General features: G+C 30.9%; 58 protein-coding genes (2 of these 58 cut by a window edge). 20 read left to right on the top strand and 38 right to left on the bottom strand.

Features of this window, described 5'->3' with window-relative positions; translation table 11 throughout:
• From KO500_RS08120 to uvrA, 4 genes are all read right to left on the bottom strand, one after another.
• Positions 1 to 908: the start of an alpha-ketoacid dehydrogenase subunit alpha/beta gene (locus tag KO500_RS08120; protein ID WP_215956022.1), read on the bottom strand. It extends 1504 nt beyond the left edge of the window; 908 of the gene's 2412 nt are visible here — the first part of the coding sequence; it begins with the start codon at positions 906 to 908; its stop codon lies off the left edge, out of view.
• A 161-nt stretch (positions 909 to 1069) separates the two neighbouring features.
• Positions 1070 to 3910, bottom strand: coding sequence for a metalloprotease (locus KO500_RS08115; protein WP_215956021.1), 2841 nt, complete (start codon positions 3908 to 3910; stop codon positions 1070 to 1072).
• A gap of 7 nt (positions 3911 to 3917) precedes the next feature.
• On the bottom strand, positions 3918 to 4604 hold the full coding sequence (locus KO500_RS08110; RefSeq protein ID WP_215956020.1) for a TIGR00730 family Rossman fold protein: 687 nt from the start codon (positions 4602 to 4604) through the stop codon (positions 3918 to 3920).
• Positions 4605 to 4660: 56 nt separating this feature from the next.
• Positions 4661 to 7495, bottom strand: coding sequence for an excinuclease ABC subunit UvrA (gene uvrA / locus KO500_RS08105; protein ID WP_215956019.1), 2835 nt, complete (start codon positions 7493 to 7495; stop codon positions 4661 to 4663).
• A gap of 127 nt (positions 7496 to 7622) precedes the next feature.
• On the opposite strand from uvrA, the gene KO500_RS08100 reads away from it, so the two are divergent.
• The gene (locus KO500_RS08100) at positions 7623 to 8147 is read left to right on the top strand and encodes a hypothetical protein (RefSeq protein WP_215956018.1); all 525 of its coding nucleotides are present in this window, start codon (positions 7623 to 7625) and stop codon (positions 8145 to 8147) included.
• A 19-nt stretch (positions 8148 to 8166) separates the two neighbouring features.
• On the opposite strand, the gene KO500_RS08095 is transcribed toward KO500_RS08100, so the two are convergent.
• Together KO500_RS08095 and KO500_RS08090 are read right to left on the bottom strand one after the other, a co-directional pair.
• On the bottom strand, positions 8167 to 8940 hold the full coding sequence (locus KO500_RS08095; protein ID WP_215956017.1) for a TIGR03915 family putative DNA repair protein: 774 nt from the start codon (positions 8938 to 8940) through the stop codon (positions 8167 to 8169).
• A gap of 9 nt (positions 8941 to 8949) precedes the next feature.
• On the bottom strand, positions 8950 to 10209 hold the full coding sequence (locus KO500_RS08090; RefSeq protein ID WP_215956016.1) for a putative DNA modification/repair radical SAM protein: 1260 nt from the start codon (positions 10207 to 10209) through the stop codon (positions 8950 to 8952).
• A 116-nt stretch (positions 10210 to 10325) separates the two neighbouring features.
• On the opposite strand from KO500_RS08090, the gene KO500_RS08085 reads away from it, so the two are divergent.
• Positions 10326 to 11084 carry an XRE family transcriptional regulator gene (locus KO500_RS08085; RefSeq protein ID WP_215956015.1) on the top strand — a complete coding sequence of 253 codons (759 nt, stop codon included), beginning with the start codon at positions 10326 to 10328 and terminating at the stop codon, positions 11082 to 11084.
• A gap of 3 nt (positions 11085 to 11087) precedes the next feature.
• On the opposite strand, the gene KO500_RS08080 is transcribed toward KO500_RS08085, so the two are convergent.
• The 6 genes from KO500_RS08080 to KO500_RS08055 are packed head-to-tail and all read right to left on the bottom strand — an operon-like array spanning position 11088 to position 15373.
• Complete coding sequence (locus KO500_RS08080; RefSeq protein ID WP_215956014.1) at positions 11088 to 11369, bottom strand: pyrimidine/purine nucleoside phosphorylase; 282 nt, start codon at positions 11367 to 11369, stop codon at positions 11088 to 11090.
• A 28-nt stretch (positions 11370 to 11397) separates the two neighbouring features.
• Positions 11398 to 12162: a hypothetical protein gene (locus tag KO500_RS08075; RefSeq protein WP_215956013.1), complete on the bottom strand. Its 765-nt coding sequence runs from the start codon at positions 12160 to 12162 to the stop codon at positions 11398 to 11400.
• Between the two features lie 47 nt (positions 12163 to 12209).
• Positions 12210 to 12365 (bottom strand): hypothetical protein, encoded by a 156-nt coding sequence (locus tag KO500_RS08070; RefSeq protein WP_215956012.1) that lies wholly within the window; start codon positions 12363 to 12365, stop codon positions 12210 to 12212.
• Between the two features lie 3 nt (positions 12366 to 12368).
• Positions 12369 to 13073, bottom strand: coding sequence for a hypothetical protein (locus tag KO500_RS08065; protein WP_252732448.1), 705 nt, complete (start codon positions 13071 to 13073; stop codon positions 12369 to 12371).
• 5 nt (positions 13074 to 13078) lie between these two features.
• The gene (gene ggt, locus KO500_RS08060) at positions 13079 to 14764 is read right to left on the bottom strand and encodes a gamma-glutamyltransferase (RefSeq protein WP_215956011.1); all 1686 of its coding nucleotides are present in this window, start codon (positions 14762 to 14764) and stop codon (positions 13079 to 13081) included.
• Positions 14765 to 14788: 24 nt separating this feature from the next.
• Positions 14789 to 15373, bottom strand: coding sequence for an ACP phosphodiesterase (locus tag KO500_RS08055; RefSeq protein ID WP_215956010.1), 585 nt, complete (start codon positions 15371 to 15373; stop codon positions 14789 to 14791).
• Between the two features lie 95 nt (positions 15374 to 15468).
• Between KO500_RS08055 and glmM the strand changes: the two genes are divergently transcribed.
• On the top strand, positions 15469 to 16857 hold the full coding sequence (gene glmM / locus KO500_RS08050; RefSeq protein WP_215956009.1) for a phosphoglucosamine mutase: 1389 nt from the start codon (positions 15469 to 15471) through the stop codon (positions 16855 to 16857).
• A gap of 45 nt (positions 16858 to 16902) precedes the next feature.
• Here the strand turns inward: glmM and KO500_RS08045 are convergent, their stop codons facing one another.
• The gene (locus tag KO500_RS08045) at positions 16903 to 17805 is read right to left on the bottom strand and encodes a lysophospholipid acyltransferase family protein (RefSeq protein WP_215956008.1); all 903 of its coding nucleotides are present in this window, start codon (positions 17803 to 17805) and stop codon (positions 16903 to 16905) included.
• A 58-nt stretch (positions 17806 to 17863) separates the two neighbouring features.
• Between KO500_RS08045 and KO500_RS08040 the strand changes: the two genes are divergently transcribed.
• Positions 17864 to 18514 carry a rhomboid family intramembrane serine protease gene (locus KO500_RS08040; protein WP_215956007.1) on the top strand — a complete coding sequence of 217 codons (651 nt, stop codon included), beginning with the start codon at positions 17864 to 17866 and terminating at the stop codon, positions 18512 to 18514.
• 120 nt (positions 18515 to 18634) lie between these two features.
• Positions 18635 to 20269 (top strand): hypothetical protein, encoded by a 1635-nt coding sequence (locus tag KO500_RS08035; RefSeq protein WP_215956006.1) that lies wholly within the window; start codon positions 18635 to 18637, stop codon positions 20267 to 20269.
• 74 nt (positions 20270 to 20343) lie between these two features.
• On the opposite strand, the gene KO500_RS08030 is transcribed toward KO500_RS08035, so the two are convergent.
• Positions 20344 to 21459 (bottom strand): TlpA disulfide reductase family protein, encoded by a 1116-nt coding sequence (locus KO500_RS08030; RefSeq protein WP_215956005.1) that lies wholly within the window; start codon positions 21457 to 21459, stop codon positions 20344 to 20346.
• Between the two features lie 102 nt (positions 21460 to 21561).
• Positions 21562 to 22077: a hypothetical protein gene (locus tag KO500_RS08025; RefSeq protein WP_215956004.1), complete on the bottom strand. Its 516-nt coding sequence runs from the start codon at positions 22075 to 22077 to the stop codon at positions 21562 to 21564.
• Between the two features lie 97 nt (positions 22078 to 22174).
• Here KO500_RS08025 and KO500_RS08020 point away from each other — a divergent pair, with 97 nt between their 5' ends.
• Positions 22175 to 25084 (top strand): FAD-binding and (Fe-S)-binding domain-containing protein, encoded by a 2910-nt coding sequence (locus KO500_RS08020; RefSeq protein ID WP_215956003.1) that lies wholly within the window; start codon positions 22175 to 22177, stop codon positions 25082 to 25084.
• Here the strand turns inward: KO500_RS08020 and KO500_RS08015 are convergent.
• Positions 25076 to 25933 carry a UDP-2,3-diacylglucosamine diphosphatase gene (locus KO500_RS08015; protein ID WP_215956002.1) on the bottom strand — a complete coding sequence of 286 codons (858 nt, stop codon included), beginning with the start codon at positions 25931 to 25933 and terminating at the stop codon, positions 25076 to 25078. The two genes, KO500_RS08020 and KO500_RS08015, sit on opposite strands and share 9 nt — an antisense overlap.
• 193 nt (positions 25934 to 26126) lie before the next feature.
• Here KO500_RS08015 and aroC point away from each other — a divergent pair, with 193 nt between their 5' ends.
• Genes aroC through KO500_RS08000 form a run of 3 tightly spaced genes read left to right on the top strand, consistent with a single transcriptional unit; the run spans position 26127 to position 29743 of the window.
• Positions 26127 to 27191 carry a chorismate synthase gene (gene aroC / locus KO500_RS08010; protein ID WP_215956001.1) on the top strand — a complete coding sequence of 355 codons (1065 nt, stop codon included), beginning with the start codon at positions 26127 to 26129 and terminating at the stop codon, positions 27189 to 27191.
• Between the two features lie 56 nt (positions 27192 to 27247).
• The gene (locus tag KO500_RS08005; RefSeq protein WP_215956000.1) at positions 27248 to 28555 is read left to right on the top strand and encodes a dicarboxylate/amino acid:cation symporter; all 1308 of its coding nucleotides are present in this window, start codon (positions 27248 to 27250) and stop codon (positions 28553 to 28555) included.
• Between the two features lie 15 nt (positions 28556 to 28570).
• Positions 28571 to 29743 carry a flavohemoglobin expression-modulating QEGLA motif protein gene (locus tag KO500_RS08000; protein ID WP_215955999.1) on the top strand — a complete coding sequence of 391 codons (1173 nt, stop codon included), beginning with the start codon at positions 28571 to 28573 and terminating at the stop codon, positions 29741 to 29743.
• 8 nt (positions 29744 to 29751) lie between these two features.
• On the opposite strand, the gene KO500_RS07995 is transcribed toward KO500_RS08000, so the two are convergent.
• From KO500_RS07995 to KO500_RS07985, 3 genes are all read right to left on the bottom strand, one after another.
• Positions 29752 to 31779, bottom strand: a complete 2028-nt coding sequence (locus KO500_RS07995; RefSeq protein WP_215955998.1) for a mucoidy inhibitor MuiA family protein — start codon at positions 31777 to 31779, stop codon at positions 29752 to 29754.
• 119 nt (positions 31780 to 31898) lie between these two features.
• Positions 31899 to 32300, bottom strand: a complete 402-nt coding sequence (locus KO500_RS07990) for a thiol-disulfide oxidoreductase DCC family protein (RefSeq protein ID WP_215955997.1) — start codon at positions 32298 to 32300, stop codon at positions 31899 to 31901.
• 18 nt (positions 32301 to 32318) lie between these two features.
• Positions 32319 to 34490 (bottom strand): endonuclease MutS2, encoded by a 2172-nt coding sequence (locus tag KO500_RS07985; RefSeq protein WP_215955996.1) that lies wholly within the window; start codon positions 34488 to 34490, stop codon positions 32319 to 32321.
• Between the two features lie 126 nt (positions 34491 to 34616).
• Here KO500_RS07985 and KO500_RS07980 point away from each other — a divergent pair, with 126 nt between their 5' ends.
• Together KO500_RS07980 and KO500_RS07975 are read left to right on the top strand one after the other, a co-directional pair.
• On the top strand, positions 34617 to 35282 hold the full coding sequence (locus KO500_RS07980; protein WP_215955995.1) for a uracil-DNA glycosylase: 666 nt from the start codon (positions 34617 to 34619) through the stop codon (positions 35280 to 35282).
• Positions 35283 to 35460: 178 nt separating this feature from the next.
• Positions 35461 to 35865, top strand: coding sequence for a response regulator (locus KO500_RS07975; protein WP_215955994.1), 405 nt, complete (start codon positions 35461 to 35463; stop codon positions 35863 to 35865).
• Positions 35866 to 35869: 4 nt separating this feature from the next.
• Here KO500_RS07975 and KO500_RS07970 read toward each other — a convergent pair whose 3' ends face one another.
• From KO500_RS07970 to KO500_RS07945, 6 genes are all read right to left on the bottom strand, one after another.
• Entirely contained in the window at positions 35870 to 36721 is an 852-nt protein-coding gene (locus KO500_RS07970) for a substrate-binding domain-containing protein (RefSeq protein ID WP_215955993.1), read from the bottom strand.
• Complete coding sequence (locus KO500_RS07965) at positions 36722 to 37591, bottom strand: nucleoside phosphorylase (RefSeq protein ID WP_215955992.1); 870 nt, start codon at positions 37589 to 37591, stop codon at positions 36722 to 36724. It lies immediately after the preceding gene.
• A 1-nt stretch (position 37592) separates the two neighbouring features.
• The gene (locus KO500_RS07960; RefSeq protein WP_215955991.1) at positions 37593 to 38513 is read right to left on the bottom strand and encodes a DUF1835 domain-containing protein; all 921 of its coding nucleotides are present in this window, start codon (positions 38511 to 38513) and stop codon (positions 37593 to 37595) included.
• Positions 38514 to 38576: 63 nt separating this feature from the next.
• Complete coding sequence (locus KO500_RS07955; protein ID WP_215955990.1) at positions 38577 to 38906, bottom strand: translation initiation factor; 330 nt, start codon at positions 38904 to 38906, stop codon at positions 38577 to 38579.
• A gap of 20 nt (positions 38907 to 38926) precedes the next feature.
• Positions 38927 to 39373 (bottom strand): DUF1572 family protein, encoded by a 447-nt coding sequence (locus KO500_RS07950; protein ID WP_215955989.1) that lies wholly within the window; start codon positions 39371 to 39373, stop codon positions 38927 to 38929.
• Between the two features lie 6 nt (positions 39374 to 39379).
• A complete protein-coding gene (locus tag KO500_RS07945; protein ID WP_215955988.1) occupies positions 39380 to 40330 on the bottom strand; it encodes an isopenicillin N synthase family dioxygenase in 951 nt (316 codons plus the stop codon).
• Between the two features lie 124 nt (positions 40331 to 40454).
• Between KO500_RS07945 and KO500_RS07940 the strand changes: the two genes are divergently transcribed.
• The 3 genes from KO500_RS07940 (at position 40455) to KO500_RS07930 (ending at position 43766) form a co-directional block, all read left to right on the top strand.
• Positions 40455 to 42431 carry an alpha-ketoacid dehydrogenase subunit alpha/beta gene (locus KO500_RS07940; RefSeq protein ID WP_215955987.1) on the top strand — a complete coding sequence of 659 codons (1977 nt, stop codon included), beginning with the start codon at positions 40455 to 40457 and terminating at the stop codon, positions 42429 to 42431.
• A 158-nt stretch (positions 42432 to 42589) separates the two neighbouring features.
• Entirely contained in the window at positions 42590 to 43069 is a 480-nt protein-coding gene (locus tag KO500_RS07935; protein WP_215955986.1) for a lipocalin family protein, read from the top strand.
• 4 nt (positions 43070 to 43073) lie between these two features.
• Positions 43074 to 43766 (top strand): OmpA family protein, encoded by a 693-nt coding sequence (locus KO500_RS07930; protein WP_215955985.1) that lies wholly within the window; start codon positions 43074 to 43076, stop codon positions 43764 to 43766.
• Positions 43767 to 43821: 55 nt separating this feature from the next.
• Here KO500_RS07930 and KO500_RS07925 read toward each other — a convergent pair whose 3' ends face one another.
• Positions 43822 to 44763, bottom strand: coding sequence for a TerC family protein (locus KO500_RS07925; RefSeq protein WP_215955984.1), 942 nt, complete (start codon positions 44761 to 44763; stop codon positions 43822 to 43824).
• Positions 44764 to 44931: 168 nt separating this feature from the next.
• On the opposite strand from KO500_RS07925, the gene KO500_RS07920 reads away from it, so the two are divergent.
• A complete protein-coding gene (locus KO500_RS07920; protein WP_215955983.1) occupies positions 44932 to 45237 on the top strand; it encodes a hypothetical protein in 306 nt (101 codons plus the stop codon).
• 73 nt (positions 45238 to 45310) lie between these two features.
• On the opposite strand, the gene hpf is transcribed toward KO500_RS07920, so the two are convergent.
• A complete protein-coding gene (hpf, locus tag KO500_RS07915; protein WP_215955982.1) occupies positions 45311 to 45622 on the bottom strand; it encodes a ribosome hibernation-promoting factor, HPF/YfiA family in 312 nt (103 codons plus the stop codon).
• Positions 45623 to 45797: 175 nt separating this feature from the next.
• On the opposite strand from hpf, the gene KO500_RS07910 reads away from it, so the two are divergent.
• Entirely contained in the window at positions 45798 to 46139 is a 342-nt protein-coding gene (locus tag KO500_RS07910; protein WP_215955981.1) for a hypothetical protein, read from the top strand.
• A gap of 62 nt (positions 46140 to 46201) precedes the next feature.
• Complete coding sequence (locus tag KO500_RS07905) at positions 46202 to 46678, top strand: nucleoside deaminase (protein WP_215955980.1); 477 nt, start codon at positions 46202 to 46204, stop codon at positions 46676 to 46678.
• A gap of 277 nt (positions 46679 to 46955) precedes the next feature.
• Here the strand turns inward: KO500_RS07905 and KO500_RS07900 are convergent, their stop codons facing one another.
• The 8 genes from KO500_RS07900 to KO500_RS07865 form a co-directional block, all read right to left on the bottom strand.
• A complete protein-coding gene (locus tag KO500_RS07900) occupies positions 46956 to 48332 on the bottom strand; it encodes a glycoside hydrolase family 71/99-like protein (protein WP_215955979.1) in 1377 nt (458 codons plus the stop codon).
• Between the two features lie 729 nt (positions 48333 to 49061).
• Complete coding sequence (locus KO500_RS07895; RefSeq protein ID WP_215955978.1) at positions 49062 to 49697, bottom strand: dual OB domain-containing protein; 636 nt, start codon at positions 49695 to 49697, stop codon at positions 49062 to 49064.
• A 2-nt stretch (positions 49698 to 49699) separates the two neighbouring features.
• Complete coding sequence (locus KO500_RS07890; RefSeq protein ID WP_215955977.1) at positions 49700 to 50179, bottom strand: DUF488 domain-containing protein; 480 nt, start codon at positions 50177 to 50179, stop codon at positions 49700 to 49702.
• A gap of 2 nt (positions 50180 to 50181) precedes the next feature.
• On the bottom strand, positions 50182 to 50727 hold the full coding sequence (locus KO500_RS07885) for a DUF488 domain-containing protein (RefSeq protein ID WP_215955976.1): 546 nt from the start codon (positions 50725 to 50727) through the stop codon (positions 50182 to 50184).
• 491 nt (positions 50728 to 51218) lie between these two features.
• Positions 51219 to 51923 (bottom strand): hypothetical protein, encoded by a 705-nt coding sequence (locus KO500_RS07880; protein WP_215955975.1) that lies wholly within the window; start codon positions 51921 to 51923, stop codon positions 51219 to 51221.
• Between the two features lie 272 nt (positions 51924 to 52195).
• On the bottom strand, positions 52196 to 52702 hold the full coding sequence (locus tag KO500_RS07875) for a peroxiredoxin-like family protein (RefSeq protein WP_215955974.1): 507 nt from the start codon (positions 52700 to 52702) through the stop codon (positions 52196 to 52198).
• A gap of 372 nt (positions 52703 to 53074) precedes the next feature.
• The gene (locus KO500_RS07870) at positions 53075 to 53725 is read right to left on the bottom strand and encodes a hypothetical protein (protein WP_215955973.1); all 651 of its coding nucleotides are present in this window, start codon (positions 53723 to 53725) and stop codon (positions 53075 to 53077) included.
• Positions 53726 to 54012: 287 nt separating this feature from the next.
• Complete coding sequence (locus tag KO500_RS07865; RefSeq protein WP_215955972.1) at positions 54013 to 54375, bottom strand: hypothetical protein; 363 nt, start codon at positions 54373 to 54375, stop codon at positions 54013 to 54015.
• A gap of 91 nt (positions 54376 to 54466) precedes the next feature.
• Here KO500_RS07865 and KO500_RS07860 point away from each other — a divergent pair, with 91 nt between their 5' ends.
• A complete protein-coding gene (locus tag KO500_RS07860) occupies positions 54467 to 54979 on the top strand; it encodes a flavodoxin (protein WP_215955971.1) in 513 nt (170 codons plus the stop codon).
• 304 nt (positions 54980 to 55283) lie between these two features.
• On the opposite strand, the gene KO500_RS07855 is transcribed toward KO500_RS07860, so the two are convergent.
• The 3 genes from KO500_RS07855 to KO500_RS07845 all read right to left on the bottom strand — a co-directional run bounded on the left by KO500_RS07855 (position 55284) and on the right by KO500_RS07845 (position 56446).
• A complete protein-coding gene (locus KO500_RS07855) occupies positions 55284 to 55640 on the bottom strand; it encodes a hypothetical protein (protein ID WP_215955970.1) in 357 nt (118 codons plus the stop codon).
• Positions 55641 to 55850: 210 nt separating this feature from the next.
• Positions 55851 to 56045 carry a hypothetical protein gene (locus tag KO500_RS07850; protein WP_215955969.1) on the bottom strand — a complete coding sequence of 65 codons (195 nt, stop codon included), beginning with the start codon at positions 56043 to 56045 and terminating at the stop codon, positions 55851 to 55853.
• Between the two features lie 206 nt (positions 56046 to 56251).
• Entirely contained in the window at positions 56252 to 56446 is a 195-nt protein-coding gene (locus tag KO500_RS07845) for a redoxin domain-containing protein (RefSeq protein ID WP_303488305.1), read from the bottom strand.
• 517 nt (positions 56447 to 56963) lie between these two features.
• Between KO500_RS07845 and KO500_RS07840 the strand changes: the two genes are divergently transcribed.
• Positions 56964 to 57485 (top strand): RNA polymerase sigma factor, encoded by a 522-nt coding sequence (locus KO500_RS07840; RefSeq protein ID WP_215955968.1) that lies wholly within the window; start codon positions 56964 to 56966, stop codon positions 57483 to 57485.
• 53 nt (positions 57486 to 57538) lie between these two features.
• Positions 57539 to 57671 carry the 5' end (the start) of a FecR family protein gene (locus KO500_RS07835; protein ID WP_215955967.1) on the top strand. 791 nt of this gene lie beyond the right edge of the window, so 133 of the gene's 924 nt are visible here — the first part of the coding sequence; it begins with the start codon at positions 57539 to 57541; its stop codon lies beyond the right edge, outside the window.

The following is a 57671-nucleotide window of genomic DNA, read 5'->3' as shown; positions in this document are numbered from 1 at the left end:
TTATATCGTTCATGAGAACCAGAAGTAGAATGCCCTTGTGGTTGGGTCAATTCTTTAACATGAATCAGAACAGGAACATGCCCTTGTCGTGCTATATCAGAAGCATTTTCGTAGGTATGGATCAAAGCAGTATAATCCCAACCGTTAACTTTTAAAATTTCAAAACCTTTAACGTCTTCAGTTCTTTGAAAACCACTTAATATTTCTGAAATATTTTCTTTTGTAGTATGATGTTTTGCATGTACTGAAATACCGTATTCGTCGTCCCAAACACTAACCACCATAGGTACTTGTAAAACACCTGCTGCATTTATAGTTTCAAAAAAATGTCCTTCGCTTGTACTTGCATTACCAATGGTACCCCAAGCAATCTCATTACCATTTTTTGAAAATTTTGTAGTATCAATACCTTCAACCTCTCTATATATTTTTGAAGCTTGTGCCAAACCTAAAAGTCTAGGCATTTGTCCTGCAGTAGGAGATATATCTGCGCTACTGTTTTTTTGAGCGGTTAAATCTTTCCAACTACCATCTTCATTTAAACTATAGGTCATAAAATGACCTCCCATTTGCCTACCAGCACTCATGGGTTCTTTTTCGATATCTGTAGTTGCATATAAACCGTGAAAGAAATCTTTAGGTGTAAGACCTCCAATTGCCATCATAAATGTTTGATCACGGTAGTAACCACTTCTAAAGTCTCCATTTTTAAAAGCACGAGCCATTGCTAATTGCGGTAACTCTTTACCGTCACCAAAAATTCCAAATTTTGCTTTTCCAGTAAGTACTTCTCGTCTACCAAGTAAACTACATTCTCTACTGGTAACAGCCGTTTCATAATCTTTTAAAATTTGAGTTTTAAAATCATCAAAAGAAATATCGTTACTAGTTTGCAAATTTACTTTCATTACAGAATTTATATATTTGCAAAAATACCAAAAATCATTGAATTTTACAATCCGAATATTGGTATTAATATCATATAATTTTTAAGTTTTATCTTATATTTGATAATTAAATTAACAAATTCATATTTTAATTTAATTATTCTAAGAATTTTCTAAGAAAATTAGAACCATTTTCTAGTAAAAAGCCTTGTAATTGTCTTTGGCTGTAAACTGATAACAAAACGAATTTTTTCGGCATAATTTGGTTGCCCTACTTCCCAACCATTATTAGAGTACAAAGGAAGATAAAACTCTAAATAATCTGTCACTAAATTTAAACGGACACCTGAATCATATACAAATCTTGCATTTTCATTCCTATTTTTAATTAAACCTAAATCACCATAAAGCTCAATCCAACGCCAAACGCTCATACTGTTATTTGTAGTTACTATAAAGTCATTTGCAAAAGGACTATCTAGTTTTGATTTAAAACCTCCATCAGCTAAAACAAATTGTTGACTAAAAATACCTGAAGATTCTGACCTACCTAAATAATTATAATCAAATAAATAATCTGTAGGCCTATCTAAAGCAAAACTGAAAAAATCTGTATTCGTATTGTCATTTAAGAACTTACCAGCAAAAAAACGTGTATTAAACTGCATATTATTCTGAAATAGTTTTCTGTATTCAATCTCAAATGAAATTTTTGTAAAATCACCTGCATATTGAAAATCTGCCAACCATGAGTAATAATTGATAATACCTTTATCATAACTACCGTATCTAGCATTAAAAACTCTGTAATCAGGAGTGGTTTCAATATCAGTTAATTCCTCGGAAATAGATCTAAAAATATTTATGTATCTAAAATTTAGATAATTTCGCTTATTAGACCTGAAGTAATCTGGTCGCCAAGCAAAACTTGCAAAAGGAGTTATAATCGCATAACGCGAATCTACTTGAAAATGATACGTAGAACCACTTAAACCAAAACTTGATAAATAGTATCCTGTTTTATTGTGAAATTTCTTATAACTAAAACTTGCACCACCCACCAATGTTTTCTCTTTCATTGCGTAAGCAGGGTTAATACTAAAGTTAAACGGCCTGTCTAAAAAAGTACTATTGTTTATTTTAATACTTGGTGTAATACCATCATATAAATTATAACGAATAGATGGCATATAAAAAATCTGATTGTAATAAGGGTCTTCGGTATCTTTAAAAAATTGAAATTTCAGTTTTTTATTACCCGATAAAAACCCTCCTAAAGATTTCCAGTTATCTCTTTGGTTAAATTCTGGGATACTCTTATCGTAGTTTAAAACAAGTTTATCTTCACCATTTTTAGGGATTGTAAACGTTTTAGAGCTATCAATATTTGCAATCCAATATTTTGAAACCACCGAGTCTTTAGCAATACCAAACAAAGAAATAGGAACATTTGTTCCACTTTTGTTTTTTAAAGTTACTTTTAAAGAATCTACTGTTTTTTCTACTTTTTTAATTTTAAAATCAATTCGATCATTTGTTGTCACATATTCATCAAAAAACCACGAAATATCTTTATCAACGTTCTTTTCTAAAGCCATTTCAAAATCCATAGCCGTCACAGGTCTTAATTTGTAATAGGCATAAAACTCTTTTATACTTTTATAAACCACATCTTCACCTACATAATTAGCTAAGTAGGAGAGACCAGCACCAGCTTTGTAGCGATTTCCTATTTTTTGATTAAAATTAACTAGAGAATCATTTGAAGTTGTTAAAGATTGATCATTATTTTTTCGGGCAGTATGCATAAATACTAACGGATACTGCTCTACAAATTTCGTTTTAGCTAAATTATATTTTCTAAAACCCCATATTTTAGAAAGGTTTCCTAAAAGCTTTTGATCAGGGTAATACTCTTCAACATAAGCAATCATCATAAAATTAACTAAAGCATCATTCACCCAACGCTCTTTTCTTGGGTCTAAAAACAATGTTTCATTAAAAAAACTATTTAAGGCTGTTTTTAAATACTTAAGCTCAAACTGAAAATCACTTTTATAAGGCCGAACAAATGAAGGTAATTGATTAATACCATACAATGGGTTTCTTCGATACTCTAATGTACTCACCAACATTTCAGTATGCGGGTAGCTACCCAAATGCTCAAAAATATATTCTGATACTTTATTTATAGCAATAGATCTTGATACTTCATCAAACTTTGAAACATTAATATCAGTTACTATAGTATTTTTACCGATTTGATGCTTTGTAAACCTTGGATTTTTTAATAAGATTAGATCACAACTTTTTCTATAATCTGCAACAAGATGAGCTTCTTTAAAAGAGTTTACTTCTTCTTCTTTTAACTTTTCAAAATTTGAATTTAAAAATAGATCTTTTGGGTATTTAAAGGTAATATCTGAATTAGCTATTCCAGTATATAAATCTTCTAGATTTTTGTTGGAGTATAAGTGCCATTCACCATCATATACCGCAGGAGTTAAGTACCAATCTTTTAAATAAAATTCTCCTCTAGAATCATATCCAATATTGGTAAAGCGACTAGAAGGTAATTTACTCGTATACGTAAAATATAAAGTTATTGATTCTTTTGGAGCTATTGGTTTATTAAGATGAAACTCAAGAATATCATCGTTAGAAGTATGAAACCAATCTACATCTTTAAACTGCTCGTCACTTATGCTGTAAATTTTTGTATATCCACGTTCTTCATCTTTTGCTAAATGCAAGCTTTTTTTAAATTGCTCTTCAAAACGTTTTGCTAAAGGAGTATTCTTATTACTATAGGAGTTAATCCAATCATTAAAATATAAAATACTAAGTGTATCATTCGAAGAATTATAGTATTTAAATTCTTGAATGATATCAATAGTACTAGTATTACCGTGCAATTCAGCGGTAATTTTATTATAATGTTGACCTTGTACGCTTATTGTAAATAAAGCTAAAAAAGCAAATAAATAGGTCGCTAATAAGAAATCAGATTTCCTTTTAAGCATATAATTTTTAAAAATTAGGACTATGTAAATGTCCTTTATAGAAAGAATCGATAATATCAACCACTTCTTCTTTCGTATCTACAAGTTTAATTAAATCTAAATCTTTAGCACTAATATTTCCTTGGCTAAGCATTGTTTCTTTTACCCAATCCATAAGTCCTTTCCAGAAATCAGTGCCTACTAATATAATTGGGAATTTTTCAATTTTATTAGTTTGTATTAATGTCATTGCTTCAAAAAGTTCATCAAGAGTACCAAAACCACCAGGCATCACTACAAAACCTTGACTGTATTTTACAAACATTACTTTTCTAACAAAAAAGTAATCAAAATCCAAACTCTTATCACTGTCAATATATGGGTTATCATGTTGCTCAAAAGGAAGTTCAATATTTAAACCTACAGAAGTTCCACCTGCAGCATGAGCACCTCTATTACCAGCTTCCATAATTCCTGGTCCACCACCTGTAATTACTCCGTAACCAGCTTCGGCAATACTTTTAGCAACATCAATAGCTAATTGATAATATTTATCATCTTCTTTAGTTCTTGCAGAACCAAAAATTGAAACACAAGGCCCGATTTGGCTCATTTTTTCAAATCCGTTTACAAATTCACCCATGATTTTGAATAATGCCCAAGAATCATTTGTTTTAATTTCATTCCAACCTTTATGATGTTGTTCTTTTCTCATATGTTATATAGTCTATTTTAGTGCTTTTTAAAGCTTATTTTTTAATTTTACAGCAGTTACAAACCTAGTTCTTTTCTTAGAAACTTAGCCGTATAACTTTTTTTATCTTTGCAAACTACTTCAGGTGTACCTTTAGCAACAACTTTTCCGCCACCTTTTCCACCTTCATAACCAATATCTATTAAATAATCTGCCATTTTAATAACATCCATGTTGTGTTCTATTACTAAGATCGTATTTCCTTTGTCGACCAAAGTATTTAAAACTTCCATTAACACCCTTATATCCTCAAAATGCAAACCAGTTGTAGGTTCATCTAAGATATAGAATGTATTACCCGTATCTCTTTTAGATAATTCTGTGGCCAACTTAATTCGTTGCGCTTCACCACCAGAAAGTGTTGTGGATTGTTGCCCTAATGAAATATACCCCAAACCAACATCTTGTATGGTTTTCAGTTTTCTGTAGATTTTTGGAATCAGTTCAAAAAACTCCACGGCTTCATTAATAGTCATTTCTAAAACATCAGCAATTGATTTTCCTTTATATCTAATTTCTAATGTTTCTCTATTAAAACGTTTACCATTGCAGGTTTCACATTCTACATAAACATCTGGCAAAAAGTTCATTTCAATAACCCTTAAACCGCCACCTTGGCAAGTTTCACAGCGACCTCCTTTTACATTAAAACTGAACCTTCCTGGTTTGTAGCCACGAATAGAAGCTTCAGGAGTTTTTGCAAATAATGATCTTATTTCACTAAATACACCTGTGTACGTTGCAGGATTTGATCTTGGAGTTCTACCAATCGGTGATTGGTTAATATCAATAACTTTATCAATATGCTCAAGGCCAGTAATTTTCTTATAAGGCATTGGTTTTTTAACACCATTAAAATAATGAGCATTCATAATAGGGTAGAGGGTCTCATTTATTAATGTAGACTTACCACTACCTGAAACACCCGTAACACCTATCAACTGGCCTAATGGAAGTGTAATTGTAACATTTTTCAGGTTATTACCAGTACACCCTGAAAGCACAATTTTTTTACCGTTCCCTTTTCTTCTTTTTTCCGGGACTTTAATTTCTTTTGTTCCTGTTATATATTGCGCCGTTAAAGTATCAAAATTTTTAAGGTTTTCTGGTTTACCTTCTGAGATGATTTCACCACCATGTTTACCTGCTTTTGGTCCAATATCAATAACATGATCAGCACGTTCAATCATATCTTTATCATGCTCTACAACAATGACAGAGTTACCAATATCACGAAGCGATTCTAATGATTTAATTAGCCTTTCATTATCGCGCTGATGCAAACCAATACTAGGTTCATCTAAAATATACAGAACACCTACCAACTGCGAACCTATTTGGGTCGCTAATCGAATACGTTGTGCTTCACCACCAGAAAGCGTTTTTGAGCCTCTATTTAATGACAAATAATCCAACCCAACATCTAATAAAAATTGAATTCGGGTACTAATCTCTTTTATTATTTCAGATGCTATTTTAAGTTGATTTCCTTTAATATCATCAGGAAGTTTCTTAAAAAATACTGCTAATTCTGAAATATCTAAATGCGCTAGTTCTGCTATATTTTTTTCATTTACTTTAAAATTTAAAGATTCTTTACGCAAACGAGAACCATCACAAGTAGTACAGATAATTTTATCCATAAACTCCTTAGCCCAACGTTTTATACTTGTTGAAGGAGCTTCTTCAAATTGAGATTTTATAAAATTAGCTATACCCTCATAATCAATTTTATAATTACGCTTTACACCTAATGTTTTTGAATCGAGTTCAAAACTTTCTACAGTACCATTTAAAAGAACATTTAAAGCTTCATCTGATAATTTTTCAATTGGATCAGTTAATTCAAATTTATAACGTTGCCCAATAGTTTCTATCTGCTTAAAAGCCCATGATTTTTTATAATCACCTAAAGGTGCTATTCCACCTGCTTTTATTGACAACTTTTTGTTAGGGAATATCTTTGTTTCATTTACTTCATAAACATGTCCTAAACCACTACAATGCGGACACATACCTTTTGGTGAGTTGAATGAAAATGTATTAGGCTCAGGATTAGGATAAGAAATACCTGTTGTTGGGCACATCAAGTCACGACTAAAATAACGCGCTAATTTTTCACCTTCTTCTAATACCATCAACACATTTTCACCACTATACATAGCCGTGTTAATAGTTTCAGCAAGACGTTTATCAAAATCTTCTGTATCAATAACTTTTAATCGATCAATAACTATTTCAATATCGTGAACCTTATAACGATCCACTTTCATTCCCTTTGTGATATCTTTTACTTCACCATCAACTCGAACTTTAACAAAGCCCTGTTTAGCTATTTGTTCAAATAATTCTCGATAATGACCTTTTCTCGATTTTATAATTGGAGCAAGAATATTTATCTTTTTCTGATCGTAATCCTTTTTAATTAAATCACGAATTTGCTCATCATTATAACTCACCATTTTTTCGCCAGTGTTATAACTGTATGCGTCTCCTGCACGAGCGTATAACAAGCGTAAAAAATCATAAATTTCTGTAATCGTGCCTACGGTAGATCGTGGCGATTTTGAAGTAGTTTTTTGCTCAATTGCAATAACCGGTGAAAGTCCGTCAATTTTATCAACATCGGGGCGCTCTAATCCTCCAAGAAATTGTCGAGCATATGCCGAAAAAGTTTCAATATAACGTCTTTGCCCTTCAGCGTAAATCGTATCAAAAGCTAAGGATGACTTTCCACTACCAGAAAGTCCTGTTATCACAACAAGCTTTTCGCGAGGAATGGTAATATCTATATTTTTAAGGTTATGCGCGCGAGCACCTTTAACCTCAATGTTCTCTTCGTAATTTATCATTTTCTATAGCAAAGGTTGCAAAAATACGATTTTGACTTCTAAATTAGTAATCACTTCAATTTTGATTTTTTGTCAATTAAAAAGCTTAACATAAATTAGCAGTGTAAACGTAAAAGTTAGTTAAGATATGCAATTATTAGGAATTGGCTCAAGAATAAAACATCAAGAATATGGTAATGGTGTAATAACAAATGTAACTTCAAAACATTACTGGGTTACTTTTATTGAAAACGGATTAGAAACTATTGATTTAGACACTGATTTTGAGGTAATTGAAGCCATTGATGATGAAGTTGATACAATTAGTTTTTCTGAAGTTGAACAATCATTAATTTCTATTTTACAAAAATGGAGTGATGCAAGCTCGATTTCTCCAATAGCTGATAAATGGAAAGGTGGTAAGCTTATTTTGTCTCCTAAAAATTCAAATTTAGCAGATAAAGAAATACCAATTGATACATTTTTTCACAAAATAGTAATGGTTCGTGACCGAATTAGAGTAATGGAACAAAAAGTAAACGCTAGCAAAAACCTTGCTGATCAAGAAAAAATTGATTTACAACAATACATTACTAGAATTTATGGTAGCTTAACTACATTTAATGTTTTGTTTAAAAATCAAAGTGACAATTTTATTGGAGATAAAAAATAGGTGTTATTAAGTGAGAAAATTACATCGCTTTTTTCTCACTCAAATATTTCCAATATCTTTTAGGCACATGCTGTGTATGTAACTTTAAATTTATTCTAGATTTTATATTTGTACTTTTAAAATAATCATTCCATAATTGCTGAAAATCATGTTCTTCAGTAGTAAATGCACTGCTTTTATAAATACTATTTGTATGAGCTATATCAAGGTCTAAAGCTATTATTTCAACAGATTCAAGATTATAAAACAAACCATACTTGCGCTTTAAATCATAAATAATCCATTGTTGATCGGCATACCTATCTTTAAAATGCTTTGATATCAAAGGCAATACATTAAAATCAGGTTCAATATTTGCGAAATAAATACTATCTTTTGTTAATTGAAATCGAACAAAAGCTTCCATTCGGTGTTTTTCTCTTCCAACAGATTTTGCTATTTGGTTAATTTTTAAAACAATATCATCAGCGTAATTTAAATGTACTTTTTGTTTATATGAAAATAACTTTTGAATGTAATAATATGCCAAAAGTTCAATTCCATCAGTTTCACTTAAAAAAGCAAAATAAAGACTACTTGAAGCTTGTTTACTCTTTTTCTGAATACCATTCCAGACTCTTTTAGCTTTGTCATCATCGGTGTAAATTTTTTCTGAATCAGAAAATAAACCTTGTTGCGCAATTGATTCATTTTGAATGTTTGAAACCTCAATTTTTTCTTCAAAAGCAACAAAAACCGCTGTTAGAAATCCATTAAAAGAACCGTCGTAAATTAAATTTTTAGCTTCATTCATAATTGTTTTTTAATTAAACAAACTCAACTGCGCACTATAACTCGACCTAAACTTGCCTTTCGAATTTTGAAGTATTAAACCTTTAATTTGTGCTGGTTGCAAATCTTTATGATGCCATTCATTTGCATCACAAATCATGAAATACTGCGCTCTATTTAAAGCAACACCTATCTTTTTTAAATGATACCAATTCAATCTTCTAAACTTTCTAGCTTTTACGATTTTACTTACTGAATACATACCTAAACCAGGAATTCTAGCTAGCATTTTAGGTGATGCAGTATTTACATCAATAGGAAACTCATTCATATTACGTAAAGCCCAACCTAATTTAGGATCAACATCAATATCTAAATTAGGGTTTACATCATTTAAAATCTCATTGACACTAAACCCATAAAAACGCAACAACCAATCTGTTTGATACAGTCTGTTTTCTCGTAACATTGGTACTTGAGATCCTAATGCAGGCAAACGAGAATCTTCTATTACTGGCACATAACCTGAATAATAGACTCTTTTCATGTTATAATTTTTATAAAAATGATTTGCGGTGTACATGATATCTTTATCTGACTCACCAGTAGCACCAACAATCATTTGGGTGCTTTGCCCAGCAGGTGCATATATTGGTGTGCTTTTTATAATTTTTTTTTCTGCTTTATATTGAATAATTTCATTCTTTACCTTAAGCATTGGTTTTACAAAATCTTCATGCTTTTTATCCGGAGCTAAAAGTTTAAGTCCTGATATTGTAGGTATTTCAATGTTTACAGACAAACGGTCTGCATATAATCCTGCTTCACGCATTAACTCATCGCTAGCTCCTGGAATAGACTTTAAATGTATATAACCATTAAAATTCTCTTCTAAGCGAAGCTTTTTAGCTACTGCAATCAAACGTTCCATGGTATAATCAGCACTTTTGAAAATACCAGAACTTAAGAACAAACCTTCAATATAATTCCGCCTGTAAAAGTTAATAGTTAAATCTACCACTTCTTGAATTTTAAAGGCTGCACGTTTTATGTCATTACTCTTACGAGTTACGCAGTAAGCACAATCAAAAATGCAGTAGTTGGTCATTAAAATTTTTAATAAAGAAACGCAACGACCGTCTTCAGTATATGTATGACAAATACCTGTACCTGTATCACCTAAACCTTTATTTTTGTTGGTACGTGTACTACCACTACTAGAGCATGACACATCGTATTTAGCTGCATCAGCTAAAATATTTAATTTTTCACGAATTCTTTCAAAAGACATAACAAACAGTAATTAATCCAAAATTATGGATTATTTCCTTTAAACGGAAATAATCCAATATTATTTTTGGAAATAATCCAAATAGCGTATATTTACAGCACTTTAGATAATTTAGTATGGAAAATGAAATTACTTTAAAACGTTTTATTGAAATTCGTAGGGATTTAGGTTTTACTCAAGCAGAATTTGCAAAGCTACTAGGTGTTAAAAATACCACAGCAGATATTGAACGTGGTAGAACCAAATTATCAGGAAAAGTAGTTTCAGAATTACTAAAGCAGTTTAAGATTAATCCGTTGTGGTTATTTGGTGAAACTGAAAACAAGTATTTAGAAACCTCGCAGACTAGCGTTATTCCAAAGGTTGTTACTGTTAATGCTTCTGATAATGAAAACATGGTTTTAGTAAATGCTAAAGCAGCGGCAGGTTATCCTCAAAATATCGCAGACACCAGTTGGTACGAACAGTTACCAGCATTTGATTTACCAATTCCAGAATTTAGAAATTCTACCTACAGAGGTTTTCAAGTTGAAGGTGATAGTATGTTACCTAATTTAAGATCAGGAGAGTGGGTGCTTGCTAAAGCAATTGAGCATGTAGATGCCGTGAGTGCTAACAAAATGTATGTTGTTGTTTTACAAGATTCTGTTTTAGTAAAAAAAGTAGAACGAAAACCAAACTCAAACAACGTAACTTTAATTTCACTGAACGAAACATATCCGCCTTATGAAATTAAGCCATTTCAAATTCAAGAAATTTGGGAAGTAAATAGCAAAATTACTTTCAACGTTGATGCTACTACCGAAAGTGGATTATTACGCCAATTACAAGAATCCATGGATGATTTAAAACGCCAACTTAAAAGAATTAACTAAGCCCTATTTATAAATACACCTATACGAAGTATCTGTAGTTACTTTTACATTAAAAGATTTCTCAGCTTCTACTTTAAATGTCTCAAAAGGTTTATAATTTTTCCAATCATCACTACCAGGTAATTGCACATGCATTTCACCAGAAACTACAGTCATAAATTCAACTGATGTAGTACCAAATGTATACTCACCGGGAGCCATTACACCAACTGTAGCTTTACCTTCTTGGTTTTCAAAAGCTATTGATATTACTTTATCGTCAAAATAAGAATTTGTTTTAAACATTTATAAGTTTTTGTATTTAAATACAAATTTATGATAATTTAAATAAATTAGACTCAGGCAAATTTAAATGATACTGTTTCCTTAATAATTCAGTGACAATATCCATTCTTACCCCTATTATTTTTGATCTGTTTTCTTTTGGCCAATCAGTCATTATTGCAACTAAATGTACTAAGGGAAAATTGGATATATCCCATAAACCACAACCACTCATTCCAAATAAATCTGGACCAAAACTTAAAGTTTTTGATTTTGTATTTAAAGTTTGTTTCCTATTATAATTAACAATTATATTTAAATAACTTTTTCTTTTATATTTGGAATATTCAGAAACATTTACGGGGTTAGTTAAATTGCAAAAAGGACGAATATGGTATGATTTTCTCGTATACGATTTTTTTGACCAAGTTGATGGAAACCCGAAAATCAAATAATCATCTTGTACCAAAAAATTGTGATTAATTATAATTTGTTCTTCTTTTAAAAATTGATACGATGTTTTTAATGCTTTTACACTATTTCTATCTAAAATTAATACTCCAATATCTATAAAATCATTCTCTCTATCTTCTATAACGGAATTGGTAATTAATTTACCACCAGGTTTAAACATTATTTTTCCATTTTCCAATGGAATAAATAATTTTTCTAAATCATCAAGTACATGACCTGCTGTAACAAGTAAATACTTATCTTTTAAAACCATAAGTACACCTGTTCCGTGATGCTTGTAATTATTCTCAATCTTTATTAGTGTGATAGTATGTTTTCTAATTGTTATTAACTGTTCCAAAATCATCTATTTTAAGCAACCTATATCAATTAAAAAATGCTTGTTTATTACTTACTCTCTTTCTCTTGAGCTTTTTTCATAATCTCTTTTAAACGCTCTTTTCTAGTTACTTTTTCATCACGTAATTTATTAATCTTCCGATTCATTAGCTTGGTGTGCTTGGCTTTATTTTTAGTATTTTTCTCTTTTCCTTTCTTAGTCATAACTTATTGATTGTAAGAACGAACATTGCCCATGTCTAAAGTTATAGGTCCGAGTTTGTGTGATGTAGGTAAATAAATACCATTTTCCATTTGTTTCCAATTATCCCATGTAGCTTCTAAACCACCTACAGGAATAATTTTTACCCACATTTGATAACTTATGGGCAAATCTTTTTCATTCAATTTCCATACGTAAGAATCACCAGGAGTAGTGCCGCCAGACTCATAAGTAACCATCAATCCTTCTGTACCGTCTTCAAAATTTACAATAGAACGAGTAGTACCATTATCAAAAATTTTAAAGGGTGCAACTAACCAAAAAGAATCGTTATTAAAATAATCTGTAGCGGTCGTAATTAAATCAAATTTTGAATCTCCTATAACTTCAGCTCCATTTTCAAAAACTTGACTTTTATTTGAATTACCCAAATTAAGTTTTACCAATTTATCACTCCAGGTTACATCTACTTCACCATTTTGTTTATCCCATTTATAGGTATGTGATCCGCCAGCAAATGACCATTCAAAAAACTTTGCATTTTTATATGCATCGTTGTTAATAGCCGTCAACATCTTATGAGCCAAAACATCAGCTTTATTAGTTTTCTCTCCTTCAGGTAAAGGTTTATTATAAATTACATAAAGTATTGTTAATGTAACAATTAAAAAACCTAAAACGAACAATAAAAATTTGAATATTTTTTTCATATATTTTAAAATCCTACAGCGGTATCATCACCTCGTTTATCGGCGCCACCTTCTAATTTTCCGTCTGGCAAGATACGAATTGCATCTACTTTACCAATAATCGGAGTTCGTTCTTCATTAATAATATACCCTTTATCTTTTAAACTTGCTTTAAGTGCTGAAGAAAAACCAGATGGTTCAAAAATTACCATATCTGGCAACCACTGGTGATGGAATCTTGGCGCATTTACAGCATCTTGCATACTCATATTGTACTCATAGGCATTTAAAATAGTTTGTGCTACTGCAGTAATAATTGTAGAACCACCCGGCGTACCAACTACTATCCATAATTTACCCTCTTTTTCAACAATAGTAGGCGTCATACTACTCAACATTCTTTTCTCAGCTTCAATACTATTTGCTTCAGCACCTATGAGTCCGAACATATTAGGAACACCTGCTTTAGAACTAAAATCATCCATTTCATTATTCAAGAAAAACCCAAGTTCTTCGCAAAATAATTTAGAACCATAAGCTCCATTTAAAGTTTCAGTTACCGAAACAGCATTCCCTTCTGCATCAACAATAGAGTAATGGGTAGTTTCCATACTTTCTACTATCTCAATATTTCCTCTTTCTACTTCAGATGACTTGGTTGCTTTATCAAAGGAAAAACCACTCATACGTCCACTTAAATAAGCCTCGCTTACTAATTTTTCTGTAGGAATACTAACAAAATCAGGATCACCCAAAAAGTAATTTCTATCCGCATAAGCTCTACGTGAAGCTTCTGTAAAAACTTGAATTGTTTTAGTTGAATTGTGACCAAATGAAGCTATATCATAAGGCTCTATCATTTTAAAGATTTGATTCATAGTTATGCCACCACTACTAGGCGGACTCATTGAAATCACTTTTAAATTTTTATAATTAAAAACTACTGGTTCTCTCCATTTTGCCTGATACTTTGCTAAATCTTCTTCAGTTACATAACCACCATTAGCTTGAATAAATGTAGACAAAGTTTTTGCAATTCTACCTTTATAAAATCCATCATGCCCTTCCATGGCTATCGTATGAATTGTATTGGCCAATGCGGGTTGTTTTATAGTATCACCAACAACATATTTTTGTGCAAATAAAGTACTATCACCGCTAACTTCAATAATTTTCTCTCTTACATTATCTAATCTTTTAGCTTGATTTTCTGTAACAACAAACCCTCTTTCTGCAAGTTGTATTACTGGAGCTAAAACATCTTTTAATGGCAATTTTCCTAATTTTTTGTGAACTTCTATAAGTCCTGCAACACCACCAGGTACACCAACGGCCGTTGCTCCAACAGTACTTTTACCTGGTATTACATTACCTAAAGAATCTAAATACATATCTTTATGCGCAGTTAACGGCGCTTTCTCTCGGTAATCAATACTACCAATTTCTCCATTAGCTTTTCTATAAACCATAAATCCACCACCACCAATACTACCTGCAAATGGATATGCTATATTTAATGCCATTTCTGTAGCTACCATTGCATCAAAAGCATTACCGCCTTTTGCCATAATATCTGAGCCTATTTTTGAAGCTTCTTCTCGTGCCGAAACAACCATTGCTTTGTCTGAAACCACACCAGTAGGCCTTGCAGGTTGTTTTTTACATTGAATAAATAGGAGAGAGGTTAAAAATAGAAGCGTAATCTTTTTCATTTTTTTAGGTTTGGTTATCGTTAACTATAAAGATAAATACTTTTGTTTTGAATAAGTAGTTAGTTCTTCAAAAAATGAGGTGAATTCTTTTTCAAAATCGTAATAATGTTGCTCTAAATCAAGAATTGCAAAATTCATCTTAGATTTGTTGTTCGTTCGCCTATTTACGCCGTTTAACACTCTACCAATTCCATCCATTTTTGCATAATTTAATATCCAATTATCAGAAATCATATAGGGCATCATGCGCTTTGTATTTTCAGGTAATATCACGTAATTATCTTCTAACAAATTATAAAAATTATCTACAAAAACATATAGAGGAATATCAGAATATGTATTCCAATTCTTTGCTAAAAAATGATCATAAAAAATATCTACAATTACACCACTATAATGACTATAATTTTTATGCAAACGTTTTGTACTCTGCCGTACTGTTGGGTGCGCATCAGTAAAACTATCAATGAATCGGTGTAGTTTTATGCCTTTTTGTATACGTTCTGGTAAATGTTTGTACTTATTACCTCTAATACTATCTGCAATAAAATTGCCAATAGTTATTTCATCATCATCAAAAGATAAATATATATGCGCTAAAAAATTCATAAGCTTACAGTAAAGACAATTAACTTCGAATTTACAAATTAGCACAATAGCATTCCGTCCGATACCGTTATATTTGTTAAAAATTAATAAACACAATGACATTAATAAAATCGATTTCAGGAATTAGAGGAACTATTGGCGGTAAGCCAGGAGATAACTTAACACCAATTGATGCAGTAAAGTTTGCAGCAGCTTATGGAATATGGTTAAAAAGCTATTCTAAAAAAGAGAACTTAAAAGTTGTAATCGGTAGAGATGCTCGTTTATCAGGTGAAATGATTCAGAATATTGTAGTTTCTACTTTAATAGGTTTAGGTATAGATGTAATTGACCTTGATCTCTCTACTACACCAACTGTAGAAATAGCTGTACCATTAGAAAAAGCAGATGGGGGTATTATTTTAACGGCGAGTCATAACCCAAAACAATGGAATGCCCTTAAATTATTAAACGAAAAAGGGGAATTTTTAGATGCAGCCCAAGGTGCTATCATTTTAGAAATTGCCGAGAAAGAAGACTTTGATTTTTCCGAAGTAGATAATTTGGGTGAGATAATCAAAAATGATTCATATATAGATATTCACATTGATGAAGTTTTAGAATTGCCTCTAGTTGACGCTGAAACAATTAAAAAAGCAAAATTTAAAGTAGTGGTTGACGGTGTTAATTCTACTGGAGGTATTGCCATTCCTAAATTATTAAAAGAATTAGGTGTAGAAGTTGTTGAATTATATTGTGACCCAACTGGACACTTTCCTCACAATCCTGAGCCTTTAAAAGAACATTTAGCCGATATCTGTGACTTAGTGGTAAAAGAAAAAGCAGATTTCGGAATTGTTGTTGACCCTGATGTTGACCGTTTGGCTTTTATAAGTGATGATGGTGAAATGTTTGGTGAAGAGTATACGCTAGTGGCTTGCGCAGATTATGTTTTAGGAAAAACAAAAGGAAATACTGTTTCTAATTTATCATCATCAAGAGCATTACGCGATATTACCGAAAAACATGGTGGTACTTATGAAGCTGCCGCTGTTGGTGAAGTTAATGTGGTTACTAAAATGAAAGCTAATAATGCGATTATTGGTGGTGAAGGTAATGGTGGTATTATTTACCCAGAAAGTCACTATGGTCGTGATTCTTTAGTTGGGACAGCATTATTTTTAATGTTAATGGCTGAAAAAGGCGGAACAGTTGCTGATTTAAAAGCCAGCTACCCTTCATATTTTATGAGTAAGAAGAAAATTCAATTAACACCTGAATTAGATGTTGATGGTATTTTAACCGCAATGGCTGAAAAATATAAAGACGAAGAAATTTCAACTATTGATGGTGTGAAGATTGACTTTGCTGAAAATTGGGTTCATTTACGAAAATCAAACACTGAGCCAATTATTAGAATTTATACAGAGGCTAGATCTCAAACAAAAGCTGATGCTTTAGCTGATAAAATTATAAATGAAATTAAAACAGTTGCCGGTTTGTAAATAAAAACTCAACTGATTTATTAGTTATAAAAAAAGGATTCTTAATTAAGAATCCTTTTTTACTTTATAATCTCTATCAGCTTTATCTCTATGTTTCCAGCGCCTATGTGTCCATAAATAATGCTCTGGCTTTTCTCTTATTTGTTGTTCAGTTAGTCTTAAAAACTGATTTGTAATTTCATTCTTTTCTGTATTCTTAGCATCCGTACTTATCGGAATAAACTCTGCTTTATAATACCCTCTTTTCACTTTTGAAACTTTTAAAAAAACTACAGCTAAATCCATCTTACGCGCCATCATTTCTGCTCCGTTAAATACAGGAACGGTAATTCCCATAAAATCAGTCCAATATGGTGCTCTATGTGCTTGAGGTGATTGGTCACTTACCATCCCATAAATTGATCTAACGTTATCTTTTACATTTTTAAAAACAGTTTTTATTGTTTCTTCTTTTGTAATTAATGTAGTATTCCAACGAGCTCTAACTTTTTTAACCCAATCATCAAAATATGAGTTCATAATTTTCTGATAGACAGCATAACCTTTACCATCAACGTAATTATTTATTGAAACATTCCATTCCCAATTGGCATAATGAGAACACACAATAAGTATACTTTTTTCTTTTTCAATCTCGCGGAGAACTTCAATATTTTTTACATCATATCTTTTTTTTACTTCAGCCTTAGAGAGACTCATTGTTTTAACCATTTCCATAAACATATCAATCATATGCTTATAAAAATCACGCTGAACAACTATTAATTCATCGTCTGTTTTTTCTGGAAAAACAAGTCTCAAATTATTGAAAACAACTTTTTTACGATAACCTATAATATAATAAGTGATAAAAAAAATTACATCTGAAAGAAAATAAAATAATGAATATGGTAATATCGAAATGACCCAAAGTATAGGATAAACTAAAATAAAAACTACAAACTGCATATAAAAATATATAGTGCAAATATAGTTATATTTGAAACTAAATTTAACTGTTTAATTTATGTTTGACATGCATTTTGTTACTATTGGAATTATTGCTCTTAACGCAATTGCATCTTTTAAAGGGTTTAATGATCCTGTGTTTTTTGATCGGTATAAATTTTTAATAGGTGCTATAAAATCAGGTCAAAAAGATCGCATTGTAACTTCTGGATTTTTACATGTTGATATTCCTCATCTATTTTTTAACATGTTTACACTGTACTTTTTTGCACCAGTTGTTATTGGATGGTTAGGTCCGGTTCAATTTTTAATCATATACATTATTAGTCTTATCGCGGGAAGTCTTTTATCAATGGTGTTTCATAAAAATGAATCATTTTACAGTGCAGTAGGTGCGAGTGGTGCAGTTACTGGTGTTTTATACGCGGCTATATTATTACAACCAAATATGCAATTAGGTCTAATGTTCATCCCTTTACCAATCCCAGCTTATATTTTTGGAATAGGCTATTTACTTTATTCTATATACGGAATGAAAAGTAGATTAGGAAATATTGGACATACAGCTCATTTTGGTGGTGCAATTGGCGGCTATGTAACTACTCTAATATTATTTCCTAATTTAATTATTAACGATACTTTAATGGTAGGCTTATTAGCTATTCCTATTATAATATTATTTGGACTGCAAAAAGCAGGGAAAATATAAAACTACTTTATTCACAAATAGATAACTCATTTTTAGCAAAATTTAGCTGTACAATTTTTACATAGGTTATACGTTTTTATACATACGATATCCCAATATCATAACAAACAAACTTAACCGATGAAAAAATTCTCCCTATTAGTAGCTATACTTACTGTTATTTCATCTTGTTCAGATGAAACTACAATTTATGAAGATTCTAATGACAATATTACTTTAGAAGATAATTCAATTTCATTAAGTGCAAATGTTAATTATGACAATGCAGGTGTGATTGACATAATGAATGTATCTAGTTCAACTGGTAAATTTACTAAAGAGGCTGAAGAATATGCTGGTGATTACCCCTTGTCTTTAGTAGCACAAATTGAAGCTCCAACGTATTCTGGATCTGAAAACCTAACAGCAACGCATGTTACAATTGAAGATGATTATGCATACGTATCATATAACACAGTTGAAGATGGTTATGTTGGTGCAATTGATGTTATTAAAATTAGTGATCCAAACTCCCCTGAATTGACGTCTAGGCTTTTTTATTCAAATGCCGACATTAATTCTATAGCATATAGCAATGGCTATATTTATATTGCCGGTGGAGTAAATTCTGAAAGTTCAGCAACTGCAACAACTAATTCCTTTGTAGCTAAAATTTCGGTTTCTAATGGAAGAATAGATATCAACCAAGGTGTTTCTTATGGCTTCCAAGAAGGATATAATAGTACCGATGTTACAATTGCAGACAATAAATTACTTGTAACTAGTGGTAAAGAAGGTTCATTAACTATATATGACAAAAATAGCATTGAAATTTTAAATGAAATAATGTATACTGATTTAAGAGCAGTTGCAACCTCTGATGATTTAACTGCTGTATTAGATGCTGATAGTGGTGTGAAAATATTTGATGCAAATTTTAATGTAATTAATGAAATTGCAATAAGTTCAGATTTCGGAGTGAATTCTAAAAGAACCATAGATTTTTCTGAAGAAAATATTATTGTTTCTGAAGGGTCAAATGGTGCTGGAATTTACAATGCTAATACCGGTGCTTTTGTTGAGTACATTCCTATTTTAATAAATCCTGAAGGCTCTAATAGTAGTGATAACGTTACTAATGCCGTTGCTGTTAACGAAGAAGTAATTCTTATGGCAAATGGTGGTGCTGGTTTATCATTATCAACAGAAATGTCTGATAGCACCAATCCTGTAGGAATTATTGATTTAGATGGTTCTATCAATTTTGTAACTTCAAAAGGTGATTACATATTTGCAGCCTCAGGTTCTGAAGGATTACAAATTATTAAAATGAATAAGCCTAATGAAAGTCTTGAAGAAAAATGTTCAGACTTAGAAACATATAGAGGTAGTGCTACAATATCGGTTGGTTATAATGAAGTGGAAGCTTATCAAGGTTCTAAAAGATTAAGTCTAGTTTCTGTTTCTGGTGAATTATTACTTTGCGGAACTTGGACTGTAAGTAACAACACTACAATCAATGAAGATGGTTTATTTGAAATGAACGGAACTTTTATTGTTGGCAACAATAGAAATAAAAAAAACATCACCGTAGGTAAAAACGCTACTTTTAGAATAGAAGGAGATTTAGGAATTTACGGAGATTTAATTTTAGAAGAAGGTGCTCATTTAGAGTTTATCGGTAATGAATCATTAACTTATATCACAGGAAGTGTTATAAAGGCTGAAAGTGCTACAATTATTGGTGAATTTAATGATTATAACAACAAATTTTAAATAAAAATATAGCTATAAAAAAAGTCCCGATTTGTTTTACAAATTGGGACTTTTTATTTGAATTAGTGACCTAATTAAATCTTACCAACCAATTCCTCAATTTTAGACTCTAAAGCTTCACCTCTTAAATCTTTAGCAATGATAACTCCATTTTCATCTAAAATAAAAGTAGCCGGTATAGCTCTTACATTATAAGATTGAGCAATTTCATCAAAATATTGAACGTTAGATACGTGATTCCATTCTAAGCCATCAGCTTCAATAGCTTGCTTCCATTCTTGTTCTGATTTATCTAAAGAAACACCAACAATACTTAATCCGTTTTCTTTATATTTATTATAAATACGAACTAAATTAGGGTTTTCTGCTCTACATGGCTTACACCATCCAGCCCAAAAATCAACTATTGTTACTTTTTTTCCCAAAGCTTGACTTAAAGCCAACTCTTCACCATTAGGTGTAGGTGCAGAAAATTCAGGAGCTTTTTCTCCAATAGCAGTTTTCTTAGTTTTTTCTAATTGTTCTTTAATTCTATTAGCAACTGCAGTAGCTTTTATTTCAGGAGTAAAGGCATCGTAAATTTCAGTTACTTCTTTTTCTGTTAAGCTTTTATTAGCATAAACACGCTCTAGTAATAAAGCTGAAATATAAGCGTTAGGGTTTTCTTTAATATAGTTTAATTCAAAATCTTTAGCTTGATTTTGCATTTCCATACTTTCTTCCTGTAAAGCTTGCTGTGTAGCAGTATCATTTGATTTTCTTGCTTTCTCAAAATCTTCACGCATTGACATTGCGCGCTTAGCAAATGTTCTACTATTATCTAAAAATTTAGAAAAAAGTTCGTTTTGCTCTGTACCAGATATAGAAGCGAATTGTAAGCTATCTTTATGAAAATCAACATCAATAGTACCGTTTTCAATAACTACAGGAATATTTCCATTTATTTTATCAATAAAAATATACTGTAAATCAAGAGAGTCTGCAACACCTTTAAATACAAATTTTCCATTTTCAACAGTTGTAGTATCTACATCTATTGGTTGGTTTACTTTACTAATTCTTTTTAAATAAACTACTGTTCCGTTTTCAATATCTCCATCAACATTAGCTTCTATTGAAAAGCCACCAGAGTTAGAGTTACATGATGCTAATACTACAGCGGTAAGTAAGCCTAATACTATCTTTTTCATTTTATGTGTGTATTTGTTTTGCGTAAATGTACTTATAAGTTAGGATATAAAAAAAGACAAGGAAAATATTACATTTTCATTGTCTCTATTATAATAATGCTATTAAAATTGATATCTAATTCCTAATCCAATATCAAAATCGAAACTATCAGAAAATTCACTGTATCCTAATAATCCTAATTCTGGTCTTAAATCTAATGAAATAACAACTGGGAAATCGAAATTGTATTCCACACCAATATTACCAGCAGCAAAAACAAAAAGACCTCCATCAACTTCTTCAATTCCGTCGGGGTCATCGTCTGAAACTCGTGATTCAAAATCAACACTTCCAAAACCACCACCAACACCGTAATACCAATTAAAGTCTCCTTCAAGTGGCATAACCCATTCGTAAAGTCCTGCTATTTTAAATGCATCGTAGGCTCTACTATCTCTAAAACCTAAGTTGACTTCTAATCTATTAACACTAGTTAATGCTCTTTGGTATGATATTTCAGCGCCTAAACCATCACTATCTCCAAGCCGTAAACCTATCGCATTATCAGAAAGACTCTGAGCTTGCATAAAAAATGGTGTGATTAAAAGTAGTAAGGTTGTTATTTTAAATAATTTCATATTTAGTTAATATATTTATAATATACGTCAAAAATAAAATTTTGGTTGTGGTCTGTAGTTAATAAAAACTTAATTTAGCAATCAAAATTTTTACAGCTTGAAAACTTCATCATTAGAACAATTAAAAAATAGTTTAGAAGGAGAATTAAAAATAGATAAACTTTCAAAAGTTTTATACAGTACTGATGCTTCAGTTTACCGAAAAACACCATTAGCTGTTACTTTTCCTAAAAACGATAATGATCTTAAGAAAATAATACAGTTTGCAAATGATAATGCAATAGGTTTAATACCTAGAACTGCAGGTACATCATTAGCTGGGCAATGTGTCGGTGAAGGCATAGTCGTTGATGTTTCAAAAAATTTCACTAAAATTTTATCTTTAGATGAAGAAAAAATGCAGGTTACTCTACAACCTGGTGTTATTCGTGATGAGCTAAACCAATATTTAGCAACTTACGGGTTGTTTTTTGGCCCTAATACTTCAACAGCAAACAGATGTATGATTGGTGGTATGGTTGGGAACAACTCATCAGGTACCACATCAATACAATACGGTATAACAAGAGAATACACGCATAGATTAAAAGTTATACTTTCTAATGGAGAAGAGGCTGAATTTAAACCTTTAACAACTGAAGAGTTTTTAGAAAAAACCAAATTAAAAACTTTAGAAGGTTCCATATATAAGAATTTATACGCTGAACTTTCTCAAAAAGAAATTCAAGAAGATATATCAACTGAGTTCCCAAAACCACAAATACACCGTAGAAATACAGGGTATGCAATAGATGAACTATTAAAAAGTTCAATTTTTGGCGGTAAAAATGAAAAAATTAACGTTTGTGAATTGTTAAGTGGGAGTGAAGGTACACTTGCATTCACTACAGAAATTACGTTACAACTTACAAAATTACCCCCCAAATTAGCAGCGACAGTAGTTACACATTATAAATCACTTGAAGATTGTTTGAGTGATGTTGCACCAAGTATGAAACATAATTTGCATACTTGTGAAATGATGGATAAGGTTATTTTAGATTGTACTAAAAACAACCGCGAACAACTAAAAAACAGATTTTTTGTTCAAGGCGATCCTGCTGCTCTTTTAATGCTAGAAGTTAAAGCGGATACCCAAGAAGATTTAGAAGCCCAAATTACATCACTTTTAAAAACCATTAAAGAATCTGGCTTAAGCTATGCAAATGCTATTTTAAGTGCTTCAGAAGGTAAACAAGCTGCTGAATTACGAAAAGCAGGTTTAGGGTTGTTAGGGAATATTGTTGGAGATAGAAAAGCTGTTGCCTGTATTGAAGATACTGCGGTTGCTGTTGAAGATTTAAAAGATTTTATAGCTGAGTTTACTTTAATCATGAAAAAGTATGACCAAAATGCAGTCTATTATGCGCATGCTGGTGCCGGAGAATTACACTTACGTCCATTATTAAATCTAAAAAAATCTGAAGACGTAAAATTATTCAGACATATTACTACTGATGTTGCTGTTTTAACCAAAAAGTACCGAGGTTCTTTTAGTGGTGAACATGGTGATGGTATTGTTAGAGCAGAATTTATCCCGATTATGATCGGAGAAAAAAACTTTGAATTATTAAAACGTGTAAAAACTTATTTTGACCCTAAGAATATTTTCAACCCTGGTAAAATTGTAGACGCATATCCTATGGATGAGTCGCTACGTTATGAAGTAGATAGAAATGAGCCAGAAATTAAAACTTTATTAGATTTTTCTGATAGTGAAGGTATTTTAAAAGCTGCTGAAAAATGTAATGGTAGTGGTGACTGTAGAAAAACGCATCATGCGGCAGGTGGTATGTGCCCAAGTTACCATGCTACAAAAAACGAAAAAGATACGACTAGAGGTAGAGCAAATGCACTACGTGAATTCTTAACAACCTCTGAGACTACCAATAAATTCAATCAAAAAGAATTAAAAGAAGTTTTTGATCTTTGTTTAAGTTGTAAAGCCTGTGCAAGTGAATGCCCAAGTAATGTTGATATCGCAACGCTTAAAGCCGAATTTTTATACCAATATCAAGAAGAAAATGGATACCCATTAAGAGGTAAGTTATTTGCTCACAACACCAAATTAAATAAATTAGGAAGTAAAGTTTCTGGTTTAACAAATGCTATTTACGACTCTAGCTTATTCGGTGGTTTATTAAAAAAGACTGCTGGTGTAGCTCCTGAGCGTTCAATGCCTAAGGTTTATAATTTCAATTTTAAAAAGTATCTGCAAGAACACAAAGCAAAAAATACGATTACAAAACAAAAAGTTGCTTTATATATTGATGAGTTCACCCAATATTTAGATACTTACTTAGGTAAAGATGCCATTGAGGTACTTACAAAACTGGGTTATGATGTAGAATTGTACTTTGCAGAAAGTGGTAGAACTTATTTATCGAAAGGGTTCTTAAAGCAAGCTAAAAAATTAGCACTTGAAAACATTGTAAAATTAAAAGAGTTTGAACAGAAAAAAATTCCTGTAATAGGTCTTGAACCTTCAGCAATTTTAAGTTTTAGAGATGAATACAAACGTTTTACTTCCGATAAAGAAACAGCCAATGCTATTGCATTAAACTCTTTAATTATTGAAGAATTTTTAGCCTATGAAATTGAAAGAGGTAATTTAACGACCGATTTATTTACTACAGAAGCTAAAAAGGTAAAAATACACGGGCATTGCCACCAAAAAGCACTATCAAACCAAAAAGTAACGTTTGATGTTTTAAACCTTCCTAAAAACTACGAAGTAACCATTATTAGCTCTGGTTGTTGCGGTATGGCAGGTTCTTTTGGCTATGAGAAAGAGCATTATGAAACAAGTATGAAAGTAGGTGAGTTAAAATTATTCCCTGCTGTACGTAAAGCTTCAGAAGACACTATAATTTCTGCAAACGGAACCAGTTGTCGTCATCAAATACATGACGGAACAAAACGTGAAGCTAAACACCCAATTACAATACTTAAGGAAGCGTTAGTCTGATACTTTATCGCTTCCTTTCTTATAATTCTTATCAAGAGTAATAGATGCTATTAGTTGATTAATATCAATATCTTTAATATCATCATCAACAAAAAAAGGGGATAATTTATCATTACTATAATGATAAATTTTCCATCTTTTGAATGAGTATTCTAAAGCTGTTAAGTTCTCAATCCAATCTCCTGAATTCAAGTATGTAGTTTTACCCAATTTATTTTCAATAATTTCTTTTTTAGGTTGATGTATGTGCCCACAGGCTACGTAATCATAACCATTTTCAATTGCTAGTTCTGCTGCAGTTTTTTCAAAATCGTTTATATATTTTACAGCACCTTTAACGCTATTCTTAATTTTTTTCGATAAGGAATATTTTTCCTTTCCCATTTTAATTAAAAACCAATTGATAAGTCTGTTAATCAAGATTAAAAAATCATAACCGTAGCCCCCCAATTTTGCTAGCCATTTTGCATTTTGAATAGAAGCATCAAAAACATCGCCATGAAAAAACCAGCTTTTTTTTCCGTCTAAATCTAAAACCAACTTATCTACAATACTTACATAACCAATTGAAGTATCACTAAACTTACGGAGCATTTCATCATGATTACCAGTGATATATATAACTTCAGTGCCTTTTGAAGCCATACCTAAAATCTTTTTTAAAACCTTTAAATGTGAAGGAGGGAAATAACGCTTACTGAACTGCCAAATATCAATAATATCACCATTCAATATTAACTTCTTAGGCTGAATACTGTTTAAATAGGCTAGTAATTCATCAGCATGACATCCATATGTTCCCAAGTGAGTGTCTGAAATTACAACGATATCTATTTTTCTCTTTTTCAATATATATGTGTTTATACAAAGATAGATGAGGTGATTTAAAGTTATTATCAATTAAAAATCAACATTATATCAGTAAAAAGTTAAATTTTTATCACTAAAAATGACTTAAAGTAAATTCTACATTAAGAGCTTTCTAAGTTTTGGAATCTGTCATTTTAGAATTACCTTTGAAACTCTTAAAATTAAAGCAGTAATGGCAGGAAATACATTTGGGAATTTATTTAAAGTATCCACTTTTGGAGAGTCACATGGAAAAGCAATTGGTGGTGTTTTAGATGGTTGCCCAGCAGGTATAGAAATAGATTTTGATGAAATTCAAAAAGAACTAGACCGTCGTAAGCCTGGTCAATCTGCAATTGTTACGCAACGTAAAGAACCAGATACAGTAGAATTCTATTCAGGAATTTTTGAAGGTAAAACTACTGGAACTCCAATAGGGTTTGCAATACATAATACCAATCAAAAATCACACGATTATTCTCATATAAAAGATTCATACAGACCATCTCATGCTGATTACGTGTATGATCAAAAATATGGTTTTCGTGACTACAGAGGTGGCGGGCGTAGTTCTGCTCGTGAAACCGCAAGTAGAGTAGTAGCTGGTGCAATTGCAAAGCAATTTTTAAGTGATATAAAAATTAATGCTTTTGTATCTCAAGTTGGCGATTTAAAACTTGACAAAAATTATAAGGATTTAGACTTTTCATTAATTGAAAGTAACCCTGTTCGTTGTCCTGATCAAGAAATGGCTTCGAAAATGGAAGATTACATTAAAAAAATTAAAAAAGAAGGAGATACTATTGGTGGTGTAATTACATGTGTCATTCAAAATGTTCCCGTTGGTTTAGGTGAACCTGTTTTTGATAAATTACATGCAGAATTAGGGAAAGCAATGCTATCTATAAATGCCGTAAAAGGTTTTGAATACGGTAGTGGTTTTGAAGGTGTTACTATAAAAGGTAGTGAACATAATGACCAATACAATAGCGATGGCACCACAAAAACAAATCAAAGCGGTGGTATCCAAGGTGGTATTTCCAACGGAATGGATATCTACTTTAGTGTAGCTTTTAAACCTGTTGCAACAATTATACAGCCTTACGAAACAATTGATAAAGAGGGTAATATGGTGCAAACTAAAGGTAAAGGTCGTCATGACCCTTGCGTAGTACCAAGAGCAGTGCCTATTGTTGAGGCTATGGCTGCGATGGTTATCGCTGATTACACCTTACTAAACCGTACAATAAAATTATAGGTTGGGAATTGTCAATTTAGCTTCAAAATAGTATCTTTCTACACAAAAAATATTTTATGAAGAAGTTAGAATTGCATTGGCAAATTTTAATCGGTATGCTAGCCGGTGTTTTATTTGCTTTATTGATGGTACAGTTTGAATGGGGATCAGGTTTTATTTCAGATTGGATTAAGCCTTTTGGTAATATATTTATCAATTCGTTAAAGCTTATTGCAGTTCCATTAATTCTAGCTTCGCTAATTAAAGGGGTTTCAGATTTAAAGGATATTTCTAAACTCTCACAAATGGGAGGTCGAACTATCGGAATTTATATTTTTACTACGGTAGTTGCCGTACTTATTGGTTTAGCAATTGTAAATATTATTCAACCAGGTAAATCAATTACTGAAGAAACGCGAATTAGTTTAGTAGAAAATTACAAAGGTGATGCCAACAAAAGAATTGAACAAGCCCACAAACAGAAAGAAACTGGCCCTTTACAAGCCCTAGAAGACTTAGTGCCTAGCAATATCTTTAAGGCTGCTAGTGATAATGGTAACATGTTACAGGTCATTTTCTTTGCAATTTTCTTTGGTATTGGACTTATTTTAATACCTGAAGAACAAGCAAAACCTGTAAAAAAGTTTTTTGATGGTTTTAACGAGGTTATACTTAAACTTATAGATCTTATAATGCTTGCTGCCCCTTATGGCGTTTTTGCATTATTAGCTGCTTTAGTAGTGGAATCACCTAGTTTAGATTTATTTAAAGCATTAGCATGGTATGCATTATGTGTAGTAGTTGGCTTAGCTCTGATGATTGGTGTTTATTTAACTTTAGTATGGATTTTTACAAAAAAATCTCCTGCTTTTTTCATTAAAGCAATGTCACCTGCTCAACTTTTAGCTTTCTCCACAAGTTCAAGTGCTGCAACCCTACCTGTTACTATGGAAAGAGTTGAAGAACATTTAGGTGTAGATGAAGAGGTTTCTAGTTTTGTTTTACCTATTGGAGCTACAATTAATATGGACGGTACTAGTTTGTACCAAGCTGTTGCTGCAATATTTATTGCACAAGCATTTGGAATGGATTTAAGTATTGGGGCTCAATTAGGTATTATTGTTACTGCTACTCTTGCCTCTATTGGTAGCGCCGCAGTACCTGGAGCTGGTATGGTAATGCTAGTTATAGTTTTAGCACAAGCAGGAATACCAGAAGCTGGTTTGGCTTTAATTTTTGCTGTTGATAGACCTTTAGATATGTGCCGAACAATTGTAAATGTTACTGGTGATGCTGCAGTTTCTATGCTAGTCGCAAAATCTGTAGATAAACTTAATGAGCCTAAGGTTAAAAATTGGGATGATAATCTTGAAAACGTAAAATAATACGTTTGATACTATATGAACACAAAAAAACATCTTGACACGATTATCAATGATAATAGTGATCTTTTTGATATTGACAGTAACTTAGATAGGCTTGTTAAAAAAATAGAACTACTTAGTTATTTAAACCCTCTAAATTCAGAAAAAGAAAAACAAAAATTCTTTTCCTCTAAATATACCGTTGACCCTATTTTAAAATATCCGAAGATAAAATTTCATCCGTATAAGTTACACAGGATGTTTTTTTCACAACGTTTAGAGCGTATTTCAGACCCAAAGGTTCAAAAACTGTATCAAGATATTATATACTACTATTCTAATATGGTACAGTGTATACAAACCATTGGCGAACCCAAAAAATTTTATTACAACTCACTTCGTGTTTTTGGAACACCAACGGAAAAAGATGTTTTAAACGCTAAGTTTATATTACATATACCAGACGAGGGCGTAAACCCAGATATGGAAAAAATATATAGTGCTGAAGATGCTAAAAACTATTTTGAAGAGTTTTCCAAACAATATAATTTTCCTTTAAATATTAAATATTCCACTGCAATTGCCGCTGATGCAATGGTAAGCAACAGTACACAAACGCTATTTATTAAAAAGAATACCAAGTTTAGCAAAAACCAATTACTAACACTTGCAAACCATGAAATTGGTGTTCATTTAGTCACAACATACAACGGAATTGAACAACCTTTAAAAATTTTCTCTAATGGCTTTCCTCGTAATGTTGAAACACAAGAAGGCTTAGCTGTCTTTAGTGAATACATGAGTGGTGCACTTACCTTAAGTAGACTAAAAACACTAGCATACAGGGTTTTGGCATCTGATAGTTTAATTAAAGGTTACAGCTTTTCTGATACTTTTGATTTGATTCACAATCAATATAAATTAAATAGAAACGATGCTTATAGCATTACCTTAAGAGTACACCGTGGCGGCGGTTTCACTAAAGATAGGTTGTATTTAAGTGGACTTAAAAAGATTTACAAAAAATATAAAAAAGGAGACTCTTTAGATAATTTATTGACAGGAAAAGTAAATATGGATTATGAAGATGATATCGTAAACCTTCAAAATTTAGGACTTTCAAATCCGATTACTCATAACAATATAGCTTACCTACAAAATAAGAATGAGAATAAAACCTTAGATTTTATTCTCAATCATTTAAAATAATTTATTAGTTATAATGATATACTTTTTCCCTTTGGATATTTTACTTCAAAAGAGAATGATTCTTTAATTTCTTGCTGACTTGCAAGCTTCATTTTCCAAGTTAGCAGGCCTTTTTCTTTATCATAGATTGCATTATTCGTGATTATGTCGTCAACCTTAATTTCTTTATTTTGAGAAATAGGAATTCGATCCATTAAAACTAAATCTATATTTAAGATTTTATTATTTTTTACTTCAAGATTATAAGTTCTATTTAAAATACGATTACTACCCGTAAATGATTTGCTCTTAAAGTTTTTGCCTTGTTTTCTTGATACGGTCACATTACTATCTACACCTAATGAAATAGTCATTTCTTTTTTTAAAGTATACGGATCAATTGTTGTTTTGCCTGCATAACTACCGTCAAAATAAATATTTGCTTCACCAGGTATTAAATTTAATTTTTCCCAGTCAGAAAATGAAGCTGTTAAAAACACATTTTCATTAATTAATGGTGCTGCAAAAAATTCGTATTTCGTTTCTAGTTTGTATGTGTTTATTTCTATTGCAGTAATATCTCCGTCAGATACTACTGTATATGGCTTTTTAATTTTAAATTGAGTACTTGTTATTCCGTCTTGAGCTGTGCTTTTTTTAGTTGTTATTACCACCACACCATTAGTAGCTCTACTGCCATAAATAGCAGTTGCATTCACATCTTTTAAAATTTCAATATTTTGGATTTCATTTTTATCTAAATCGTCTTCTAAAAAATTATCTACTGGTACTCCGTCAATAATATATAAAGGCGGTGTATTTTCTACATAAGAATTTCCCCTAATGCGAACTCCAGAAACACTACCTGAAACTTTTCTAGAGATATCACTAGTACCATAACCAACCACAACAACTTCTTCTAACATTTCTGAATTTTCTTCTAATCTTGTATTGATTACTGAAGAATAAATAGGTATTGATTCTGACTTAAAACCAATAGTAGAAAAGCTCAATTCTTTACCTTTATCGACATTAATAGCATACATACCATCAAAATCTGTTTGGGCACCAACATTAGTTCCTGATACTATTACATTACAACCTGGTAATGGACTTCCTGATTCATCTGTGACTATACCTGTTACTAATTTAACTGTTGGATTATAATTGTATTTATGCTTTTTAACCTGTGTATAAACAGGTTTTCTTGGTCCAAAATTTAAATAATGCGAGCTAACATTTGGTTTAATCGTATATTTTTTAGGATTTCCTGTAGATAAAATTAAAGACACATTATCCCACTGCACACCAGTTTGTTGAAAAACATGTGCCTTATATGCCAATGATAAAGGATCATTTAGTTTTTTAGATTTGATGTCATAATTCGGAATCCAACCTGCATCGTTAACAGTATATTTTAATTCCAAATCTAATTGAGCAGCTAACGGCGCATCAAACTTTATCGTAATTTCTCCTTTTGGAATAAGAGGTTCGTTATTTTTTTCAGCACGTTGTTTCTTGATAATTTTAATAGAATCATTTAAAACATTAATTTTTAAATTTGTCTTATATACTTGATTTTTAATCTCAGTAATACGCTTTCTATAATAGGTACTTATTGATTTTATTTTATCTAAGTCTAAATTTTCAGAGTTTGATTGAACCGCTCTATTGGCTTTTATCACTTTCTCTTCTTCATTTAAACCTAAAATACTATTTTTAAGTAATGCTATTTCTAATTCAAGCGTCTCAATATGTTGCTTTAATTCATCTCCATTCTTAAATTCAAGCTCATCATTTAAATAATTAATATCATAAGCAATTGAAAGAATAGAAGTTGATTGCAACCCTGAAACTTGTATACTACTTTCATCAATTTTATGAGAAAGTCCCGTAAAAACATATTCTGATGTTCCCTGTTTTAGTTTAATAGTAGCTTCACGTTCAACTAAAGCACTATTTAAATAAACAGTAACTTCTTTAATTTTTGATGGTGTTTTTTCAGCTCCAAAAATAAGTAGCGGAAGAAACAAAAGTGTAAGTAGAAAATTTTTCATTGTTGTCGGTTTTAGAATTTAAGTAAACTTAATACCTGCTTAAATGTTTTAAAACCAACTTATAGTGAATATGCCATTTGGTTTAGGGAAGTGACCTTCTGAAAAAGGATAATTTTATTTTAATCTAAAAATTTCTCTTTTAATTCAGGTGTAGGTATCATACAAGCTTCTTTTTTACCGTACCACTTGTACCTGTTTTTAGCTACATAATCATAAATAGCATCACGTATGCTTTCTGGTACATATTCAAAAATGCCAAAAAGACTATATATTCCTCCAAAAGATTTTATAACTTTTAATGCAGCAGTAGATTTGGTATAATATGCCACACCAGGATCAATCAAAATGATAGAATCTACCAAATCAGTATCAATACCACGTTCATTAGTCAATTTTTCACCGGCTTCACCTTGTAAACTAGCAAATACATAAGTATTATTTTTATCGCGTTCAATTACTTTGTTAATTGAAGAATTACACAAATTACAAACCCCATCAAAAACAATTATTTTCTTCTGCATACCTACGATTATCAGCCTTTATTTTTTTCGTTCAACAAGTTCTAATTGATCTACATTAACATTGGTCGTAAAAATACCATAGTTTACAACAGCTTTCTTTTTTTCAAGTTTATCAATACTACCAACAGCTTTACCATCAACCATTCGCACTCGATCACCAATCTTTAAAGCTACAGCAGGTTTGTTTTTTTCTTGAACAATTTTCTTTTTCTTCTCTACCTTTTTTTCTTCCCTAATTACTTCAACCTTCTTAATCACCTCTTGGGCAACCTTTGCTTTTTTAATTTTTTCAATTTTTACTTGCTGTGCAGATTTCTTTTTACGTTTACTGTTTTCGGTCTCTACAATTCGTAATAATTCAGAAACTAAAGGGCGCTTCTTCTTATCTTGAAAATATTTTAAAGCTGCATCATTTACTTTATTACCCAAATAAATCATACGCTGGCTAGAGTCATACAATTCTTGATAGTTTTCCAATTTAGATTTTACTTTTCCGTTTAACTCTTCTAAACGTTGCGCCTCATCACGCGCCTTTGACTCAACCTTTTTTAGTTTATCACCAGTTTTTGCCATAGAACTACGTTCTTTTTGAAGCTTGGCAATAGTAGCATCAAATCGAACTTTACCACGTTCAATTTTCTTTTTCGCCCTATTTATTAAACTATATGGTATTCCGTTTTTCTGAGCAACCTCAAAAGTAAACGAACTACCTGCTTGCCCTAATACTAATTGATAGGTTGGCTCTAAAGTTTTAGAATCAAACAACATATTAGCATTTGTTGCGTGTGGCAATTCATTTGCTAAAAGTTTTAAGTTAGAGTAGTGGGTAGTTATCACACCATAAGAACCACGCTCGTAAAAAACTTCTAAGAATATTTCTGCCAAAGCGCCACCAAGTTCCGGATCACTACCCGTACCAAACTCATCAATTAAAAACATAGTATTTTCATCACATTTACGCAGAAAATAATTCATATTCTTTAAACGGTAGCTATACGTACTTAAATGGTTTTCAATAGATTGATTATCACCAATATCTGTTAATATACGATCAAATAAACAAACCTTACTACGCTCATGTACAGGTATTAACAAGCCACTTTGCAACATAACCTGCAAAATGCCTAAGGTTTTAAGGGTAATACTTTTTCCACCCGCATTTGGACCAGAAATAACAATTATTCTGTTTTCAGGATGTAATGAAATAGTCTGTGGATAAGTCTTTTCTTTTTTACGTTTATTTGTTAAATACAACAATGGATGATAAGCATCACGTAAAAACAACTCTTTATTTTCACTTACTTCAGGCATAATTGCATCCATTTCCAAAGCATATTTAGCTTTAGCAGCAGTAATATCAATATGTGCTAAAAAACCTTGATACAAAGCTAATTCCGGAGTAAATGGCTGTATATGAGCTGTAAGTTCTTTTAATATTCTTTGAATTTCTTCGCGCTCTTCAAATTCTAAATTATTTAGTTGACGACTAAATTGTAAGGTTGCTTCAGGTTCAATATAAACAATACTTCCCGTTTTTGAAGTTCCCATTACAGAACCTTTTACCTTTTTGCGATACATTGCTTTTACCGCCAACACACGACGATTATCAACTACTGACTCTCTAATTTCATCTAAAAACTCTGAGCTGTTATACGTAGTTAATGCTCTTGAAAAACTTTGATTTATTTTACCTTTTACAACATTAATTTCTTGTCGTATTCCTCTTAAATTATCAGAAGCATTATCTTTTATTTCACCAAACCTATCAACCACCGAGTTTATATGATTCGGAATTTCTAAATTTAATTCAACTTCTTCTGAAGCATCAAATAACAATGGGTAATATTCTTTAAATTTTTTGAAGAATTTTTTAAGTACATTTATAGTCGTACAAATATTTCCAATTTTCCTAAATCCACTAATTTCAATAGTTGCATTTTCAATAGTTAATAATTTTAACTCTTGATTAATAGCATCAAAACCGTGATTAGGAATTCGGTTTTCATTCGTAAAAGAAGCTACAAATTCTGATGTTTGCTTTAAATGTATTAAAACAAGCTCTTTAGTATCTAAAGGAACAATTTTTAAAGCATTTTCTTTCCCTAATTCTGTTATACAGCGAGCTGCTATTTGGTCTAAAACAGTAAAAAATTCTAAATCTTTAAGCGTCTTTTCGTTAATCTTATTCATTCTAATTTTTAAAGCATTACAAAGATATGGATTAAGATGGAAATAGCCATTTTACTACATAAACACTCGCTTTTATAGTTTAATAAGTATATTTTTGGAAAGTAATAGCTATTTAACTCCATTGCAATGCAAGTTATTTTAAACACTGATTGGAAAAATTTATTAAAAGATGAATTTGAAAAGCCTTATTTTAAAGCTTTATCTGAATTTATCACTGAACAATATAAACAACATACATGCTACCCAAAAACAGAAGAGATTTTTAATGCATTCAACTATTGCAGCTTAGATAGTATAAAAGTAGTGATTATTGGTCAAGATCCATACCATGGACCTAACCAAGCAAACGGACTTTGTTTTTCAGTTCATGACGGAATTCCGCATCCGCCATCATTAAAAAACATTTTTAAAGAAATAACCGCAAGTACAAATACTCCATATCCTGAAAGTGGAAATCTTGAACATTGGGCAAAACAGGGTGTTTTGTTATTAAATGCTACATTAACGGTAAAAACTCAAGAGGCAGGAAGTCACCAAAAAAAAGGCTGGGAAACATTTACAGATACAGTGATTAAAAAGATATCCGATAAAAAAACAGGAGTTATATTTTTACTCTGGGGAGGTTATGCAAAAAAGAAAACAAAATTAATTGATACTACAAAACATTACATTTTAAAATCGGGACACCCTTCGCCGTTAAGTGCAAATAGAGGATATTGGTTTGGAAACAATCATTTTAATGAAACTAATTTAATATTAAAAAATAATCAATTAAACACGATCGAATGGTAGTGTTTAATCATGATTATAAATAAAAAATAATGCTAATTCAATAATATATAGATCATTAAGTGAAAATGTTTTTAAAATTTTATGATAAATAACCTTTTTCAAAAAAAAACCATAAATTCGTAATACTCAATTTAACCAGTAAACCATTAAACCTTAAAACTAATTATAATATTATAATATGAATATAAATTCTATTTTACTAATTGATGATGATGAGTCTACCAACTTCATTAATAGTGTTTTTATACAAAAATTAGATATAGAAGTCGATGTATATAAAGCGTTAAATGGCGAAGAAGCATTAGAGTTACTTGAAGACTCTAAAACTGACCCTGATTTTTTTCCTTGTTTAATATCATTAGATATTAATATGCCAGTTATGAACGGTTGGACTTTTTTAGATAAATACAAAAGCTATCCTCAAGAAATAAAAGACAAATGTGTTATTGTTATGACCACAGTTAGTGAAGACGATAAAGATTTGATTAGAGCTAATAAAAATGAAGATGTAAAAGAATTTTACCAGAAGCCTATGTCTGATGAAAAATTCGGATCACTTATAAACACATATTTCGCTGAATAAACTTTTACTTTTTATATAAAATACCTTCAGGAGACACCTTTGTTTTTATTAGATTTAGATTTAATAGTGTTTCCTGAATTTTATTTAAAGTCTTTTCATCTAGTTCAGACTGACTCCATCTTGTAATAGAAAGCCATTCTTTAATATCTTCTATTTTTTGCTCGTAAGTATTAGCTAAGGTATTATCAATACTTGGAATACTTTTAAATTCTGAAGTATACATATTTATTACTTCAATAATATGTTGCAACAAATTACCATTTTCTGTTATAAACTTATCTGTCGCAGCAATAACAAAGCAAGGCCAAGGAGTAGGGCAGTCATCAATTCTTCTAAAAGTACCGTTATCTACTAAAGGCTTTGTTGTAAACCTTTCCCACATAAAGTAATCTGCTTGTTTTTCTGTCAAAGCATTTACCGCACCATCTAAATTATTGATTACCTCAAATTGTAAATTATTTGTATCCCAGCCTTCGTTTTGCGCTTGTACAAATGCCATCAAATGACTTCCGCTACCAAAACGACTTATTGCTGCTTCTGTTCCTTTTAAATCTGAAATTTTACTATAATTGCTATCTGCCGCAACATGAATTCCCCAGAGTAAAGGTGAAGAAATATATTGTTGAACAATTTTTGTGGTATTACCTTCAGTTATACTTTTAACAATACCTTCAGTTAAAATAATAGCTAAATCCGTTTCTTCATCAGCTAACATTTGACACATTTTACCAGTACCTTCAGGTATATCTGTCCATTCTAAATCAATACCACGCTCTTTAAAAGCACTTTCTTCAATAGCCATATGCCATGGCAAATTAAAATGTTCAGGAACACCTATTATTCTTACTTTCTTCATCTATTTAGTCAACTTTTCTAAAGTATATTGAATCAATTTTTCAACCGTTTCCGTTGAGTTTTCTGAGAATTCACCTGTCGCACGGTTAGCAACAATAGCATTCATTGAAATTGCATTATGACCTAACAATTTTGATAAGCCATAAATACCAGATGTTTCCATTTCAAGGTTTGTGATTTTCAAACCTTCATAATCAAAAGAAGCTAATTTAGAATTTAAATTTTTGTCTTCTGTTTTTAAACGTAAAACTCTTCCTTGTGGGCCATAAAAACCAACATTTGTTGCTGTAAAACCTTTTACCACCAATTCTGAATCTACTTTTGATGCTAAGCTTTCATCACAAGTAACTACATAAGGTGTTGACTTATATTTTGACCAGTTTGTGTGTGCTACAAACTTACCTTGAATTACTTCATCCATTACATGCGTAGCATCATAAAAACGCAATAGACTATCAAAACCAATTGCATATTTACTCAACAAAAAAGAATCTACTGGTATCGTATCATGTATTGCACCAGAAGTTCCAATTCTCACAATATCAAGTTTTTTAAACTCCTTATTTATAGTTCTACTTTCAAAATCAATATTAACTAAAGCATCTAATTCATTAAACACAATATCAATATTATCCGTACCAATTCCTGTTGATATTACAGATATTCGCTTACCATTTAATACGCCAGTGTGGGTAACAAATTCACGTTTACCTTTTTTTAGTTCTATTGTATCAAAATGTTTTGAAACTTCAGACACTCGATCAGGGTCACCAACCGTAATAACGGTATCGGCAAGATCTTCTGGTAAAATATTTAAATGATATATGCTATTATCTGGGTTGAGTATAAGCTCTGATGGCTTTAATTGCATGTTATAATTTTAGTATTCTATTCGTATTTGTATTATACAAGAAATTGTATTTTAACGCACCGCCAAGATACACATCATTTTCTTGAATACAAGAATAATAACTTGTTTCACCTTTTAATATTTCTAATCCTTTTTCTGTAAGTTTTACAGGATTAAATGATTTATATAAAGGTTTTAATCTATTAATTGCTTTGTTATATTGTGTATCAGAAAAACCTAATACACCTTGGTTTTGAAGTAATGTTTTAAGGTAAACGTTTTTTGATGAAGATTTTTTATCTACAGCTAGTTGTAACATTTTGGTCTCCATTTCATTCAATCCATTTTTAATTGATGGAAATCTACGTAAATGCGCTTGAATGCTGTTTTCTAAATGCTTAAAATTATAATTTTTAAAATCAGACAGATTTTCTAATCGAATTGGGTTATCACTACAGTATAATTGCCAAACATAGTCCGCATATTCAATATCGTCTTGAGTTAGAACTATCTTCTTTTTATATAAGGCCAATAATTTATCTTCTGAAAGAGTACTTAAATCTGTAGTCTTAGTTTTATTATAAGTTACTAAAGATATTTCAGCATACTTTCTATGTGTTTTTAACCAGCTTACAACTGCTAGTAAATTTATTTGACAAAATAAATCATTATCAAACCACAAAACTATTTGATCTTCACTTTTATGATTGCAAAGTGAACGGTATTCTTTTAAAGTCTTTTCAATAAATACAGCTTTTGATACTTTATAATTTTTATTTAAATACTCAAATCTAGTTTTCCAAAAAGATTCAGTACCAACGTTAGATTCTGTTTTACCTTCACACAGCATTTCACGCCATGTAATAATTTCTCCTGGAATATTGAGAGTTTGTAACTTATTGGTGAAAACGTCGCCATTGGTGATGTGGAGGAGAGAGTTCATATTAATAGAATTTAGGTTAAAATTAAGATTTAATGTTGGGAGCAGTATGTTAATTAACAGACTTTAACCTCCAACTCGTTTGACTTTAAAGCCTTTATCTTTCAAAATGGTCATTATCTTATCTCTATAATCACCTTGAATAATAATGGCATCATCTTTAAAACTACCGCCAACACTTAATTTTGTTTTTAATTCTTTTGCTAACTTTTTAAAATCAGCATCTGCACCAGTATACCCTTCTAAAATTGTAATCGGTTTTCCTTTTCGCTTTTCATATTTACAGATGATTGGAGCTTCTTGCATCCAAATTTGATTTTCGGCTGGTTTAACAGCTTCTGTTTTTTCTTCTTTATGATCTGGAAAAAGGTTTTTTAACTGATCCTGTAAGTCCATACTATTACTTTAGTTTTTTATTAAACATCAAACAAACGTCTATGATAGTTTATTTGACCTAAATGATATGCTAAATGCGACGCAATATGAATTAAAAAATAAGTGTTTGATTTGGTTTCGTCATTAAATTGGCGAATTGTGCAATCTTTCTCTAAATCAGACACTTCTATTCCATTTAACGTGTTCTCAATAACAATTATTACATCATCAACCTGCTTTAACATTTCAGCACGATCTACATTCTTTAATGTAAATTCTGCCTCTCTATTTCTTATATATCCAGTATTACCGTAACCAACCCCAATAAAAGTGTTTAAATTACCTACTAGATGTAAACAGAGATTGCCAGCGCTATTTGTAATGTCATTATCAACTTTCCAAATAGCATTTTCATTTCTGTAGCTAGAAATCTCGTGTTTAAGCCTTAATAAATCTCGCTTAAAAATAAATTTTAATGAATCAAGCATGAAAGCTTATTTCTTGATCAAACCTAATTCAATCAAACGCTCATGCAAAAATTCCCCTGCAGTAGTATCTTCATATAACTTAGGGTTTTCGTCATCAATACAATTTTCTAAACAATTTAGTGACATATCGCCCACAGGATGCATAAAGAAAGGTACAGAATAACGTGATGTTCCCCATAATTCTTTCGGAGGATTAACCACTTGATGGATAGTAGATTTTAATTTGTTGTTTGTTAAACGTGATAACATATCACCAACATTAATCATTAATTCGTCTGGCTGTGCAATAGCATCAACCCACTCGTCAGCATGGTTTTTTACTTGTAAACCTTTACCGTGAGCACCCATTAAAAGTGTAATCAAATTAATATCACCATGCGCTGCTGCTCTTACAGCATTCTTAGGTTCTGTCTCAATTGGTGGGTAATGTATCGGTCTTAAAATAGAATTACCATTTTTAATGTAATCATCAAAATAAGTTTCTTCTAAATTTAAATGCAATGCTAAGGCTCTAAGTACATATTTTGCTGTTTTTTCAAGCATTTTGTACGTTTCTTTACCAACTTCATTAAAAGTTGAAAGCTCATTAACGGTAACATTTTCAGGATATTCTTCTTCTAATGCAGGGTTATCTTCTACATATTGACCAAAATGCCAAAATTCTTTTAAATCTCCTTCTTTCTTACCTTTTGCATGTTCTTTTCCAAAAGATGTGTACCCACGTTGACCGCCAATACCTTCAATCTCGTAACCGTCTTTTACCTCTTGTGGTAAATTAAAAAAGCCTTTAATTTCTTTGTATAAATCTTCAACTAATTCGTCCGACAAAAAATGACCACTTAGTGCGACAAAACCTATGTCTTCAAAAGCACTACCTATTTCTTTAATAAACTTCTCTTTTCGTTTTGCATCACCTGATACAAAATCTTGCAAATTCACACTTGGAACGCTACTCATATATATATTGTTTTATCCAAATTTAATAAAAAAAGGATAACAAAGCTTGTGCTTAGGTTTCATTTTATTAACAGCCTTTTTGTTACTTTTATACCCAGTTATATAACATACTATGGGCTACAAAATGAACTACCATAAATTTTCGGTTACTGACAATCAAAAACTACAACTTTACAAGCAACTTATTACTCCAAGGTTGATTGAAGAAAAGATGCTTATTTTGCTTCGTCAAGGTCGTATATCAAAGTGGTTCAGTGGTATAGGACAAGAAGCTATTTCGGTTGGTGTTACTGCCGCTATGCATTCACACGAATATATATTGCCTATGCATCGAAATTTAGGAGTGTTTACTTCTCGCAATATTCCTTTAGATAGACTTTTTGGGCAGTGGCAAGGTAAGGCAAGTGGATTTACTAAAGGTCGCGATCGTAGTTTCCATTTTGGCACCCAAGAATATAAAATTATCGGCATGATATCGCATTTGGGCCCACAATTAGGTGTTGCTGACGGTATTGCTTTAGCTAACAAATTACAAAACAAAAAACATGTAACTGCTGTTTTTACAGGGGAAGGTGCGACTAGTGAAGGTGATTTTCATGAAGCGCTTAATATTGCATCTGTTTGGAAACTCCCGGTACTTTTCTGTGTTGAGAATAATGGCTACGGATTATCAACACCCACAAACGAGCAATTTAACTGTGAATCCATTGCCGACAAAGGCATTGGTTATGGTATGGAATCATACAAAATTGACGGAAATAATATTCTTGAAGTTTTTACTAGAGTGAATACCATTTGTAGTGATTTACGTGAGAACCCAAGACCCGTTTTAATAGAGTTCAATACTTTTAGGATGCGTGGTCATGAAGAAGCTAGTGGCACAAAATATGTGCCCCAAGAATTGTTAGACGCTTGGGAAAAAAAAGACCCAATTGCTAATTATGAAAAATTTCTTCTTGATGAAGAGCTTCTTACGCTTGAAAGTATCAAAACAATTAAAGACACCATACAAGACGATATAAACGAAAATTTACAAGTCACAAATAACGAAGCTGAAGTTGTTAGCACTGTAGCAACCGAATACAATGATATATATAAAAACTTCACATACGTAGTAGTAAACCCCAGTAATTCAATAGAAAACATTCGTTTTGTTGATGCTATTTCGCAAGGATTAAAACAGTCCATGCAAAAGTATGACAACCTTGTTTTAATGGGACAAGATATTGCCGATTATGGTGGTGTTTTTAAAATTACCGAAGGTTTTGTTTCTGAATTTGGTAAAGAGAGAGTTCGTAATACGCCCATTTGTGAATCTGCTGTGGTGTCTACCGCTATGGGATTATCTATTAATGGAATGAAAGCTGTTGTTGAAATGCAATTTGCTGATTTTGTGAGTACGGGTTTTAATCCAATTGTAAATTACTTAGCAAAATCACATTACCGTTGGGCAGAAAAAGCAGATGTGGTTATACGTATGCCTTGTGGTGCAGGTGTTGGTGCGGGTCCATTTCACTCACAAACAAATGAAGCTTGGTTTACCAAAACTCCAGGTTTAAAAGTAATCTATCCCGCCTTCCCATATGATGCTAAAGGACTATTAAATACAGCAATTAACGATCCAAACCCTATTTTATTTTTTGAACACAAAGCTCTTTACCGTAGTTTGCACCAAGATGTACCTACAGATTATTACACTTTACCATTTGGTAAAGCTTCACTATTAAAAACTGGTGATGCTGTTACTATAGTGAGTTATGGCGCTGGTGTTCACTGGGCATTAGAAACTTTAGAAAAACATACAACCGTTAATGCTGATGTTATTGATTTAAGAACACTACAACCTTTAGATACTGAAACCATTTATACATCTGTAAAAAAGACAGGCAAACTTATTATTTTGCAAGAAGATAGCATGTTTGGAGGTATTGCTAGTGATATTGCTGCATTAGTTATGGAAAATTGTTTTGAATACTTAGATGCTCCTGTAAAAAGAGTTGCTAGTCTTGAAACCCCTATTCCTTTTTCCAAAAACCTAGAAAACAATTACTTACCTAAAGACAGATTCACAAAAAGCTTGTTAGATTTAGTTGCGTATTAGTTTTTGTGCTAAAAAAATATTCCTTCAGAGTAATTCAAATTTTCATTTATACTGAAATTGCACTTGATTAACGATAGTTTAACGTTGTTTGAAAATTAAAACTACATCTTCTATCGTATATAAATGTATCTATTAACTCAAATATTAAAAAAATTATAATGAAGAAAATCATAGCATTAGGCTTTTTTGCAGCGGTACTTTTTTCGTCATGTTCAACAACTAAGGCAGTTCGTGAACAACGAAAAACCATAAATGGTGATTGGGTTTTAAACCACGTATCATTTGCTAACCAAGAAGGAAGTTTTAAATCGGTATTATTTAATGATGCTCAAGACATTTGTTTTGAAGGCAGTACTTGGAATTTTATAAACAACAACAGTACAGGAACATATACCATAAACCCTTCAAGTTTATGTTCAAGTGGAACACGATATATTAGATGGTCTGTTATTGAAAATGAAATGGGTAAAGACCAACTTCAATTTAAGTTTATCGATGAGAAAAAGAAAGATGTTTCTAATGGTTATGGGTATCGTTTAGATATTAATAATATAACCCCAACTACAATGGAATTAGCATCACAGGTAATTACAGACGGAGCGCCCGTTTCTGTTATTTATGAATTTGTAAAACAATAATATAATGAAAAATATAAGTCTAAAATTTGCTGCAATAATGTTTTCGGTTGCACTGATAACAAGTTGTACGGCAATAAAAAACGCAAATAATTCACAAAAAGGTGCCGTAATTGGTTCATCAAGTGGTGCCGTAATTGGTGGTGTAATTGGTAATAATGTGGGTAGTGGTAATAATACTGCGCTGGGTGCTATTTTAGGTGCTGTAGTTGGTGGTGCTGCCGGTGGATATATTGGTAACCGAATGGATAAGCAAGCTGAGCGTATTGAAGAAGAAATACCAGGTGCTGAAGTAACTAGAGTTGGTGAAGGTATTAATGTAGTTTTTAATGAAGATGCTGGTGTGTATTTTGACACTAACAAATCTGATATTAAAGGAACGTCTGCGAATACTTTAAACAGTTTAACGGGTATTTTAAATGAGTATCCTGATTCTGATATTCTTATTGAAGGACATACAGATAGCGCAGGACCAGATGACTATAATATGGAGCTATCTAAAAAGAGGGCTCAGTCTGTTTCAAATTATTTAAATAACAACGGAATAAACTCATCACGTTTGACTACCAAATGGTACGGTGAAACACAACCTAAAGGTGATAATACTACGACTGAAGGTAAAGCTCAAAACCGTAGAGTAGAGGTAGTTATTGTTGCTAATGAAAATTTAAAAGAAGAAGCGATTCAAAAAACGCAGTAAATAATATAGCGTTACAATATATAAGTCTCAATGTAAATTCACATTGAGACTTTTTTTATGCTTCTTTTTCTGGTATGAATACAGATGCTAAAACCCCGCCTAGTAATGAAACTGATATAACAGTTAATGATACCCATTCTGGTAAATGTAAATAATGTGAGAAAAGCATTTTTAAACCTACAAAAGCTAAGATAACTACAAGACTATAATTGATATAACGGAATTTCTGTAACATTCTCGATATTAAAAAGTACATAGAACGCAGGCCTAAAATCGCTAAAATATTAGAACTAAAAACAATAAATGGGTCTGCTGTGATGGCTAAAATTGCAGGAATACTATCTAAAGCAAATAAAATATCTGTCAATTCAATAACAATAAGGGCTACAAAAAGGGGAGTGGCTACTTTTTTTCCGTTTTCAGTAATAAAAAAATCATGTCCTTTTATTTGAGAAGATATCGGATATACTTTTTGCAACTGCCTAAACACAAATGATTTTTGAGGATCAAAATTATCATCTTCACCTTTTAACATGTTAAATGCTGTATATAATAAGAAAACTCCAAAAATATAAATGATCCACTCAAAACGAGTAATTAGAGCAACACCAAATAAGATCATTAATGCTCTAAAAATGATAGCTCCTAAAATTCCCCAAAATAAAACTCTATGCTGGTAAATTGCAGGTATTTTAAAACTTGAGAATATAACAGCAATTACAAATACGTTATCTATACTTAATGACAATTCAATTAAATATCCAGTAATATATTTTAAAACAGCATCTTCGGGATTTAACCCCGTAGGATTTTCTATTATTCCAGAAGAAAACAGCCAGTAGATAACACCACTAAATACAAAAGCTACGGTAATCCAAACAGCAGTCCAAATTCCGGCTTCTTTAGTTTTAATAACATGATCTTCTTTATTAAAAACACCTAAATCAAGAGCTAAAAAAATAATAATTAGAACAAGAAATAATATCCAAACTAGCATATAAAAATTACAATTTAAGATTTGTTAGTATTGCACTTCATCGACAAAAGTAGTTGAAATTACTAGATTAAAGTACTTAATTTATCGATAAAAAGTAAAAAAAAGAAAGGCTACAGAGCAGTCAATTTATATATATTATCTTTAAAATGAACGCTATATATTTTTAAAATGAATAAATTAATCTTTCGGGCATCATGTCTGATTTTTGTTTTGGCCACTACTCAAATTAGTGCCCAAAATAAAAGTAAAAATCCATTGGAAGAGGAAGGACCTATTATCTATAGGTTTGAGCCCAATTATGAATCGTCAGAAGACGTTAAAAAAAATGAATTAGCCAAAAACAAAATGATTTTAGATACTGTTCAAGTATCGAAAAGGGAACGTAAAAAATTATTAAAAGCGCTATATTCAAATGATTTCTCAAAATTACTTTCAGAAATTGTTACTGTTGAAACAAAATTTGAAGACGATTAAAAAATCATAAACTCAACCAAAAAAAAATCCCAAACAACTAATTTTGTTTGGGATTTTTTGATACTAAAAAATTCTAGTTATATTTTACTCTACTCAATTTATCCTTTCGCTTTTCGAGCTGGCGTTCTAATTCGTTAATTGAACTTACAATTGATGCTTCAAAACTTCCTGTACTTGAGTCTGCAAATAAACGAGGCCCAGGAATACTAAGTCTAATATTGCAAATAATACCGGTATCTGGTGATGATGTATTTTCAGTCTTAAAAAACACATCTGCACGAATTATATTATCATGTTTGTCAAATAATTTTGTAAGTTTTTTTCCTGCAAATATCTCAAGTCGCTCACTAGCTTTTACATCGTCGTATTCAAAATTGATATTCATATATATTATATTTTAGATTAATTGACTCTCTTTTTTAATTATAAAATAAATATAGTACATTTTTTTATCAATTCCATTGTTAAAAGTAGATTAACAAAATATTAAATAGTATTCATATTTGAAAGAATTTTCTTATATTTATAATCAACGAGATAAACCCTTAAATTTTGTTATTATGAACTACACATATGAAAGTAAAATCGTTCAAAATAGCCATCAAAAAAACCACAATCACATTTTACGATTAGAACGCAATTTTAGAGATTTAGATCTATTGCATTGTAAACTAAACAAATACATCTACGAACCTAAAACAAAGGATTTATTTGAACAAAAAAGTAATTTACTTCAACAACTGAAGCGCTTAAAAAATAAAAATCGCCAAATTTTTACAGCTATAAAAGACCGTAAAGAAGTGCTTGAAAGTCAGATAGAAAATATCAAAATTCAGTTTTCAGAATTTTTAACTTTAGAGACTGAAATAAAGGCATATTACACTAGCGCTCACAATCATTAAAGAATCTTATTGAAAATCAATATTTTATTCCGACTTTTGCATGCTGAAAAAATTAGAATAGTATGACAGAAAGAGACGAGTTTTTTATGAAAAGAGCGATTGCTCTTGCCGAAGAAGGTATGAATAGTAATGCTGGTGGCCCTTTTGGGTGTGTAGTTGTTAAAGACGATGAAATTATTGCTGAAGGCTATAATAGAGTAACATCAACCAATGATCCAACGGCACATGCTGAAGTGGTGGCAATTCGTGAAGCTTGTAAAAAACTGAATAATTTTGAAATTACTGATTGTACCGTATATACATCATGCGAACCTTGCCCAATGTGTTTAGGTGCTATTTACTGGGCGAGACCAAAAATGGTTTATTTTGGTTGTAGCCGTGAAGATGCTGCTGCAATTAACTTTGACGATCAATTTATTTATGATGAAATTGAAAAAGATATTGATGGCCGACAAATAAAATTTGTGCAATTAGCCCGTAAAGATGCTTTACAAGTATTTAATCAATGGGATAATAAGCAAGACAAAACTAAATACTAACCAATTATTTGTATTTAAGGGAAAGTGCAAAAGAGCCTCTTTATTTAAAGAGGCTCTTTTTATTTAAAAAAGTACTGTTTTAAGGTATTTATTGCTGTAATTAGTTGTAGTAATGATAAGAACATGGGTTATTTATTAAAAGAGGAGTCAAGTACGCTTGAATTATTATGTGATTACACAGCACCTAGAGGTATACCTAATGCATAAATTTCTCTTGATATGCAAAGTACTAGGCACCAGAAAATTATGAAACTGAACAAACAAGAAGTAGCGGTTTTTAAAAAAACCTATATACAGCATTTAATAATTTATTTGCACGTTTGGTGTTTGACCTTTTTATATAATAGTAACAACGATCTAAATATTTTTGAGCCTTTTTATTGTCCGCATACGTTTTACGCGCACGGTATAAATTTAAAGTAGTTTGTAAATCTTCAGGGGTGTAGGTAACACCTGTATATTCTTGTAAAATTTGCAAGTTATAAAAACCATATTCTTCTGTTGGCTCTAACATAGTACCTTCTCCAAAATCATTCCAAGTTAATAACTGAATAAAATCTGCTTCTTGATTATGGGTATAATTCAAGGTTTCTACAAAAGTAGTTCCATTATCATGCGGAATATTCCAATCATGCCACAAACCCCAACCACCAGCTTCATAAAAACTATCAAAACCAGGGTAACTACTGCCAACTGTAACAAACTCACTATTTAAATAGGTGTCATAATAATAGTCATGTGCTAATAAATGGTCTGATGAAATCCATAAGAACTCACCCGATGCATTTATTCCCACATTTTGGTTTGCTGCCCAAAGCGTTAAAAAATGAGGCTTTTCTTCTTCAGTAAAAACAGAAAATATAGTATCCCAATCGGTGGCATTTGTAATTGTACTTGGGCCAAATACAAATAATAATTTTTTGTCCTCATAATGTAAAAAATTACTTTTACTAAAGTAATTATCTTTTATATAGTTAAAATCTGTAATAGCAGCTTCATTTACAGTTGCATTAAAATTTTGATCTACTGCTTGCTGTGCCACACGATCTTCGTACATTATTGAGAATGATAAATCTAAATCATCTAAACGATCCATAAATGATTCCGTAGCATTTTTTATTAACTGGTAATCATATATATCTTTACTGCCGTACCAGTCAAATATAACACCATCAATACCTGCAAGTTTCATCATAAGCATGTGGTATTCTTGCAAATCAGGGTCTTCTGAACCATACGGACCTATAATAGGGTAGTAGTATGATGCTATTTCTCTTTGCCCGTTACTTAAAATTACTTCGGGGTTTTTATTAGTCATTGTCCAATGTTGCCCCCAATAACCATCATAATCTTTACTTTGAAACCATGGCATATAATGAACGTAAATTTCTTTAGGATTGTCTTTTTCAACTTCCATACCAGAAATATCAACAATGCGGCCAGTTTTAAGAAGCTCGTTAATACTATCTTCTTCCTGCAAAATTAATTGCAATGCTTCATCGGTAAGGGTAGAATCTTGTTGCGCTGTTGGGTAAACATTAGTTTCGTTTGTTATAGTATAATTACTTTCTTCATCTTTCTCACATGATTGTATTGCTAAAACAATACAAAAAAAAACCGCTAATTTATAGCAGTGGTTTTGTTTAAAATTCATTTTTGGTTGATTTTAGTTTGGCTTATTTGTAATAATTATCCTACAAAATTATAAAATCAATTTCATATTTTTTTATTTTATTTTGAATATTCGTTGAACAGTAATATTATAATAGATTGATTTACAGTTACTAAAGTTAAATATAGCGTATTTGTTTTACTTGTAATAATCGTGTAAACTTAATAGACATCAGGTTTAATAGATAAACGGAAACAACACAAATTTAATTTTGAATAGAGGATGTTTGAAATATTCTATTTTACATAATATAAATTATAGTACAAATATAATATATGAGTAAAACGGCGAATAGAACTTTTTCTGTTCTATTTTACATAGATGCAGATATAGCGCCTTTAGGTCTATATCGTAAGCATTTATGTAAAAGCCTTTTTATATTCTGAGTTTCATTTATATTCGTAAGCTACTATAATTAGCCGTTATGTAAAATAGCCGCTACTAAGCGCTCGATTGCTTTATAAAATCAAATTGCCTTGGAAATTTATTTTACACACAATTATTCAACGCTTGCCAACGAGAAAATAAAAGTTAACCTTTTTGCTATTATTAAAAATCACGTATTCGATAAATGTACGTAATAAAAAATTTTACGAGATTCTCGAACTTTTTTACATATTATTCTAAAACTAAGCTTGTATTTATTCATTATATTGTTTAGAGAATATTTTTCTAGCTCTTTGATAGTAATTTAAGAAAATAGTTTCCCGCTTAATACCAACCAGAAAGCTGTAAATAACATCTTTCTTCTATATCCTCATTTACCTTAAGCCATTTTGCTAATGAAATTCTTATTAAAGTTTCTTTGGGAATAATCTTAGGGGGATTTTCCATACCAACATATTTCAAGCTTTTTTGTTTGGGTATAACACCCAGTAATTTATGGTTATAAAAATATCTATCACCCTCTAAAATTAAATCAGTATCACTTTTCCAGAATCCAACGCTACTATTTGGTAATTCTTGCTCATTCTCTGAAATATATCCTTTATCGTTCTTTTGCCACTTTAACTTTCCTTCAAATAGGTTTTCTATATGACCTTCATATATTTTTACCCCGCATCTATTAATAAAATCAGCTAAATCAGGAACTATTCTTATTTTTTTATTCACCTCAATAAAAACATCCTCTACGTGAGGTTTTTGAATGTATGGAGAAGCCTTAAAATCAATATCCCATACATCACCGATATTTAAATCAGTATCCGAAAATTGGTACCAACCCTTTGGGTTTCTAGCTCCCCCTCGATTTAGTAAACGTATGTAACTATTGTTTTCTAACACTAGTCCGCCAACACATACATGCTTACTTCCATATTTAGTTTTTGATGTGATAAGTACTTCCAATATTAAATATGTTTGATATCAAAAGTAAACTCCAATGATAATTTTGCAGCTACTATTGACCTATGACATGCTTTATGTTGTTCTTCAACACAAAACAAAACAATTTTCTCAGCATTAATATTTTCAAGATCTGTTATAAATTGCTTGAAATTGAAGGGTTTTATAACTTGATTATTATACTCTTCTATAAAAACATGACCTAGAGTTAACCTATCTCTTTTTAATTCTAAATTTTTTAAATCAGCTTTTTTCTGTAATTCTCTAATATCCTTGGTTGGAGCTAAATCTAGATAATGCAGATATTTGATATTCTGATTTTGAAGTTTGGATTGTAATTTTTTACTATTAACAAATGAATATTTAGAACCACGAACACCTCTTCTTTGACGAATATCACAGAAAGTATCAATTTTATTTTCAAGAAGTTTATTAAAAAAATTAGCTTCAGTAGTATTATAAACTCCTATTGTATAAAACTCCATCTCTATAAATAAGTATTTCTAGATGTGAAGCCAGTCTCACCAAAAAGGTCATTTATTCCAAAACCTTTAGTTAGAATTTCAATAATTTCCTCTTGAGATTTTATTCCATTAGAGGTTATATGTTGGACTGAAACATTATGATTTAAAAGTTCCTGCCCAATTAATTTACATCTATGACATTCCTCTGGTTTTGATTCGCTACACATTAAGGCCACACGCATTTTTTCTTTATTTGCCTCTATTAATAAATTAATACCATCTTTAAAGAAATTTTTAGTTTTTAGTTTGTCATAATCAACTTTACCATCAGTATAACACGATTTGTCATTAGGTAGACCTCCAAGGTATTCCCCTAGGAATTCATATGTAATATTATTCTCAGGCAAATCTTTTTCGAGCCATGCTCTATTAAAATGAAAGTTATATTTAGACATTGGACTAGAGCGGACATCTAGAAGGAATTCTATTTGATGCTTTTTTAGTTCATTAACTAATTCATCAAACTTCTTATTCCCGTGACCGATTGAATAAATTGTTGATTTCTCCATAAATCAAATTTAGGATATTAACTTTATAAATAAAAACATTCCTCTGTCTCTTAACATATTATAAGTAATAACTATTTTCTTTTTAGTGTTCAATCGTAAAAGTATAATGAATTAACAATTATTCAATTACGGAAATCTGTTAGGAAATTAAAAAATGTAGTAAAATACCATTCCACACACATTATGCTCCCCTCCTACGTCGTCGCATGAAAAGTGTTTTATTACCTTTTAAGAAGAAACTGTAGTAACAACTTTGCCTGTGCACCATCTCGCTCAATAAATAAAGATTTTTATCTTTATTTTAATGCCGTAACCAAAGCTCAAGTTACATAACGCAGCACATTATAGTGCAAATAAAATATGTGAGTAAAACGGCGAATAGAACTTTTTATGTTCTATTTTGCATAGCTACAGCTTTAGCGTCTTTAGGTTTATATTGTCAGCAATTATGTAAAAGTTTAATGCGCTGCCACAACGGCTAACTTATGCATTTACCACATATAAAAAATACATTGTTGTTTTCTATAAGAGTAACCTACTTTTAACTTCTTTTCAGCCTTCCTGAGTAGTTTGTATTTATCGCGAATTTCGTCATCATCTTCTATGCAATTACTTTCTTTTAATGCTAAAGAATTAAAATAAGCAACATCCCAATCAAGTCCATTTTTTGCATGCTTTCGTGCAAAACATATGCTAGTAGAATTACTGTCAAAAAACATTCTTTGTTCTACAACTTCAATGACCTTTTCTACACTTATAGATGACGTTCCTCTTTCATCTTCTTTATACTCCGTATTAAGGTGAATTGTTTCTTCCGTAGTTAAAGTTTTTATTTTTAGTGTATCATCTATGATAAAATAATCTTCTGAAGTCCAAAGATTTGCAAGTCCTTGTTTATATAAATGATTAATTAATATAAGCTTGTCTGCCTCATAGTAATAGTCAATTCTTCCTGATAATACTTGAGAACACTCATAATGTTTTGTGATATAATGTATTAAGGTGTCTTTCTTTTTTATTCTTTCTTGTAAAACGTCATATTCATTATTAACAACATCAAATTTTTGCTGACTGTAGCCGTAGGTTACAACACATAAAAAAAGCATCATAAAATATGCTGGCTTAGTGCTATAATTTTTTGAGAAAGTAAAATAATTTTTAATATCAGGTTGTAAATAACCCTGTACTTTTACCATAATATAATTAGAAAGAATGTTTTAACTATTTAATAAAACCCCATAAATAAAAGGCTTTTAAATATACTTTATTAATCTTTCGAAGGTACAAAATTTTAACAGGTAACTATTTACAGAATTTGGTAACCTAGTTTTTATCTTTTTAATTGTAAATAATCGTAGGTTCAATTAAAAAACTACTCATTATTTTAAATAGTTAATTATACTAAACTAAAAAGTTGATAAAACCGGAGTTCCATCAACTTTTTAGTTTTGTTATATATTTAAGAAAACTATGCTTCTCCTCTAGCAGGATAATCTGCTTTTAAGATATAGTCAATACCACCTAAAACATCGTTAAAACTAGGTCTACCAAATGGCATAGACTGTATAGATTCCCAATACACCGTTTGTTCTGGAGTTAATAAAAACAATCCAGGCTCAGTAAAATGTTCAGGTTCTTTATTAATACCTTCTGAGATGAATAAGCCCCATTTTCTGGCTTCTTCTATAGGTAAACCATAACCCAATGGAATATCTGATATTTCCCATTCGTCATACGTGGCTTTGGCAACTTCTTCTGTGTCTGTACTAATGGCTATTACAGAAACGCCACGTTCTATAAACTTACTTAACTTTTTCTGTAGTTCTTCTAACTGCGATTTACATACAGGGCAATGTTTACCTCTGTAAAATAATATCATGGTAAAATTTTCAGGAGATTGATCACTCAATTCCCATGTAGTATCATTCACTAATTTAATTGCTAACTCGGGTGCTTTTTGTCTCGGCTTTATCATGTTTTATATTTTTAAATTTTATCTTAAAACAATTTAGTCGTAAAAACGAGCTGTGGTTGACACAAATGTTTATATTATTGCTTCAAACAACTAAAACCATAGTGTTCAATTCATTATTCATGATAGTATTAATGGTAATATACTTGTTTTAATACGCTCAAATTTAAGGTGTTGAAATTTTTGTAATGAAAAATGCTTTTAAAAAATACGTTACCTACTATTAAGTAATTATTTTGAAGAATTTTAGCTTATTTTACTATTGCTAACTCTAATATGGATTTCTATTCCGTATGCATTACTACTTCGCACCTTTTGTAGTTTCAGACAAAGCGTTTTCTTTTACCTTAAAATTAATTTTTTCAGCCTTTTCAACTATTCATAAGCAGTAAATAGCACCACTAAATCATCAGAATGATTGCTTACATTAATTGTAAAACCACCATTAGTAACCGTTGTTAAACTTGCAGTGGTAAGCCCTAAGTTATCTCCGTTTTGATTTGCATACCGAATACCAATACATTGCGTTGGGTTTGCATACCTAGATATATCATTAATAGAATTACCGTTACCACCAACATAAATTACTTGCTGGTTAATACTACCGTTATCATTTCTTGCATAGCCACTCATGGTTCCAAAAGCATTGGCAAGTGTATTCGAATTATTACCCACCGCATTATCTGCATTTATAGTTGTGGTTTCAATATTAGCGTGTGCAGAAAACACAATAGAACTTGGCTCAAAAGGTAAACCCGTTATTGTTTGCAAACCTGTACCGCTAATTATAAAATGACCTGCATAAACAGTTTTATCAGATTTTGTATTTACCCATTCTGTTCCGTTATAATAGTATAATTTGTTTTCTGTAGTATTAAAAATTAAAGATCCAGCTTCAGGGCTGTCAATACTATTCATTTCTGCAGTGGTCACTTCATGCAGTTTAGTTAATTCATTTGCCTTTGGAGTTTGAGCTTGTAGTAAAGAAGTTGTATAAATTAAAATAAACAAAAAGAAGTACTTCATAAATGGCTGTTTTTTATATTAATGGTCTTGTACTTCGAATATCGTGGTTCAATTCGAAAAACAGAAATAAAAACAAATAATTTTACTAAACGTATCTAAAAACAGAAACGACAATGCCTTTTATGATGATAAGCATTTAATCTTGAGAATTGTACGGAGTTAATAAAATTGAAAAGAGTTGAACCTATCTTTTAAATTTAAGATAACACAAATTCATTATTGCATATTTAACGCGCATTTATTAGATAGCTATAGTACTTATACAAACGCTTTTTCAGTTTACGTATTCAAGTGGGAATGTTGTTGGAGTCTAATATAGCACTAAATTCTAATTCAAAAATTGTTCCTCGTAAAAGATCTTCTAAAGCAAAAATATTAGTTTCTGACGATTTAAAAAGTAATGTGGTATACACGGTATCAAACTTAATAAATTTTGGTTGTTGACTGTTTTGACACTTTTCACAATCACAACCTTGTTGTGACGTGATTACTGTATTTAAAACGCTTTTTAAATCTTTACTTTCAAGTATTATAGCAGCATCGCCCAATAACAACTGTATTTTTTCTGAACCTGTTACCTCATGTTCATTTTCTTTAATTAAAGAAGTAGTACCAATGGTATTGCTATAAATAGGGTCGTAAAAATGCATGTGTTCTTTTTTTTCAAATATATTAAACTATTCTTATTTAGATTAATTAAAAATAGTTAATTTTGTTTCTAGATTAAAAAATATTTTAAAAATGGAAGAAATAGGTTTGTTTTATGGGTCTGATACAGGTGTTACCGATGACGTTACTAAAGACTTTGTAAATTTTTGGGGAGACGATAACATTAATGTTATGCTAATAGGCAGTGCTTCTGTTGAAGATTTTAAAAACTACGATAAACTTATTTTAGGCTTACCTACTTGGTATGATGGTATTTTACAAAGTGATTGGGAAGATTTTTTTGATGAGTTTAGTACCATTGATTTTACCAATAAAACAGTAGCCATTTATGGTTTAGGCGATCAAATTGGGTACGGAGAATATTTTGTTGATGGTATTGGCATATTAGCCAAAGTAATAATTGAAAATGGCGGAAAGGTTATCGGGAATTGGCCAAATAAAGGTTACAGGCATACTGACTCTGTTGCTATAATGGAAGAAAATACGGAATTATTCTACGGCCTTGCTATTGATCACGACAACGAATCACAACTTACCGATGAGCGTTTAAAAACTTGGATTGAACAGATAAAAAAAGAGTTTTAAAGGTTAAGAAAAATATTTTATTAATTATTTAAACACCGACCTGATATTAAATTTTTTAATTGATAAAATCACAACAACCTACACCCTAACCTATTACGACTATCATAATTTTCAACGCTATAAAATGTATTTAAACTTCTGATCGTTTACTCCAGATTGCGTTGTTTTTAATCCCTATCGCGTTGGTACTAAAACCAGTGATTATGATACATTAGCCCTTTATTTAAAATAATTCTAAATAATAAATGCATAAATTTTACTGTATATTTTCTTCATTTTTTATCAACTTTTCAGCATTGGTGAATCAACCTCCTAATTTTGACAAATGTATTTTAAAAAATGAACAGGCATTACTCTGTATCGTATTTAATATTGCCATAATATTATCATTTTGCTCGGTTTGGTGTCTGTTTTCTCTATCAAAAAAAGTAAAATTCACTAAAAAAGACATTACGCTTTTACTTTCTAGATATCCTAAAATTTCCTTTTTTATCGCTTTGGTATATTTTGTAATCTCAACTATATTATTAACTAGTTTTTTAGGTAATGTAGCAGGTTTATTAACGAGTATTATATTATGGTCAAGTATGGCAACTTGTGTGCTACTTTTTACTCCGTTTAAAAAAATTAAATACGAACACTTATTAGCCTTAATGAGCATTATTATACTTACTGAAATTATATACACCCTAAGAACTTAGTTCACAAAAAGAATTTGGTAAAGCTTCAATATAATTAGTACTTAATCTAATATTTTTAAGTTTACTTAGTTTACCAAAAAAAATCTTTGATAGCATCTTTTGAAATGATGTTATAAGCTAATAGTGTAATGCCATTTAACAGAAAAGACTATATATGAACAGGTAAGCATTTAAGAATGTAATACCATAAAAAGAAGAAATATAAATAGAATACCTAATATTACTAAAGTTACTATTGGTCCAAAGAAAAGACATCCTCTTCTTTCTTCTTCCTCATTTATTTCGTCTGATGAAATTGCATTTGAGTTTTTATCAATTGTAACTTCTTTATTTTCGGTCAAACTCTCAATGCTTTCATGTTCCAAATCAGCATCGGTAATTTTTGGAAATTCTTTTTTAATTACAGCTTTAGTCTAATCTGTAAAAGAGTTATCTAATAGTTTTACTTTTGTTACTGTAGTAGCAATTTAGAATGACATATTATAGCATCAGTAACAGAATATGCACAGTGACAATCAACTTTATCAACATCATCAGTAATTATAATGCTTACATTTATTTTAGAACTAGTTCAACACTCATTAATAGCTGTACTGATGGCTATTAATGAGACACCACGTTGTATAAACTTATTTAACTTCTTCTGTAGTTCATCTAACTGCGCTTTGCAAACAAGGCAATGTTTACCTCTATAAAACAATATCATGGTAAAATTTTCAGGTGATTGTTCACTCAATTTCCACGTGGCATCATTCACTAATTTAATTGCTAATTCGGGTGTTTATTTTGGGCTTTATTATGGTCTATATTTTTAAATTTTATCTTAAAACAATCTAGTAGTAAAACGAACTGCGGTTAACAAATGTTTATATTGTTGCTTTAAACAACTAAAACTCTAGTGTTCAATTCAATATTTACGATAGTATTAACAGCATTGTATGAATTTTAATACGCTCCAATTTAAGGTGTTGAATTTTTTGTGATGCAAAAATGCTTTTTAAAAAAAATCTACTATTAGGTGATATTTTTAAAGAATTTTAGCTTCTTTCACTATTGATAACTCTAATATAGTTTTTCATTCCATTCTATTCTATATGCATTACTACTTCCCTTCAGGCAAAGCATATTCGTTTACATTTTTCAAGAAATTTTAAAAAAAATGAAGAAAGTGCTTGTACAAAATATTTTGTTTCACCAAAGTTCAAGTTACATTTCGCAGAGAATTATTGCCAACTAACTAGCACTATTTTAATAATTTATATATTTACCAAAACTATTAGCTAATGCCCAATAATCTTTCTGTTTGCGATGAAGATGTATATAACAACCTTTATAAAACACACGCTGAAAGCCTAAGAAACCATTTGTATTTTAAGTTTGGTAATTTAAAACAAGCTGAAGATGTTGTACAAGAGTCTTTCATTAAATTATGGAGAAAATGTAATAGCATTATTTACGATAACGCTGTTGGTTTTCTATACACGGCATCAAAAAACATGTTTATTGATAGTATTAGGAAAAATAAAGTAGTCTTAAAGTTTAAAAAAAGTTATACCGAAACTCAAGATAATGAAGATCCTTATTTTCATTTAAGAACTAAAGAGTTTCAAGAAAAAATTGAAAGTACTATTGCTGGTTTACCAGAAAAACAACGTGAAGCTTTTTTATTAAATAGAATAGAAAAACTTACCTTTAAAGAAATAGCCAATAAACTTGAAATTAGTCAAACTGCTGTTGAAAATAGAATTGCTAAGGCCTTAATTAAACTTAAAGAAATTACCGAATTGCAAAAACGTAAGTTTTAGGGTTGGGTAAAAAAGTTCTAAAATCGTATAGAATTTAAAAAAACCAAGTAACCGTGGAAAGTAAATTTAGTAAAGACAATTTAATAGCTCGTTGGCTAGATAATCGTTTAACAGATGACGAAAAAGAAGCCTTACAAAAATCGGGCGAATTAGACGATTTAAAAGTGGTTATTGATGATATCGATA

Source organism: Cellulophaga baltica (assembly GCF_018861125.1).
GTDB classification, from domain to species: domain Bacteria; phylum Bacteroidota; class Bacteroidia; order Flavobacteriales; family Flavobacteriaceae; genus Cellulophaga; species Cellulophaga baltica_A.
This window is presented reverse-complemented; position numbering and strand designations above follow the sequence as displayed.

What these genes read in the sequence shown, in the direction of transcription:
- KO500_RS08080 (WP_215956014.1), bottom strand. Translation starts at nt 11,369, where the DNA reads ATGTTTAAAACAAATTCTTATTTTGACGATAAAGTAATATCAATAGCT.
- KO500_RS08025 (WP_215956004.1), bottom strand. Translation starts at nt 22,077, where the DNA reads ATGAAATTATTTAAAATAACAACCTTACTACTTTTAATCACACCATTT.
- KO500_RS08115 (WP_215956021.1), bottom strand. Translation starts at nt 3,910, where the DNA reads ATGCTTAAAAGGAAATCTGATTTCTTATTAGCGACCTATTTATTTGCT.
- KO500_RS07860 (WP_215955971.1), top strand. Translation starts at nt 54,467, where the DNA reads ATGGAAGAAATAGGTTTGTTTTATGGGTCTGATACAGGTGTTACCGAT.
- KO500_RS07985 (WP_215955996.1), bottom strand. Translation starts at nt 34,490, where the DNA reads ATGAATAAGATTAACGAAAAGACGCTTAAAGATTTAGAATTTTTTACT.
- KO500_RS08035 (WP_215956006.1), top strand. Translation starts at nt 18,635, where the DNA reads ATGAAAAAATTCTCCCTATTAGTAGCTATACTTACTGTTATTTCATCT.
- KO500_RS07840 (WP_215955968.1), top strand. Translation starts at nt 56,964, where the DNA reads ATGCCCAATAATCTTTCTGTTTGCGATGAAGATGTATATAACAACCTT.
- KO500_RS08030 (WP_215956005.1), bottom strand. Translation starts at nt 21,459, where the DNA reads ATGAAAAAGATAGTATTAGGCTTACTTACCGCTGTAGTATTAGCATCA.
- KO500_RS07920 (WP_215955983.1), top strand. Translation starts at nt 44,932, where the DNA reads ATGAATAAATTAATCTTTCGGGCATCATGTCTGATTTTTGTTTTGGCC.
- KO500_RS07995 (WP_215955998.1), bottom strand. Translation starts at nt 31,779, where the DNA reads ATGAAAAATTTTCTACTTACACTTTTGTTTCTTCCGCTACTTATTTTT.
- KO500_RS08110 (WP_215956020.1), bottom strand. Translation starts at nt 4,604, where the DNA reads ATGAGAAAAGAACAACATCATAAAGGTTGGAATGAAATTAAAACAAAT.
- KO500_RS08090 (WP_215956016.1), bottom strand. Translation starts at nt 10,209, where the DNA reads ATGTCTTTTGAAAGAATTCGTGAAAAATTAAATATTTTAGCTGATGCA.
- KO500_RS07950 (WP_215955989.1), bottom strand. Translation starts at nt 39,373, where the DNA reads ATGCTTGATTCATTAAAATTTATTTTTAAGCGAGATTTATTAAGGCTT.
- KO500_RS07905 (WP_215955980.1), top strand. Translation starts at nt 46,202, where the DNA reads ATGACAGAAAGAGACGAGTTTTTTATGAAAAGAGCGATTGCTCTTGCC.
- KO500_RS07965 (WP_215955992.1), bottom strand. Translation starts at nt 37,591, where the DNA reads ATGCAATTAAAGCCATCAGAGCTTATACTCAACCCAGATAATAGCATA.
- KO500_RS07880 (WP_215955975.1), bottom strand. Translation starts at nt 51,923, where the DNA reads ATGGTAAAAGTACAGGGTTATTTACAACCTGATATTAAAAATTATTTT.
- KO500_RS07960 (WP_215955991.1), bottom strand. Translation starts at nt 38,513, where the DNA reads ATGAACTCTCTCCTCCACATCACCAATGGCGACGTTTTCACCAATAAG.
- KO500_RS08070 (WP_215956012.1), bottom strand. Translation starts at nt 12,365, where the DNA reads ATGACTAAGAAAGGAAAAGAGAAAAATACTAAAAATAAAGCCAAGCAC.
- KO500_RS07940 (WP_215955987.1), top strand. Translation starts at nt 40,455, where the DNA reads ATGAACTACCATAAATTTTCGGTTACTGACAATCAAAAACTACAACTT.
- KO500_RS07870 (WP_215955973.1), bottom strand. Translation starts at nt 53,725, where the DNA reads ATGAAGTACTTCTTTTTGTTTATTTTAATTTATACAACTTCTTTACTA.
- uvrA (WP_215956019.1), bottom strand. Translation starts at nt 7,495, where the DNA reads ATGATAAATTACGAAGAGAACATTGAGGTTAAAGGTGCTCGCGCGCAT.
- KO500_RS07980 (WP_215955995.1), top strand. Translation starts at nt 34,617, where the DNA reads ATGCAAGTTATTTTAAACACTGATTGGAAAAATTTATTAAAAGATGAA.
- KO500_RS07890 (WP_215955977.1), bottom strand. Translation starts at nt 50,179, where the DNA reads ATGGAGTTTTATACAATAGGAGTTTATAATACTACTGAAGCTAATTTT.
- KO500_RS08045 (WP_215956008.1), bottom strand. Translation starts at nt 17,805, where the DNA reads ATGCAGTTTGTAGTTTTTATTTTAGTTTATCCTATACTTTGGGTCATT.
- KO500_RS07935 (WP_215955986.1), top strand. Translation starts at nt 42,590, where the DNA reads ATGAAGAAAATCATAGCATTAGGCTTTTTTGCAGCGGTACTTTTTTCG.
- hpf (WP_215955982.1), bottom strand. Translation starts at nt 45,622, where the DNA reads ATGAATATCAATTTTGAATACGACGATGTAAAAGCTAGTGAGCGACTT.
- KO500_RS07885 (WP_215955976.1), bottom strand. Translation starts at nt 50,727, where the DNA reads ATGGAGAAATCAACAATTTATTCAATCGGTCACGGGAATAAGAAGTTT.
- KO500_RS07955 (WP_215955990.1), bottom strand. Translation starts at nt 38,906, where the DNA reads ATGGACTTACAGGATCAGTTAAAAAACCTTTTTCCAGATCATAAAGAA.
- KO500_RS07910 (WP_215955981.1), top strand. Translation starts at nt 45,798, where the DNA reads ATGAACTACACATATGAAAGTAAAATCGTTCAAAATAGCCATCAAAAA.
- aroC (WP_215956001.1), top strand. Translation starts at nt 26,127, where the DNA reads ATGGCAGGAAATACATTTGGGAATTTATTTAAAGTATCCACTTTTGGA.
- KO500_RS08055 (WP_215956010.1), bottom strand. Translation starts at nt 15,373, where the DNA reads ATGAATTTTTTAGCGCATATATATTTATCTTTTGATGATGATGAAATA.
- KO500_RS07855 (WP_215955970.1), bottom strand. Translation starts at nt 55,640, where the DNA reads ATGCTCATTAAGGCTAATAAGTGTTCGTATTTAATTTTTTTAAACGGA.
- KO500_RS08005 (WP_215956000.1), top strand. Translation starts at nt 27,248, where the DNA reads ATGAAGAAGTTAGAATTGCATTGGCAAATTTTAATCGGTATGCTAGCC.
- KO500_RS08040 (WP_215956007.1), top strand. Translation starts at nt 17,864, where the DNA reads ATGTTTGACATGCATTTTGTTACTATTGGAATTATTGCTCTTAACGCA.
- KO500_RS08065 (WP_252732448.1), bottom strand. Translation starts at nt 13,073, where the DNA reads ATGAAAAAAATATTCAAATTTTTATTGTTCGTTTTAGGTTTTTTAATT.
- KO500_RS07990 (WP_215955997.1), bottom strand. Translation starts at nt 32,300, where the DNA reads ATGCAGAAGAAAATAATTGTTTTTGATGGGGTTTGTAATTTGTGTAAT.
- KO500_RS07975 (WP_215955994.1), top strand. Translation starts at nt 35,461, where the DNA reads ATGAATATAAATTCTATTTTACTAATTGATGATGATGAGTCTACCAAC.
- KO500_RS08100 (WP_215956018.1), top strand. Translation starts at nt 7,623, where the DNA reads ATGCAATTATTAGGAATTGGCTCAAGAATAAAACATCAAGAATATGGT.
- KO500_RS07865 (WP_215955972.1), bottom strand. Translation starts at nt 54,375, where the DNA reads ATGCATTTTTACGACCCTATTTATAGCAATACCATTGGTACTACTTCT.
- glmM (WP_215956009.1), top strand. Translation starts at nt 15,469, where the DNA reads ATGACATTAATAAAATCGATTTCAGGAATTAGAGGAACTATTGGCGGT.
- KO500_RS07925 (WP_215955984.1), bottom strand. Translation starts at nt 44,763, where the DNA reads ATGCTAGTTTGGATATTATTTCTTGTTCTAATTATTATTTTTTTAGCT.
- KO500_RS07970 (WP_215955993.1), bottom strand. Translation starts at nt 36,721, where the DNA reads ATGAAGAAAGTAAGAATAATAGGTGTTCCTGAACATTTTAATTTGCCA.
- ggt (WP_215956011.1), bottom strand. Translation starts at nt 14,764, where the DNA reads ATGAAAAAGATTACGCTTCTATTTTTAACCTCTCTCCTATTTATTCAA.
- KO500_RS07900 (WP_215955979.1), bottom strand. Translation starts at nt 48,332, where the DNA reads ATGAATTTTAAACAAAACCACTGCTATAAATTAGCGGTTTTTTTTTGT.
- KO500_RS07945 (WP_215955988.1), bottom strand. Translation starts at nt 40,330, where the DNA reads ATGAGTAGCGTTCCAAGTGTGAATTTGCAAGATTTTGTATCAGGTGAT.
- KO500_RS07875 (WP_215955974.1), bottom strand. Translation starts at nt 52,702, where the DNA reads ATGATAAAGCCGAGACAAAAAGCACCCGAGTTAGCAATTAAATTAGTG.
- KO500_RS08085 (WP_215956015.1), top strand. Translation starts at nt 10,326, where the DNA reads ATGGAAAATGAAATTACTTTAAAACGTTTTATTGAAATTCGTAGGGAT.
- KO500_RS07930 (WP_215955985.1), top strand. Translation starts at nt 43,074, where the DNA reads ATGAAAAATATAAGTCTAAAATTTGCTGCAATAATGTTTTCGGTTGCA.
- KO500_RS08000 (WP_215955999.1), top strand. Translation starts at nt 28,571, where the DNA reads ATGAACACAAAAAAACATCTTGACACGATTATCAATGATAATAGTGAT.
- KO500_RS08095 (WP_215956017.1), bottom strand. Translation starts at nt 8,940, where the DNA reads ATGAATGAAGCTAAAAATTTAATTTACGACGGTTCTTTTAATGGATTT.